This is a genomic window from Salipaludibacillus agaradhaerens (assembly GCF_002019735.1).
GTDB lineage: Bacteria > Bacillota > Bacilli > Bacillales > Salisediminibacteriaceae > Salipaludibacillus > Salipaludibacillus agaradhaerens.
Window position 1 is genome coordinate 1,307,925 of sequence record NZ_KV917378.1, and the last position, 57,671, is coordinate 1,365,595.

The 57,671-nt window shown below is 37.4% G+C and carries 51 protein-coding genes, 1 tRNA gene and 1 riboswitch (2 of these 53 cut by a window edge); of the genes, 12 read left to right on the forward strand and 40 right to left on the reverse strand.

Annotated elements, in window-relative coordinates; all coding sequences use genetic code 11:
* The 12 genes from BK581_RS06380 to BK581_RS06430 form a co-directional block, all read right to left on the reverse strand.
* Nucleotides 1–664: the 5' end (the start) of a glycerol-3-phosphate dehydrogenase/oxidase gene (locus BK581_RS06380; RefSeq protein ID WP_078577392.1), read on the reverse strand. It extends 1,004 nt beyond the left edge of the window; the window shows 664 of its 1,668 coding nt (coding positions 1–664); its start codon is at nucleotides 662–664; its stop codon lies off the left edge, out of view.
* Between the two features lie 170 nt (nucleotides 665–834).
* Nucleotides 835–2,337 (reverse strand): glycerol kinase GlpK, encoded by a 1,503-nt coding sequence (gene glpK / locus BK581_RS06385; protein ID WP_078577393.1) that lies wholly within the window; start codon nucleotides 2,335–2,337, stop codon nucleotides 835–837.
* 12 nt (nucleotides 2,338–2,349) lie between these two features.
* Nucleotides 2,350–3,195 (reverse strand): MIP/aquaporin family protein, encoded by an 846-nt coding sequence (locus BK581_RS06390; protein WP_078577394.1) that lies wholly within the window; start codon nucleotides 3,193–3,195, stop codon nucleotides 2,350–2,352.
* Between the two features lie 271 nt (nucleotides 3,196–3,466).
* Nucleotides 3,467–4,015 (reverse strand): glycerol-3-phosphate responsive antiterminator, encoded by a 549-nt coding sequence (locus BK581_RS06395; protein ID WP_095995533.1) that lies wholly within the window; start codon nucleotides 4,013–4,015, stop codon nucleotides 3,467–3,469.
* A gap of 77 nt (nucleotides 4,016–4,092) precedes the next feature.
* Nucleotides 4,093–5,112 (reverse strand): aldose epimerase family protein, encoded by a 1,020-nt coding sequence (locus tag BK581_RS06400; protein ID WP_169837585.1) that lies wholly within the window; start codon nucleotides 5,110–5,112, stop codon nucleotides 4,093–4,095.
* Nucleotides 5,113–5,170: 58 nt separating this feature from the next.
* Nucleotides 5,171–5,314: a hypothetical protein gene (locus BK581_RS20085; RefSeq protein WP_169837586.1), complete on the reverse strand. Its 144-nt coding sequence runs from the start codon at nucleotides 5,312–5,314 to the stop codon at nucleotides 5,171–5,173.
* Nucleotides 5,315–5,572: 258 nt separating this feature from the next.
* Complete coding sequence (locus BK581_RS06405; protein WP_078577397.1) at nucleotides 5,573–7,108, reverse strand: GNAT family N-acetyltransferase; 1,536 nt, start codon at nucleotides 7,106–7,108, stop codon at nucleotides 5,573–5,575.
* A gap of 279 nt (nucleotides 7,109–7,387) precedes the next feature.
* A complete protein-coding gene (locus BK581_RS06410; protein WP_078577398.1) occupies nucleotides 7,388–7,855 on the reverse strand; it encodes a chemotaxis protein CheX in 468 nt (155 codons plus the stop codon).
* Between the two features lie 638 nt (nucleotides 7,856–8,493).
* Entirely contained in the window at nucleotides 8,494–9,459 is a 966-nt protein-coding gene (locus tag BK581_RS06415; protein ID WP_078577399.1) for an ABC transporter permease, read from the reverse strand.
* Nucleotides 9,460–10,524, reverse strand: coding sequence for an ABC transporter permease (locus BK581_RS06420; protein ID WP_078577400.1), 1,065 nt, complete (start codon nucleotides 10,522–10,524; stop codon nucleotides 9,460–9,462). It abuts the gene before it with no gap.
* Nucleotides 10,521–12,050, reverse strand: coding sequence for an ABC transporter ATP-binding protein (locus tag BK581_RS06425; protein WP_078577401.1), 1,530 nt, complete (start codon nucleotides 12,048–12,050; stop codon nucleotides 10,521–10,523). Before BK581_RS06425 ends, BK581_RS06420 begins: the two co-directional genes overlap by 4 nt.
* Before the next feature lie 494 nt (nucleotides 12,051–12,544).
* Entirely contained in the window at nucleotides 12,545–13,684 is a 1,140-nt protein-coding gene (locus BK581_RS06430) for a BMP family lipoprotein (protein ID WP_078577402.1), read from the reverse strand.
* 497 nt (nucleotides 13,685–14,181) lie between these two features.
* Here BK581_RS06430 and BK581_RS06435 point away from each other — a divergent pair, with 497 nt between their 5' ends.
* A complete protein-coding gene (locus BK581_RS06435; protein ID WP_078577403.1) occupies nucleotides 14,182–14,433 on the forward strand; it encodes a hypothetical protein in 252 nt (83 codons plus the stop codon).
* Here BK581_RS06435 and BK581_RS06440 read toward each other — a convergent pair.
* From BK581_RS06440 to BK581_RS06470, 7 genes are all read right to left on the reverse strand, one after another.
* On the reverse strand, nucleotides 14,422–15,501 hold the full coding sequence (locus tag BK581_RS06440; protein ID WP_078577404.1) for an ethanolamine utilization protein EutH: 1,080 nt from the start codon (nucleotides 15,499–15,501) through the stop codon (nucleotides 14,422–14,424). The genes BK581_RS06435 and BK581_RS06440 overlap by 12 nt on opposite strands.
* A gap of 380 nt (nucleotides 15,502–15,881) precedes the next feature.
* Nucleotides 15,882–16,331, reverse strand: a complete 450-nt coding sequence (locus tag BK581_RS06445) for a hypothetical protein (RefSeq protein WP_143709638.1) — start codon at nucleotides 16,329–16,331, stop codon at nucleotides 15,882–15,884.
* A gap of 80 nt (nucleotides 16,332–16,411) precedes the next feature.
* Nucleotides 16,412–18,241, reverse strand: a complete 1,830-nt coding sequence (locus BK581_RS06450; protein WP_078577406.1) for a PAS domain-containing sensor histidine kinase — start codon at nucleotides 18,239–18,241, stop codon at nucleotides 16,412–16,414.
* A gap of 237 nt (nucleotides 18,242–18,478) precedes the next feature.
* Nucleotides 18,479–19,372: a manganese catalase family protein gene (locus BK581_RS06455; protein WP_211273952.1), complete on the reverse strand. Its 894-nt coding sequence runs from the start codon at nucleotides 19,370–19,372 to the stop codon at nucleotides 18,479–18,481.
* A 103-nt stretch (nucleotides 19,373–19,475) separates the two neighbouring features.
* Nucleotides 19,476–20,213 (reverse strand): DNA/RNA nuclease SfsA, encoded by a 738-nt coding sequence (sfsA, locus tag BK581_RS06460; RefSeq protein ID WP_078577408.1) that lies wholly within the window; start codon nucleotides 20,211–20,213, stop codon nucleotides 19,476–19,478.
* Nucleotides 20,214–20,246: 33 nt separating this feature from the next.
* Nucleotides 20,247–20,861: a hypothetical protein gene (locus tag BK581_RS06465; RefSeq protein WP_078577409.1), complete on the reverse strand. Its 615-nt coding sequence runs from the start codon at nucleotides 20,859–20,861 to the stop codon at nucleotides 20,247–20,249.
* An 818-nt stretch (nucleotides 20,862–21,679) separates the two neighbouring features.
* Complete coding sequence (locus BK581_RS06470; RefSeq protein ID WP_078577410.1) at nucleotides 21,680–21,994, reverse strand: YbjQ family protein; 315 nt, start codon at nucleotides 21,992–21,994, stop codon at nucleotides 21,680–21,682.
* Nucleotides 21,995–22,363: 369 nt separating this feature from the next.
* On the opposite strand from BK581_RS06470, the gene BK581_RS06475 reads away from it, so the two are divergent.
* Nucleotides 22,364–22,609, forward strand: a complete 246-nt coding sequence (locus BK581_RS06475; protein WP_078577411.1) for a hypothetical protein — start codon at nucleotides 22,364–22,366, stop codon at nucleotides 22,607–22,609.
* A gap of 527 nt (nucleotides 22,610–23,136) precedes the next feature.
* Here BK581_RS06475 and BK581_RS06480 read toward each other — a convergent pair.
* The 5 genes from BK581_RS06480 to BK581_RS06500 all read right to left on the reverse strand — a co-directional run bounded on the left by BK581_RS06480 (nucleotide 23,137) and on the right by BK581_RS06500 (nucleotide 30,454).
* Complete coding sequence (locus tag BK581_RS06480) at nucleotides 23,137–23,259, reverse strand: anti-repressor SinI family protein (protein WP_078577412.1); 123 nt, start codon at nucleotides 23,257–23,259, stop codon at nucleotides 23,137–23,139.
* Nucleotides 23,260–23,287: 28 nt separating this feature from the next.
* Nucleotides 23,288–23,376: riboswitch (cyclic di-GMP riboswitch) on the reverse strand.
* 1,649 nt (nucleotides 23,377–25,025) lie between these two features.
* The gene (gene yhbH, locus BK581_RS06485) at nucleotides 25,026–26,192 is read right to left on the reverse strand and encodes a sporulation protein YhbH (protein ID WP_078577413.1); all 1,167 of its coding nucleotides are present in this window, start codon (nucleotides 26,190–26,192) and stop codon (nucleotides 25,026–25,028) included.
* A 200-nt stretch (nucleotides 26,193–26,392) separates the two neighbouring features.
* Nucleotides 26,393–26,986 (reverse strand): signal peptidase I, encoded by a 594-nt coding sequence (lepB, locus tag BK581_RS06490; protein WP_322788422.1) that lies wholly within the window; start codon nucleotides 26,984–26,986, stop codon nucleotides 26,393–26,395.
* 169 nt (nucleotides 26,987–27,155) lie between these two features.
* The gene (locus BK581_RS06495) at nucleotides 27,156–29,051 is read right to left on the reverse strand and encodes a PrkA family serine protein kinase (protein ID WP_078577414.1); all 1,896 of its coding nucleotides are present in this window, start codon (nucleotides 29,049–29,051) and stop codon (nucleotides 27,156–27,158) included.
* A gap of 266 nt (nucleotides 29,052–29,317) precedes the next feature.
* A complete protein-coding gene (locus BK581_RS06500; RefSeq protein ID WP_078577415.1) occupies nucleotides 29,318–30,454 on the reverse strand; it encodes a hypothetical protein in 1,137 nt (378 codons plus the stop codon).
* A 439-nt stretch (nucleotides 30,455–30,893) separates the two neighbouring features.
* Here BK581_RS06500 and BK581_RS06505 point away from each other — a divergent pair, with 439 nt between their 5' ends.
* Nucleotides 30,894–32,762 carry a transglycosylase domain-containing protein gene (locus tag BK581_RS06505; RefSeq protein ID WP_078579877.1) on the forward strand — a complete coding sequence of 623 codons (1,869 nt, stop codon included), beginning with the start codon at nucleotides 30,894–30,896 and terminating at the stop codon, nucleotides 32,760–32,762.
* 224 nt (nucleotides 32,763–32,986) lie between these two features.
* On the opposite strand, the gene BK581_RS06510 is transcribed toward BK581_RS06505, so the two are convergent.
* From BK581_RS06510 to BK581_RS06520, 3 genes are all read right to left on the reverse strand, one after another.
* Complete coding sequence (locus tag BK581_RS06510; RefSeq protein ID WP_078577416.1) at nucleotides 32,987–33,358, reverse strand: iron chaperone; 372 nt, start codon at nucleotides 33,356–33,358, stop codon at nucleotides 32,987–32,989.
* Nucleotides 33,359–34,300: 942 nt separating this feature from the next.
* Entirely contained in the window at nucleotides 34,301–34,858 is a 558-nt protein-coding gene (locus tag BK581_RS06515) for a DUF5366 family protein (protein ID WP_078577417.1), read from the reverse strand.
* Nucleotides 34,859–35,194: 336 nt separating this feature from the next.
* Complete coding sequence (locus BK581_RS06520) at nucleotides 35,195–35,500, reverse strand: antibiotic biosynthesis monooxygenase family protein (RefSeq protein ID WP_078577418.1); 306 nt, start codon at nucleotides 35,498–35,500, stop codon at nucleotides 35,195–35,197.
* 543 nt (nucleotides 35,501–36,043) lie between these two features.
* On the opposite strand from BK581_RS06520, the gene BK581_RS06525 reads away from it, so the two are divergent.
* Nucleotides 36,044–37,531 (forward strand): phospholipase D family protein, encoded by a 1,488-nt coding sequence (locus tag BK581_RS06525; RefSeq protein ID WP_078577419.1) that lies wholly within the window; start codon nucleotides 36,044–36,046, stop codon nucleotides 37,529–37,531.
* Between the two features lie 301 nt (nucleotides 37,532–37,832).
* Here BK581_RS06525 and BK581_RS06530 read toward each other — a convergent pair whose 3' ends face one another.
* The 5 genes from BK581_RS06530 to queG form a co-directional block, all read right to left on the reverse strand.
* Nucleotides 37,833–38,306 (reverse strand): tRNA (cytidine(34)-2'-O)-methyltransferase, encoded by a 474-nt coding sequence (locus tag BK581_RS06530; RefSeq protein WP_078577420.1) that lies wholly within the window; start codon nucleotides 38,304–38,306, stop codon nucleotides 37,833–37,835.
* A 76-nt stretch (nucleotides 38,307–38,382) separates the two neighbouring features.
* A complete protein-coding gene (locus BK581_RS06535) occupies nucleotides 38,383–38,907 on the reverse strand; it encodes a hypothetical protein (RefSeq protein ID WP_078577421.1) in 525 nt (174 codons plus the stop codon).
* A 155-nt stretch (nucleotides 38,908–39,062) separates the two neighbouring features.
* Nucleotides 39,063–39,977 carry an amidase domain-containing protein gene (locus tag BK581_RS06540; RefSeq protein ID WP_078577422.1) on the reverse strand — a complete coding sequence of 305 codons (915 nt, stop codon included), beginning with the start codon at nucleotides 39,975–39,977 and terminating at the stop codon, nucleotides 39,063–39,065.
* A 175-nt stretch (nucleotides 39,978–40,152) separates the two neighbouring features.
* On the reverse strand, nucleotides 40,153–40,689 hold the full coding sequence (locus BK581_RS06545; protein WP_078577423.1) for a methylated-DNA--[protein]-cysteine S-methyltransferase: 537 nt from the start codon (nucleotides 40,687–40,689) through the stop codon (nucleotides 40,153–40,155).
* Nucleotides 40,690–40,709: 20 nt separating this feature from the next.
* Entirely contained in the window at nucleotides 40,710–41,891 is a 1,182-nt protein-coding gene (gene queG, locus BK581_RS06550; RefSeq protein ID WP_078577424.1) for a tRNA epoxyqueuosine(34) reductase QueG, read from the reverse strand.
* Nucleotides 41,892–42,510: 619 nt separating this feature from the next.
* Here queG and BK581_RS06555 point away from each other — a divergent pair.
* Together BK581_RS06555 and BK581_RS06560 are read left to right on the forward strand one after the other, a co-directional pair.
* Complete coding sequence (locus tag BK581_RS06555; RefSeq protein ID WP_078577425.1) at nucleotides 42,511–43,389, forward strand: SDR family oxidoreductase; 879 nt, start codon at nucleotides 42,511–42,513, stop codon at nucleotides 43,387–43,389.
* A 153-nt stretch (nucleotides 43,390–43,542) separates the two neighbouring features.
* Nucleotides 43,543–44,442: a CAP domain-containing protein gene (locus tag BK581_RS06560; RefSeq protein ID WP_078577426.1), complete on the forward strand. Its 900-nt coding sequence runs from the start codon at nucleotides 43,543–43,545 to the stop codon at nucleotides 44,440–44,442.
* 74 nt (nucleotides 44,443–44,516) lie between these two features.
* Here the strand turns inward: BK581_RS06560 and BK581_RS06565 are convergent, their stop codons facing one another.
* From BK581_RS06565 to BK581_RS06585, 5 genes are all read right to left on the reverse strand, one after another.
* The gene (locus BK581_RS06565) at nucleotides 44,517–44,855 is read right to left on the reverse strand and encodes a hypothetical protein (protein ID WP_078577427.1); all 339 of its coding nucleotides are present in this window, start codon (nucleotides 44,853–44,855) and stop codon (nucleotides 44,517–44,519) included.
* Between the two features lie 252 nt (nucleotides 44,856–45,107).
* Entirely contained in the window at nucleotides 45,108–48,158 is a 3,051-nt protein-coding gene (locus BK581_RS06570) for an efflux RND transporter permease subunit (RefSeq protein WP_078577428.1), read from the reverse strand.
* A gap of 128 nt (nucleotides 48,159–48,286) precedes the next feature.
* Nucleotides 48,287–48,745: a 2-thiouracil desulfurase family protein gene (locus BK581_RS06575; protein ID WP_078577429.1), complete on the reverse strand. Its 459-nt coding sequence runs from the start codon at nucleotides 48,743–48,745 to the stop codon at nucleotides 48,287–48,289.
* 278 nt (nucleotides 48,746–49,023) lie between these two features.
* Nucleotides 49,024–50,706, reverse strand: coding sequence for an ABC1 kinase family protein (locus tag BK581_RS06580; RefSeq protein WP_078577430.1), 1,683 nt, complete (start codon nucleotides 50,704–50,706; stop codon nucleotides 49,024–49,026).
* Nucleotides 50,707–50,833: 127 nt separating this feature from the next.
* The gene (locus tag BK581_RS06585; RefSeq protein ID WP_078577431.1) at nucleotides 50,834–51,181 is read right to left on the reverse strand and encodes a hypothetical protein; all 348 of its coding nucleotides are present in this window, start codon (nucleotides 51,179–51,181) and stop codon (nucleotides 50,834–50,836) included.
* A 403-nt stretch (nucleotides 51,182–51,584) separates the two neighbouring features.
* On the opposite strand from BK581_RS06585, the gene BK581_RS06590 reads away from it, so the two are divergent.
* Nucleotides 51,585–51,755: a YjcZ family sporulation protein gene (locus tag BK581_RS06590; protein ID WP_078577432.1), complete on the forward strand. Its 171-nt coding sequence runs from the start codon at nucleotides 51,585–51,587 to the stop codon at nucleotides 51,753–51,755.
* A 222-nt stretch (nucleotides 51,756–51,977) separates the two neighbouring features.
* A complete protein-coding gene (locus tag BK581_RS06595) occupies nucleotides 51,978–52,358 on the forward strand; it encodes an MmcQ/YjbR family DNA-binding protein (RefSeq protein WP_169837587.1) in 381 nt (126 codons plus the stop codon).
* 858 nt (nucleotides 52,359–53,216) lie between these two features.
* Here BK581_RS06595 and BK581_RS06605 read toward each other — a convergent pair.
* On the reverse strand, nucleotides 53,217–53,411 hold the full coding sequence (locus BK581_RS06605) for a hypothetical protein (protein WP_169837588.1): 195 nt from the start codon (nucleotides 53,409–53,411) through the stop codon (nucleotides 53,217–53,219).
* Between the two features lie 107 nt (nucleotides 53,412–53,518).
* On the reverse strand, nucleotides 53,519–53,938 hold the full coding sequence (locus BK581_RS06610; RefSeq protein ID WP_078577436.1) for a hypothetical protein: 420 nt from the start codon (nucleotides 53,936–53,938) through the stop codon (nucleotides 53,519–53,521).
* A 624-nt stretch (nucleotides 53,939–54,562) separates the two neighbouring features.
* Between BK581_RS06610 and BK581_RS06615 the strand changes: the two genes are divergently transcribed.
* From BK581_RS06615 to BK581_RS06625, 3 genes are all read left to right on the forward strand, one after another.
* Nucleotides 54,563–55,528 (forward strand): processed acidic surface protein, encoded by a 966-nt coding sequence (locus tag BK581_RS06615; protein WP_169837589.1) that lies wholly within the window; start codon nucleotides 54,563–54,565, stop codon nucleotides 55,526–55,528.
* Nucleotides 55,529–55,532: 4 nt separating this feature from the next.
* Entirely contained in the window at nucleotides 55,533–56,147 is a 615-nt protein-coding gene (locus BK581_RS06620) for a class D sortase (RefSeq protein WP_078577438.1), read from the forward strand.
* Between the two features lie 179 nt (nucleotides 56,148–56,326).
* A tRNA-Asn gene (locus BK581_RS06625) sits at nucleotides 56,327–56,401 on the forward strand.
* Between the two features lie 90 nt (nucleotides 56,402–56,491).
* Here BK581_RS06625 and BK581_RS06630 read toward each other — a convergent pair.
* Nucleotides 56,492–57,079 carry a spore coat protein gene (locus BK581_RS06630; protein WP_078577439.1) on the reverse strand — a complete coding sequence of 196 codons (588 nt, stop codon included), beginning with the start codon at nucleotides 57,077–57,079 and terminating at the stop codon, nucleotides 56,492–56,494.
* A gap of 265 nt (nucleotides 57,080–57,344) precedes the next feature.
* Here BK581_RS06630 and BK581_RS06635 point away from each other — a divergent pair, with 265 nt between their 5' ends.
* On the forward strand, nucleotides 57,345–57,671 hold the 5' portion of the coding sequence (locus tag BK581_RS06635; protein ID WP_078577440.1) for a DUF4317 domain-containing protein. 858 nt of this gene lie beyond the right edge of the window; the window shows 327 of its 1,185 coding nt (coding positions 1–327); it begins with the start codon at nucleotides 57,345–57,347; its stop codon lies off the right edge, out of view.

Genomic DNA, 57,671 nt, shown 5'->3' on the forward strand with positions numbered 1-57,671 from the left:
CATATGTTTTGCCACTCACTAAATCTTTAACTCTTGCACCAGCCACTTTTCCGTTGTCGTAAATAAGCGTCTCAGCCTTTGCATAGTTAACTGCCGTCGTGCCTCGATGAACGGCTTCTTTTAATATTTCGAGTGTAAGACGGGCATCATCCGTTTTATACTCCACATAAATACCGCTGCCTTTTAAGGTATCTCTCTTCAATAGTGGTTCTTTATCAATCGTTTCCTGCTTACTAAGCATGTTTCGACGTTCTTTGCGTTTTACTCCCGCTAGGAAGTCATAAACTTTTAAGCCTACAGAAGAGGCTAACTTGCCATAGGTGCCTCCTTTAATAATTGGTAGGAGCATCCATTCAGGATTCGTCACATGTGGTGCATTCTCATAGACGATCGCCCGTTCTTTACCAACCTCTGCCACAATTTTAAACTCTAGCTGCTTCAAATACCTCAAACCACCATGAACGAGTTTTGTCGAGCGACTGGAAGTACCAGCTGCGAAATCTTGCATCTCTACTAACCCTGTTGATAATCCTCTTGTCGTTGCATCAAGAGCAATACCAGCACCCGTGATACCACCGCCAATAACTAAAATATCCAATTCAGAATCTCCGTTCATTTGTTGTAAATAAGTTTCTCTTTGTACGGCAGAAAAAGGTTTCACCATCACCCATCATCCTTTCAACTTCAGAGGCCAAGATATACAAAAAGACCACAACAACTTGAACATGCCTTTCATGTTCAAGTGCTGTGGTCTCTCCTTATCTCCGGACCTTCATGATTAACTTACGACTATTATAACATATATCATCATTGTTTGTATTCATCAAGACCACATTATCTCTTTTTCTTAAAGGCCATCGTAGCATTAATAGCTGTTTTCCATCCTGTATAAAGCTCATCACGCTGCTCATGGGACATCTCGGGATTGAATGTTCGATCAATATGCCACTGTTTGGCAATTTCCTCTTTGTCCTTCCAAAAGCCCACTGCCAAACCAGCTAAATATGCGGCACCTAACGCAGTCGTTTCTTGAACTTCTGGGCGATCAACTGGGACATCGAGAATATCACTCTGGAACTGCATTAAAAAGTTATTAGCCACAGCTCCACCGTCCACTCTTAATGTTTTCACATCAATACCTGAATCTGTGACCATCGCTTCTAAAACATCTCTTGTTTGATAAGCAAGGGATTCTAATGTTGCTCTAATAAAATGTTCTTTTTCTGTCCCCCGAGTTAAACCAAACACAGCACCGCGCACTTCACTATCCCAGTAAGGTGTCCCTAGTCCAACAAAAGCAGGTACCATGTAGACACCATCTGTTGAAGCTACTTTTGAAGCATATTGTTCTGTTTCAGCCGCTGATTTTAACATACGTAAACCATCTCTGAGCCACTGGACAGCTGAGCCGGCTACGAAGATACTTCCTTCAAGGGCGTATTCAACCTTACCATCCAATCCCCAAGCGATCGTTGTGAGTAAGCCATGATTTGATTTAACTGCCTCTTCTCCGGTTGTCATTAACATAAAACATCCTGTACCATAAGTATTTTTAGCCATTCCTTTTTCAAAACACGCTTGCCCGAATAAAGCAGCTTGTTGGTCCCCAGCAGCACCTGCTATTGGAACCTCTTCACCGAAGAAATGATAACTGACCGTATTTGCATACACTTCAGATGAAGGTCTCACTTCTGGAAGTATCGATGACGGAATATCAAGGATTTCCAACAGCTCTTCATCCCATTTCAATTCATGAATGTTATACATGAGCGTTCTTGAAGCATTCGTATAATCCGTTACATGAGCTTTCCCTCCAGATAGTTTCCAGATGAGCCACGTATCAATCGTGCCGAATAACAGCTTCCCTTCGTTAGCTTTTTCCCTCGCCCCTTCAACATTATCTAGTAACCACTTTACTTTCGTGCCTGAGAAGTAAGCATCTATAAGTAGCCCCGTTTTTTCACGAAATAAATCACTGTAGCCGTTTGTTTTTAATTCCTCACAAATGCTATCAGTTTGTCTGGATTGCCAAACAAGAGCGTTATAAATCGGTTTCCCGGTATCCTTTTCCCATATAACAGTCGTTTCTCTTTGATTCGTAATCCCGATAGAAGCTATTTCTTTCGGTGAAACATTTCGATTGTTTAACACTTCAGCCATAACCCCTAAGATAGACGACCAAATTTCATTAGCATTATGTTCCACCCAACCTGGCTTGGGAAAAATTTGTTTAAATTCACGCTGAGCAATATCGACAATCTGACCTTCTTTATCAAACAAAATAGCTCGTGAACTTGTTGTTCCTTGATCTAATGCGAGTACATACTTCTTTTCCATGTGAGATTCCCCCTAAGCTTTTTGTTCTTTCGGATTATGATAAACCTTTCTATTTTTGTGCAGACGTATATTGTTTTTGTGCAACTGGAAAGAGATAAGTAAAACCACGAAGAATAATCCGATAAATATCCAAAGTGCACTATAGATAACCCCTTCAAATAACGCTGCATACATCAATGCTCCTAATCCACCTCCTATAACTGGTCCAGCGATAGGTATCCACGCATAACCCCAATTTGAACTCCCTTTGCGTGGGATAGGTAAAACAGCATGAGCAATTCTCGGCCCTAAATCCCGAGCAGGGTTTATTGCATATCCTGTGGTTCCTCCAAGAGAAAGACCAATTGCAATGATTAGAAATCCTACAATTAAAGGATTCAGACCTTCTGTAAATTCATTAGCTCCAATAAACAGTAAACCAATGACGAGAACAAATGTGCCAAGCACTTCACTAAAATAATTTGATGGTGTATGTTTGATAGCTGGATCTGTACTAAATACAGCTAATTTCGGACCCACTTCTTCTGTTTTTTTAAAGTGAGCGTAATATTGACAGAATATTAAGCTCGCCCCTATGAAAGCACCAATCAATTGAGCTGTAATATATGCCGGTACATCTGACCATGGAAATTCTCCAATCAAAGCAAACCCGATCGTTACTGCTGGATTTAAATGGGCGCCACTAATTTCTCCCACGGCGTACACGCCTAACGCAACACCTAGCCCCCAAGCCATCGTTATGACAATCCAGCCACCATTTTCCGCTTTCGTCCCTTTTAATACGACCCCTGCCACGACCCCTGCTCCGAAGATGATAAGTATCATCGTCCCGAATACTTCTCCTAAAAATGGTGACATGCCTTTATTCCCCCTTAGTTTGAAATAGAGGTAAAGAAAGCAATGACTTGCTAATAGTTTTCTTTACCCATCTAGCGGAAAAAATATGTTAACCATTCTCAACGAAAAAGAGACCAGCAGAATTATCCTTAGCCATAATAGTATGCTAAGCTAATTTCCGTTGGTCTCCGTTGTCTCCATCGAAAAGAATATTAACTTGCTTCCTATTTAATCAAACTATGAAAGCGTTGTCAACATCCCGAACATAATTAATATATTTAATTATCTTTGTTTAGAAAGTCGCTTCCCATAGCGTTTTTTTCGAGGTTGTAACAGCTGCGGCCCCAGCTTTGATCGCTGCCTTCACCTCTTTTTCTGTTCTGATCAATCCTCCGGCAATAACAGGTGTGTTCGTTTTTTCATAAATTTCTTTAATAATATGGGGCATGATTCCTGGTAAAACTTCGATACAATCTGGTTGAATTGTTTCCACCATATTATAGCTTGATTCTAAAGCGAGGGAGTCTAAAAGAAACAATCGTTGAACAGTAAGTAACTTTGCCTTTTTCGCCGTTAATAGAACACTTTTTCTTGTGGACACGAGCCCCTCTGGTCTAATATCTCTACATAAAAATTGAGCGGCGTACTCATCATTCTTAAGGCCTTGAACAAGGTCAGCATGAAGCAGTACCTTTTTGTCGTGATCATGCAACATCTTGACTAAACTTTTTAACTGTCCTATATGGGTATTCAATAAGACAATGTATTCGAATTTGGTTTGCACGACTTTATCTAAATCTTTCAAGTCACGGATGGCAGGTAATATTGTGGCATTTAACAAGTTTAAAATTCCCCTCCTTAATTAACTCACTTTTCTAAAGTTCATTATAGCAAAGTGATAAAGAAAAGGAAGATATCTTAATCATTAAGCGTACCAAACGAGAAGATTGTTTGTTTTTGGTAGGTTTCACCTTTATTAATTAAGTAACGTTCTGTTTCATTTGGTGGCATCTGTGTTTCCAAACATATCCCATCATATTTATTAGCAGTTCCACCATTTAACAAAGGGCTAGATTTAATCTGGTTTCCTGAATAAATAACGACTGCAGGATCAGTCGTTTTAACTGATAATTTTCTTCCTGACATGTGATCAGTTAAAACGATTTTTTCTTTTATGGAATGATCCTCAAGTAAAAACGGATGGTCGATCCCATTCCCCACTTTAACAATTTGATCGTGATCAGAGACAAGTGCTTCTTTTACTTTTTTGCCGTTTCTAAAATCCAATTCTCTGAACTCATCTACCGGCACAACTCTCGTTGGAATAGACTCATCATCTAGTTCATAAACGTTTGAACTTGCTACTTGAAGACTGTGCTCTTGTATATCTCTTTCCTTATTCCCACTTAAATTGAAATACGTGTGGTTTGTTAAATTAATCGGTGTTAACGAGTCTGTTTCTGCATAGTAACTGACAATAAGGTCACTATTATCAGAAAGTTCATACGTTAGTTGGAATGAAACTTGTCCAGGATAACCGTCTTCTCCATCTTCGCTAACATAGGTGAAAATAAGGGATGACTGCTTTTCTTCAACGTTCCACACGCGTTTAGCAAGACCTTTTACACCACCATGCAAATGATTATTGCCATCATTTTTTTCTAGTTCATAGTTATTATCATTAACTATCAACAAACCTTCTTTCGTTCGCCCAGCTGTGCGCCCGACCACAACACCTAGATAATAAGGGTTCTTTTCATAATCTTCTATATTGTCATAGGTAACGACAACATTCTCTTTCTTATCATACCTATCAGGAACACATATTTCCGTAATAGCTGCTCCATAATTTAATGCTGTTAAGGTCATTCCCTTTTTATTTTCAATCGTATAAGCTATTATTTCTTTGTTTCCAAACTCGGCCACTTTTCTCTTCATCGTCTCCATCTCCTCAAATACAATACTTTTTATTAATTTTCTATTCACCCTTTTTCACCTAAGGTTCTCTATATAAAGCGTTTTCTTTTTTAACTTCAGCAATCTCCTTTTTTAAAGCGATCGACTCATACAAGATGAAGAGACTCCTTAACCAGGCAACAAAACGCAGCTCACCCTCTTTCTTGAGATATTTATTTTCCATCCTTTCCCTTCCACCTCTTATTGTATCGAAAAAAAACAAAGAAAAAAAGGTTGCTATCGTTTAATTATCCGGAGATTGTCTTTGCCTATAAAATCTAAAAATTTCCAAAAGAGTGCCATCCTATTAGTAACGACAAGCATACGTTAAGGTATGAGCTAATCATTCATTTAGGATAAAACAGCAAAAAATAAAAGAGCTCCTCTAAAGTCACTTTTTAATGATAGTGACCTTTTGAGACAGCTCTCTTTTTACTACGGCTCAACATTCATAATCTACTCTATACAAATCTTTTCTTCGATCACGCCATTGTGTGACATTTCCTGATTTCCGATGACGCCGAAGTAATTCTAAATCCACATCCCCTACCACCACTGTTTCGATGTTAGGATGACATTCTCCTACGATCCCATCCCGAGGAAACGCAAAATCAGATGGTGTAAAAATACCAGATTGAGCATATTGAATATCCATATTTTCCACGTGGGTGAGATTACCAACAGTGCCTGCAATCATCGTATATACTTGATTTTCTACCGCTCTCGCTTGCGCACAATATCTCACCCGCAAATAACCTTGTCTTTCATCTGTACAGAATGGTGTGAAGATAATGTTTGCCCCTTTTTCAGTTGCTATCCTTGCAAGCTCTGGAAATTCAATATCATAACAAATTTGAATAGCTATTTTACCACAGTCAGTATCAAATACCTCTACTTTATCACCGCCATGTATCCCCCAAAATTTTCGCTCATTCGGGGTAATATGAATCTTATATTGTTTTTCAATCGTACCATCTCGTCTAAATAAGTAAGCGATGTTAAAGATTTTTCCATCTTCTTCCACAAAATGCGAGCCACCAATTATATTCACGTTATATTTAATAGCCAAATTATTAAATAAATTAATATAATCTTCCGTGAACTCAGTCAATCGTCGAATAGCTTGACTGGCACTTTTTTCTTCTATAAAAGATAAGAGTTGTGTGGTGAATATCTCCGGAAAAACTACGAAATCAGATGCATAACTAGCGCCTACGTCAGCATAATAGTCACATTGCTGAGCAAATTCTTCAAATGAATTAATTTTTTTCATCATATATTGAATTGCACAAATTCTAACTGGAAATGATGTCTTGAAATGTCGTTTGGTTGTCGGTCTATAATCTACATTATTCCACTCCATAAGTGTGGCATATTTCATTGATGCTTCATCATCTATAAGGTAATTTCGGTTGATTCGCTTTAATGTAAATCCGTTCATTATTTGAAAAGTTAAGACAGGGTCATATATATTATGATGTAAAACCTCTTCTACATACTGTCGAGGCGTTAAATCATTAGCATGTGTTCGATAATTAGGAATTCTTCCCCCTATAATAATACTCTTTAAATTCATATTTCTTGCTAGTTCTTTTCTTGCCTCATAGAGTCTCCGACCGATCTTCATTCTGCGAAAATCAGGGTGAACAGCTACTTCTATACCATACAAATTATAACCTTCTGGATCATGATTGGTAATATAACCTTCATCGGTTATTTCATCCCACGTATGCTGATCATCATATTCATCGAAATTTATAATAAGACTAGAGCATGAACCGATAATTTGACCTTCAATTTCTACACAAAATTGACCTTCAGGAAACACCTCCAAGTGACTCATTAAATGCGATCGTTTCCATGGCGCCATATTAGGAAAGGAGATTCTCGACAATTCTATAATATTTTCTATATCATCATGCTTAATCGTTCTAACCACAATTTTCGTTTCAAATTTAGACATATCTAACGGATTCATTGAGTTTCATCCTTTCTCAGCCTGATTTCCTTTTTAATGATACAGGCCTTTTATAAATCTAATGGTTTTCCATCAAAAATGCAATGAACAGCATAATACTTAACCGACCTTTTAACAATAGAAAATTCGATTCGCCTTCACATCCACAATCTGTCCTTTATTCAAACCTCTGTTTATAGAACCTTTGGAATATTGAGCTAAAGTAAGCAAAAAAAGATCCCCATTGAAATGTGGAATCTTTTTTGCTATTAAGTCTAGTTATGTCCTAACCTCACGATGTCAGACCTTTTGCATTTCAGATAATGAAATGTGAACTTGTATTTTTCCAATGGAGCTGTCCATCGGTACACTAATAAACTTCTTTGTTGATCGATATGTTGAGGGGCCGTCATTAACAACTGGGGGTGTTACATCGATAATACAGTCTTCTTTAGACAATTCTGTAGCGGTTGAACCAGCAACCCAGTTACCAAATTCCTGAATTGCACTCCAACCAATATCATCAATAGCCTCAATGGTCATTCCACCCATCATCGTTCCTATTATCTTTTTAGCTGTCTCAATATCAAGTGTGCAAATAATTTGACCGGATAATTCGCCATGTACCCCCAATACGACGGAAACATCGTCTGAAGGTATAATACCTTGACCAGCTGTCGGTTTATTAGGGCTAATATCTATGCCAAAATGACTACTCATAATTGATTTGGTCGCGCGGCATACCGCGTTGATGTGATTAACGTTCACAAAACTTCACTCACCTTTCTTCTAAATGATACATCCGCTGATAATATAACTCAATAAATTCTTGACCCCTTTGGGCGTTATTAACATGACACAGCTTTTTGCTTCTATCATTTAGAACGCATACCTTTTCTGGTCATTACTCAGGTCTACCATCTCTTGTTTTTGTCAGCATTACCCTTTTATTAGCAATAGTCTTCACTATTAGCTCCGTTATTAGTATATGCATTTCCGTTCCAAGCATATAAGCGTTCTTTTGCAACGAACCTTTTTATCATACAATGGTTGTGTATCGTTTGTCACGATTTCACTGCTAAAGTATGATTTTCAACATAATAATAGTATAAAAGACCTCGAAAGAAGAAGAAAGAAGAAAAATCGATTTCACTATATACGCTACAATAGTCCTATGAGTATGACTATTTTTCTGAGGGTATCAGTTTTTCTTCCTACTTTATTGCAGGGGTTATTCACTAATTAAAGATGATATGAACCTCTCAAGGTATTAGACGACTATTTCGAGGATAACTCATTTAGTTTGTTGTTATATTCTCTTAACTTTATGTAAAAGAAAAAAAAACAGAGTGTTCATGAAGCTCATAAAGACCACTTCAGTACACTCTGTTTTTTCAAATATTTAGTTATCTGCTGCCTTTTTCATAAGGCTGACTCAATGCTTTTGGACCTTCTGCTTTACCTACAAATCCTGCAAGGGCAAGAATCGTTAATACATAAGGTAAAATGAGCATATAAACTTGTGGTACATTCGCCAATCCCGGTATTTGTTGAGCCGATATACTTAAGGCTTGAGCAAAACCGAAAAAGATAGCCGCTCCCATAGCACCTAAAGGGTGCCATTTACCAAATATAAGTGCTGCTAATGCCATAAATCCTTGGCCGACAATTGTGCCACCAGCAAAATTTCCGGCAGTTGTAATCGCATATACGGCTCCACCCATACCACCGAAAGCCCCACTGAGCATGACACCAATATAGCGCATTCGATTAACTTTAATCCCCATCGTATCGGCAGCCATAGGATGCTCCCCAACGGAGCGAAGCCTTAATCCAAATGGTGTTTTAAATACGACATACCAAACGATGACAGCTAGAATAAAGGCAATATATGTCGTAGCGAATATTCTTGAAAAGAACATAGGTCCAATAATTGGAATATCACTCAATATTGGGACATTTGTTCTAAAAATACGTGCTGAAATCGTATCTGTTTGCCCTCGCTCAAACACTTCCCTTACGATGAAAACGGTCAAGCCGACAGCAAGAAAATTCAATGCCACACCACTTACTATTTGATCTGCTTTTAATGTAATAGAAGCTACGGCATGAAAAAGTGAAAAGATGGCGCCTAATACAATGGCCACAATAATACCAAGCCATGGGGAAGCAGCCCCTAAGCCGACAGACTCGAAATAAAGAGTGCCGACAATACCTGCAAATGCCCCCATAACCATTAAGCCTTCAAGACCGATGTTGACGATCCCTGATCGTTCACTAAACAACCCGCCTAGTGCTGTTAGAAGTAAAGGGGTAGCTGCTATCAACGCAGCTGGTACAATCGTGTACAGGATTAATAAAAATTGATCCATTTATTTCCCCTCCTTCTTGCTGCTTTGCAGTCGACTATAGATCCAACGAATTAAATAGCTTGAGGCTACGAAGAAAATAATGAGCGCAATTATAATCTCAACAAGCTCTGGTGCAACACCAGCCTGTCCTTGCATATTGTTCGCACCTTCTTTTAAACCACCAAAAAGGAAGGCCGAAAGAAAAATACCAACTGAAGAGCTAGCACCTAACAATGCTACTGCAATACCGTCAAATCCATAATTAGTAAATGAAGGAAGGATATTAGCATAGTTGTATGTTCCCAAACCGAGCATTGCGCCACCAATCCCAGCGAATGCACCTGACACAGACATTGATAAGATGATATTTAAATTCACATTCATCCCCGCATATGAGGAGGCATGTTGATTGTACCCTACTGAGCGAAGTTCAAAGCCTTTCTTCGTTTTCCACAGTAAAAACCACATTAGCACGCATGCACCTATAGCAATAAGGAACCCCCAATGCAACCGTGAAAAATTCGTCAGAGCAGCTAAATAGTCTGAAGAAAGTGAAGATGAGTTATGGATAAAAGCTGTTCTTTGACCAGACTCCAGCATAAAGTTTCTTATAAAATGGTTCACAACATGCATGGCAATATAATTCATCATAATCGTTACAATCACTTCGTGTACTTGGAAACGTGCTTTTAACAATCCCGGGACAAACCCCCACAGTGCGCCAGCAAGAGCACCTGCCAATAAAGAAAGCGGGAGGTGTATAGCCATAGGAGCCTCTACTGTAATTCCTACAAACACTGACGTAAACCAACCTACAATCAGCTGACCTTCTACCCCGATATTTAACAAACCTGTCCTAAAAGCAAAAGCTACTGCCAACCCAGAAAAAATAAGCGGGGTCATTCGCTGTAATGTTTCTCCAAAGTAATAGGCATCTCCGAAGACACCTTGAAAAAGTGCTACATAACCATCGATTGGATTGTTCCCACTAACGAGCATAATCACGGCCCCTGCCAGAAAACCAAATCCAATGGCTATAAGAGGAATGACTAATCCAAAAAATTTACTTTTTATCGCATTGGTCATGACTGTGGCTCACCTGCTTCCTTTTTACCCCCGGCCATAAGTAGCCCTAATTCTTTCTCATTTGTCGATTTTGCATCCACGATAGCGACAATCTCACCTTCGTAAATAACAGCAATACGATCACTGAGATTTAATACTTCGTCAAGCTCAAGAGAGACTAATAAAACCGCACGACCTTTATCTCTTTCTTCCACTAGTTTTTTATGGATGAATTCGATTGCTCCTACATCAAGTCCCCGTGTAGGCTGAGCTGCAATCAGAAGATCAGGCGACCTATCCACTTCTCGGGCGATAATAGCCTTTTGCTGGTTTCCTCCAGAAAGTGCTCTTGCTAATGTTCGTTCACTTGGTGTTCTCACATCATATTCCTCTATTAATTGACGTGCTTTATCGTACATTTTAGGATAATTTAGAATACCATTAGATGTATATGGCTTTTGATAGTACGTTTGCAATAAAATATTTTCGCCTACAGTGAAGTCAAGTACGAGACCATGTTTATGACGATCTTGCGGAATGTGTCCGACACCAGACTCCGTCACTTTACGCGGCTTATGCGACGTAATATCTTTTCCAGAAAGGTGGATCGTTCCCTTCTTAGGAGCGTTTAGTCCTGTAATAGCCTCAATCAATTCAGACTGACCGTTGCCTTCCACCCCAGCTACCCCTATGATTTCCCCTGCACGAACGTCCAGATTTAATCCGTTAACCATATCCACGCCTCTACTATCTTGCACATGTAAATCTTTTACTGACAAAACAACCTCTTTTGGAGACGCATCTGTTTTATCCACAGCAAATGTGACTTCCCGTCCTACCATCATTTCAGCTAGGCTATTTTCAGTAGATTCAGCCACGTTTACGGTACCAATCCCTTTACCACGGCGGATAACCGTACAACGGTCACACACTTGCATAATTTCTTTTAGTTTATGAGTAATGAGAATGATGGACTTTCCTTCTTTAATAAGATTCTTCATAATTTGAATAAGTTCTTTAATCTCTTGGGGTGTTAATGCTGCTGTAGGTTCATCGAAGATTAGAATATCCGCCCCTCGATACAACGTCTTCAGTATTTCTACCCTTTGCTGCATGCCTACAGATATATTTTCAATTTTGGCATTAGGATCAACGCGAAGCCCATATTGATCAGAAATGTCAGCAACATCTTTTGCAGCTTTGCGATGATCAATCTTACCCCTTTTTACTGGCTCGCTCCCAAGAATAATATTTTCAGTAACGGTAAAATTTTGTACGAGCATGAAATGTTGATGAACCATACCAATTCCTAAGTCATTTGCTACATTAGGGTCAGTAATGTTCACTTTTTCTCCACGCACTTTAATGTCACCTTTTTCCGGCTGGTACAAACCAAACAAGACATTCATCAATGTGGATTTACCTGCCCCATTTTCACCCAACAGTGCATGGATTTCGCCTTGTTTAACTTGTAATGTAATATTATCATTCGCAACAATACCGGGAAATTCTTTCCTTATGTTATTCATTTCAATTACATATTCCAATATAAACACTCCTATCGGACTCATAAGAAAAACCTAGCATAGTTTTCACCTTATCTGCCGTCTATATGGATACTCGTTTAAAGTATGACTTAAAGGTCCTATTTTGACAGGTACTCTCTCACTTTATGGCATTTCCACTTTATGCTCACATGCCAGTTACTAACAATTGTATTTATTTTAGTTCATGCTGCATACGTACACTCATAGAAGAACTATAGCTAAATTAATTTACTTCATTAAAGTGCTAATTTTATGTTTGGCTATGTAAAAATAAAGGGTAAACGCCAAACATCACTATTTCAGTTAGCATACATTTGGATTAAAAAAGTCACACCCAACACTTTATCAAAGAAAGTGTCAGTCTCAATAAATCAAGTCAATTTTGTCGAGCCTTTTTTAGGTAATTGATTGATAATAAAGCATATGAACAAAGGCTAGTACAAGACTAGCCTTCGTTACGCCTTATTATTTATACATTCCCAGTAAATGTTTACTTAAAGGGAATCTTCAAACTCATCATATTCTTCATCAGTTTGAGGCACTTCGATCTCACCATTCAAAATCATTGCCTCATATTCTTCAACTGCTTCAATCGCTTCTTCAGATACGTTATCACGTGTTTCTGCAATGCCTACACCGTCATCTTCTAGACCAAATTCAAGTATTTCTCCACCAGGGAAATTACCATTCATTGTATCTTCAGCGACTTGATAAACAGCTTGGTCTACACGTTTAACCATTGAGGTTAAAATGACGTTTCCTTCAGCCCACTCACCTTCTGTTAACGCTTGATCTTGGTCAACACCAATGGCCCAAACATTTTCACCGTTTTGAGCACGATCAATTGCTTCTGTGAACAAGCCATTCCCAGTACCACCAGCAGCATGATAAATAATATCAGCACCATTACCATACATTGTATCTGCTATTTGCTGACCGCGAGAAGCATCATTGAAATCTTGTGCATATTGAACAGAAATTTCAATATCAGGATTTACATATTTTACACCAGCTTTAAAGCCGCTTTCGAATTTTTTAATTAGTGGGCTTTCCACGCCACCAATGAAACCAATATGGTCAGTTTCAGTATGCATAGCAGCAACAACACCTACTAGGAAAGACCCTTCATGCTCTGCAAATGTCAAGTTAGCAATATTTTCTACAAGTTCATCATTTTCATCTCTTACAACATCATCTACAAGAGCAAAATTTTGATCAGGGCTCTGTTCTGCAACCGTACGAATATCATCAAGCATTAAAAATCCAATGGCAAATGATAAGTCAGTACCTTCTCTAGCAAGTCGATTTAAGTTAGGCGCATAATCAGAGGCGTCACTAGATTGAATGTAATCAACTTCTACGTCTGGATAATCTTCACCGAACATTGTTAGCCCTGCCCACGCAGATTCGTTAAATGAGCGGTCATCAACACCTCCAACGTCGGTAACCATTTTAGCGGAAAAACCTTCACCATCGCCCGCAGCTTCGTTATTACCGTCATTTTCAGTTACTTCATTACCATTATCCGCTCCGTCATTAACCGGAGTAGTGTCATCATTACCTTCGCCACAGCCAGCTAAAATAGCACCTGCAGCTAGTGCAGAAGACACCAGCATCATAAAACGCTTTTTCATCCTGTAAATCCCCCTTGAAAATAATGTTTTTTTCTGTCGTAACATCGCAACATGTTAACTAACAGCTATGCCATTATTATGACATACAATGAAGAAAAATATAATGCTTAAAACGTTTTCAAATAGTTGATATTTCACTTGTACGATGTCTGACAACTAAATGTGACATACTTTTCTATTAAAAACGTTTTTTGATTCGAATTAAATATATCATTAATCCCCACCATAATAAATACTTTTTTCATAGAAATTTATATTTTTTGGCCAATTATCTAACAGCCTAAATGTTCTATTAAGTTGTACTATATATAGTAATACCTTTTACCTTTAAATATCTTTATTTTTTCAGAAAATAAGTATGCCAACTAAGTTCAAATAGATGAAATTACGCCCAATCTTGGTATGTGAACTCTCAGTTAATTGTTTTTATTATTTAAAAAAGGGAATGCATACACTAACATCAGGAATATAATTTGATAAAGGGGGGTTGCTTCTTTATGATTAACAAAAAAACACCTTGGTCTTATAAATGGCACCGCTTTTGGGTACTCTGGCACGCAGCAAAAGCGGATTATTATGGAAGCATCAAACATGAGAAACGTATGTTAAAGCATGAAGAATTAGCCTCCAGGCTTTTAAATGAGGTAAATGAAAAGAAACAAAGTAAGGTACAAAAGGACAACGACTCCTCTTCTAGGACAGAGGAAACTAACATGGCCCCTTTAGAAACCTCTCACTCAACGAAGTAATCTAGCTGATAACATGTAGGCAAGAATAACAGCTAATATACCCGCAGATAATTTACCGATGATCATAGGAAATACTAAAGTCGGCTCAACAGCTGCGGTGAAAGCTAAGTGGCCACCAAAAACAAATGCACCGCTGACAGAAAAAGCAATATTCATTAATTTGCCTCGATTATCAAGATCATCAAGTTTTTTATACATGGGGATGCTATGGGCTAAAGATGCAATGAGACCAATCCATGTTCCTGCCTCGATTCTGCTTTTATCAATGATGTTTGAACAAATGGGAATCACTCTTCGTTGAAGAAAGTGTACGAATGGAAAAGCACCACCTAAAGCAAGGACGATCAATCCGACAATTTCCATCGACTCTGCAAATGGGGTTAATCCCCTTATTAAAGTAACACCTGCAAGTTCTTGAATTGCCACGACAACAAGAACCGAGGTGACGAGTAACATCATCACTTTACCAATAAAAACAAAGCACCATATCATGATGTCTTCTATCAAAAGAAGTCCAACTATTACAATACCAGTAAAAATGAAGACCGGGATGAGCTGTTGCCCAATAAAAGCAGGAGAAAAGCCTGCTAGTAATCCACCAAGGAAGGCCCCAACTGGTACAGGTATTAATCCAAGCATAATTCCTCTTGCTAAAAGAGGATAATGTTTGTTGCTAATTAAACCTAAAGCGACAGGAACAGTAAAAACAAACGTCGGCCCAAGCATTGTAGCAAGTATTATGCCTGAAAATTTTGCCGCTTCTTGGGAAGATGCCAACTCAAATGCCAATGGATAGCCCCCCATATCTACAGCTAAAATCATTCCTGAGAACATGGCTGGGTCTGCTCCTAACCAGAGGAATGCTGGTGTTAGCAATGGTCTTAGTCCCTCAGCTAAAATTGGCGCTACTGTAATCATACCAACCATAACAATAGCTAACGGCCCCATCGTCTGAAACCCTTCATCAAACGCTTTCCCGTAACCTCGCTTGTTTCCTAATGCTTTATCACCAATTCCAATAATCATGAAAAAAATCAACATCCAAATAATAGCCGTATTAATCCACATACTCCGCTCCTTACAATTATAACCAACATCATACAAAATATTTATCTTTTTGGGAATTTTATTTATTGAGTATTCTTTGTATAAAAGGTCCACCTTAATGCTTACAACTTCACGTCTCTTTTGCTCGTAAATTTACCCTATTAAGCTAATATTATCCCAAATTTAACTTGCCATCCTATTAAACACGCTCGTTTCAATTCTTTAATAATAGCAATGTTCCCGACAGTATAAAGGAATCACTCTTTTTTGCCAACTCTCTTTTTACAAGACTAATTGATTAACACGCTTATGAAGATAATACACAAAAACCTGCTACAATGAGCAGGTTAGTTTTCGAAAAGCCAATTATCAAGACTCATTTTTATAGGATCACATGAAAATCATTGCCATTCGGAAGGCAATTCATCCCCTATTTCCTCCAGTCCGATAATAAGTAAAGCTTCTATTTCTTGTTCACTTAAACGTGTAAGCACTTTTTGTTCAATTTCAGCTTGTTCTTCAGGTGTTATCCCCCTAGTCATTTGTGTTGCCATGTCTTTTACTTCACCTACAGAGAATTTACTAAGAACAACTTTCGTTGCCTCTTCTTTTGTCTTAAATGGCAAGTCCTCTAATGAGACATCACTTGAACGAGAAGCTGCTGTATTAGCATAAGTCTTAAAAGCAGCAACCAAGTGAGGATTGGCACTCAGCTCTTCAACCACCTCTTCTGTTAAAACTTGACTCGTCATTTTATCAAACACTTGATCTGAAATAAACGATAATGCAAACCGATAACCACCATAGAGAATTCCTGCAGCAATAACAATAAATATAAGAAATTTTTTCATTATACCTTTCGCCTCTTCCGTCATTCTACATTAGTTTCCTCAATCTATTATAATGAGAAAAAGGTTAAAAGCAAGTCGTTCTAAGGCCCATTTTCTTCATGAAGCGGAAGCCTTACCGTGAATTTAGTCCCTTTTCCTTCTTTACTTTCCAACTGGATGTCTCCTCCATGATCTTCAATTATTTGAAACGAGACCATTAAACCTAAACCGGTTCCTTTTTCTTTCGTCGTAAAAAAAGGTTCTCCTACTCGTTCTAACAACGATTTAGGGATACCGTGCCCTTCATCAATTACTTCAACGATGGCATAGGAACGGTCTTTTTTCAAACGGACAATAATTTTCCCTTTGTCCATCGCTTCAATGGCATTTTTAATAAAATTCATAAATACCTGTTTTATTTGATTGCTTATACAATAAATGAATAAATTTTTATCCATTTCTTCAATTTCAATATAGATATTTTTTATAATTGCCTGAGTATTAAGTAACGTGACAATGTGCTCGATAAGTGAATTTAATAAACAAGCATCTTTCTCAAGCTTTTGCGGCTTTGACATAATAAGTAGTTCATTTAATATTTGCTCTATTCGTTTAAATTCAGAATTCATGATATCAAAATATTCTTTTTTACCTTGTCCGCTCATTTCTATAAGTTGAAGAAAGCCTTTTAGTGACGTAAGTGGATTTCTAATTTCATGAGCAATCCCTGCAGCCAATTGGCCAACAGCCGAAAGTTTCTCTGATTGATAGAGCAGTTCCTCTGATTTTTTCTTTTCAGTAATATCTCTAAATGTACAAACCATGCCGACTACCTTATCCGCTACGACCATTGGTGTCAAAACAAATTCAACAATGATGGGAGTACCATCTTTATGGAAGATGGACACTTCACTTTCTCGAATGACGGTCTCCTTAGATAGTTTATCGATAGAGGGAACGTTTTCTTCACCAATTGTTAGATGATTATCCGCGTTTTTCATAAACAGTTGTAGGAAAGCCTCTGTTGTTAATTCATCTTTCGTATAGCCCGTCATCTTTTCCGCAGCATGATTCCACATGACAACATTGAAATCTTTATCTAGACCTGCAATACCTTCTTCAACAGATTCAAGGATGAGTTCATTCATCTTTGACACTTCGAAATATTTTTCAAGACTATCACGCTCTGACGTAATATCTTTAATAATACCGTAAACACCAATAATATTGGATTGAACAATGATTGGAAGAGTTGTAATGAGTAAATGAAACGGATGATTGACGTCTTCAGAGAAGTTTATTTCCATTGCTTGTGGCTTTCCATTAATAGCATAGTTAAATAAAAATTCGACACTTTTCAACTTGTTCTTAGGGACAAATTCTTTATAATGACTACCTAAAAATAACTTTTCATCTAAAGGAAATAAGTTTTTAAATGCTGAATTAATCGCTAAAATATTTCCGTCCATATCAATAGAGCAGACAGCTTCTGGATGTTTTTGAAAAAGGGTTCTATAGCTTTCTTCGACCACTTCCATCGCTAAATGCTTTTGTGTAATATCTTGAAAGATGACTAATAGACCCCCATTTTTCGGAAAAGCCTGTACATGAAACCACGTATCATTGGCTGAATAATATTCATCAAACTCCACAGAGGTTTCCTTCATGAGGGCATGATGAAAGGCTTCATAGAAGAACGTTCTCACTAATTCAGGAAGTTCCTCCCATAATTCCTTCCCGAGCATTTCCTCTCTCTTAATACTCATATGTGCTTCAGCAGCTTCATTTATGTACAAGAATCTCCAATTTCCATCCAGGTACATGACCCCATCAGAAAGAAGGTCCATCGTCTTAGAGAAAGAAGCAACGAGATCGGTTGCATTAACTCCTTTGCCTAAAAGTGACTCGATATTATTATTATGAGTTCTCATTACCGTCACTCCTATCACTTCACTTACTTGAACAGACGCTCTCAAGTAAAATCACATCGAAATTTGTATAAACCTTCTATTATTCTTTTTATAAGAACCAACTTACCCCTATCTTACCAAAAAATTGTTCACCATACGGAACTTTTTAAAAGTATTACACATTATTTATCGTCCCCACTCCCGAATATGTGATAAAAAACACGGCCATTCGTTATGGCCGTGTCAGTTCGTGTAGATTTAAAGTCCAGCCGATCTCTGGAGACGCTTAGCAATTTCTTGAAACATCTCCTCTGTTATCCCTGGAGCAAATTCTTCAGGAACCTCTTCTAAATCTGGAATAGGTCCTCCCTCAGGCGTCCCTTGAATAACCTCAAGAGGTCCGCCATCTGGGTGTTCACCTTTCCAGATTTTGCGAATTTCTTTATAATCATTATCACTAAACGTGTATAGTTTTCGTTGTGAGCCCATATCCTCAAATTTTCTCGCTGTCTCGAATTGACGATTATCTAAGTTTGGGATAGGGAGCATTTTTTTCACATCTACTCCTGTAATAACTTCAAGCGCTTTAGCGTAAGCAAGGATGTGAACGCCACCTCTGACGAGTAAATAACCAGTCATTTCCCGTGCTACTGGATTATCTGTCATTTCATAAACACGCATTTTATGGGTGCGTGCACCACATTCAAGGAAAAAGTTGTGAAGTAAGTCTAATACAAGGTTACCACTGTTAAAAACATAATCTCCAGACCACGGTCGCCCCATCGAATCACTCGGTATTGATGTTTGTGCTGTCTGAATAAAATGGTGTGAGTTCCGTTTATCTTTTGCATTTCTCATTGGTGTCACATCAGGATCACCCGGGAAAGTTGTCCCTGTGATCATTAAGTTAATCGTATTTGAAACGAGCTCTACGTGACCAAATTCTTCTGCTGTTATGCTGGCAATTAAATCGTAAAAAGGACGATATTTATTCTTTTGCCTAAAATTAAACGATTGGAACATATAATTATTTAAAGTGGACATCTCACCATATTTTCCACCTAATAATTCCTGTACCGCTGCTGCCCCGTTTGGGTCTGGGTTTTTCGGCATTGGCAGTTCAATTTGGAGTTTATCTATTCGTTTGAACAACAAAAATCCCTCCTGATATTTCGGCTTCGCCGGCCGGCTACAAAGCTACAAATAATGTATATGCTTTATACAACTTGGCCTAACACCTTTTCAAAAGGGAAAACTAATACGCGTCTATATTAAGTTCCACTGGAACGTGATCTAGAAGACGTACACCGTTAGGAGTAACATGACACCGGCAAGCACTGAGGACCACTCCCGCCTGCTCTGCTATTAAAAGAGCATTCGTAAAGTCTGGATCTATCTCAGCCGCAGGCTGAAGCTCTTTAATATCACTGCGCTGGGATACAAATAAAATAGCTGCACGCCATCCTAGTTCTTTGGAAATTTCGGCCAGTTCTAGTACATGCTTTGTTCCTCTAGCTGTTACAGCGTCAGGGAAAAAGCCTGTGCCATTCCGATTAACAAGTGTCACACCCTTCACTTCTACAACCATGTATTCATCATCTTTTTGGAGAAGGTGATCCCACCTTGACCTTCCTTTTGTATACTCACTGCGTAAATATCTCCAGTTGGTAAAATCGGACAATTGTTGTTGTTCAAGGGCGAGACCCGTCAGCTTATTCGGCAATGTGGCATTAATGGATACCCAATTGTCGCTAGTCGAATCCTTCACACACACCGCTGAAAATTTCGTCTTACGTCTTGGGTCGCTATTAGGAAGTAAATACAGCTCCGCACCTTGAATAAGCAGTTCTTTTAATCGACCAGAATCTGGTAAGTACGCCTCGATAATGTCGCCACTCTCTAATATTTGACACCTTATTAAAAAGCGGTTTGGTCTGTCGATGAATATGGCTCTTATTATTGAAGATGAGTACGGAATAAAAACGCTTGACAAAGCTTCAGCCCCTTTCTGCTTTAATTTATAGGATTATCTCACCTCGATCACTAGAGATGTGGCATATTGATGCGTAATAGGTTGACCTTCTTGCAATATAGTAAAATCAGCACGTAATTCAATTTCATATTCCCCTGGAGGAAAACCAGGCTCCTCCATAAAAGAATGGAAAAAGTCTGCATGCTCATCAGTCTCGCTATATGAAATGCGTTTAACATAGTCTTCTTCATACCATTCTTTCTGTTTTAAAACAGTCTTCTCTTCTAGTTCAGTCGTAGGATAGTATAGGAGTTCAACACCCCTGTCTACTTCATGCAATTCAAAATAAAGCGGACTCTCGACATGGATAATCTCTAGTTCCTCTCTCTCTCCTTTATATTGAAGCTTACCTGTTAGCTGAATCTGCTCTTTTGATTCGTACACAGCTTTTTCGGAAATCAAACGAAGTATGAATTCACCAGCATCAGTTTCCGCAACCACTAATCCTTCATGTTCATTTTTATCTTCCTCGTTATTTATATGTTCACGCTCATACTCATTGCTGTTTATAGAGGTGTTATCAGAATCTGTCACTTCCTCAGAAAGGTGACTACAAGCAGCTAACATTAAGAAAAGACTTGATAGGATCCAAACTCTCGGATTGAGCATAACCTTCCCCTCCCATGTATGAGGCACTATCGTTCGTCTTCATTTTACTCAATTAGGAAATTTTTTGTCTATATGTACCCTTGCTCTTTCATTATTTTTGTTATTTACTGTTCTGAAAAGAATGTTGCATGATATAAATTAAAAGGCAAAACTTAAGCTATCTCTTTAATCATCATGCTTATATGCATCTCCTTTGTATCTGTCGCAAAATAAACACTTTTAAAGCTGCCTCTCTTCTCAAAGTCAGACAGCTTTAAATCATTAATTAATAACTATTTCATTTTAAAATAGACGATTGGCTATCATTAATGGCGATTCTAAAAGCAATAAAATACCAACGATCAACACGGTCAATATTATAATAAGCACAAATCCTGCCAATAATATTGCTGTTTTTTCACATTGCTTCCACTTGACAGCTTACGAAAAAACCAACTATAAGTGAATCGATTTCATAAATCATAGTTGTATCTATTTCGGAACGTTATGACTCATTCCACTACAGATGGACGCTTTCCGTGGGCTCTCCTGCACCTCATTTTGCCTTTGCAAAGCACAGTCAGAGTGGATTTTCAGACGTCGCTTCTTCGCACAAGAGTCGCTATCTTTCGTTCCAACTCTTCGTTTCTAACGACGAATAATTTGTTATTTTCCCCACTATTACTCGTTATATTGAGCGTGACATTGCATTATGAAATTCATTCAAGTAGAAGCGTTATAGTCAAAGATAAAAGGTTGGATGACATCCATATGCACACGCCTTGGTAAAAGTCGCCTACCTCTTATCTATCCGATTAAAGAACTATACAATCCCAATCTTACTCAAGCTTGACTGCTGTTCCATAGACAAGAACTTCTGACGTTCCTGACATGATTGAAGATGAGGAATATCTCACATTTACAATCGCATCTGCTCCAAGTGAGTCTGCTTTAGAGAGCATTTCTTTTTCTGCAATTTCCCGTGCTTCATTAAACATTTCTTCATATTCCTTCATTTTACCTCCCACAAGTCCACGTAATCCCCCAACAATGTCCTTCCCTACGTGTTTCGCCTGTACTGTATTTCCTGATACAATGCCAAGTGCTTGAACAATCGTTCTGCCTGCTACTGTTTCTGTATTAACCATGATCATTGCTCTCTCTCCTTCACTCATTCATTATTCTTTTCCTTAAAGTATTTACGGAAAAGGATTTAAAAAGTTCCGTCATGTGACTGTTTTAATTATAATAAGCAATTAATCATTATAACCGTCTTCCCGTCAACGTTTTTCAAGATTTCCTCTTCCAAAGTAGCTTTTAGTTGTTTCTTTATTTCTTCATTTAATAGGCTCTCTTTCACATTGAAGGCTATATGGAGATAAAACCTGATATTCGTCCTTAGCAGTAAATAATACAAAACCTTTACTTTTATTCTTAAAACTCTTTTGTTTATATTTAAATTGCACAGTGATCATTTTGACTATATAATTATATCAATGAAAGATTAGACGGAGGGGACAAGTATGATTGCAGCAAAACTAAAAGAAATGTCTCAAAATGACCGAATTGAAACAGGCATTATTGTCGCTATTCTAGCGCTATCAGTTATTATAGGCATTATTGTAGGACGGCAGGAAGAATGGATTGCACCACGTAACTTTACCGCTGGATATATGGTTGGATCGCTTACATCTATTATTATTTTATTCAGTATTTACCGCTCAATTTCAATTATTGCTAAAATGCTGGATAAGAAACGCTCTGTTTAAATGTCGTTCAACCTCACTCAACTAGTACGTGGATATAATCGGGTTAGTGCATATGTTTAATGTCATATTTCTTAACCTTTTATATAAAGCCATTGGCTGACTTCGCTCACTGTTAAACAGTGCACGTGAAGTTCTGACAATGGCTTTTTTGAATGGTCAGTAAATGTATTCAATATAGAGGAGTCTCTTTACAGAAAAAACTCGCCTTCTCGGCGAGTTTAAAAAGTTTTATAAATATGACCAGTATTAGCAGCAATTCCTCTACGTCCCAAATCTATTAGAAGGTTGCTACACTATTTTTATTAAATTTCACCACACGAACACTTCCAAAACGAAAACGTTTACTTTATCATTTTATAAAACCAGCCTTTACAAGCCATATCTGACTTTAACACACTGGTGTTTCAACGTTTACGTTGAACTCTCCCTATTTGTTTGCTGAACCTATCTCAACGAGAAGACATTTAAAGCAATGTATTATTACAAAAAACATTAAAGTAGCTTCTATGCCCGTATCTTTAATGTTGCTATTTTTGCTTTTCCTTCAAAAAGGATCGCACTTCTTCTGGTGTCAGCCCTAGTTCTTTCGCAGCCTGAATCAGTGCCACCCATTCTTGGTCATGTTGTTCTTCTCTTTTAATAGTGAGCATGAGGTAAGCCTCCCTTATGTCACTCCATTGAGGCGACTGTGCAATCATAGAATATAATAATTCCTTAGATTCACAGTTTTGCGTCCCGACCTTTCGATAGGGTTGCCTTTTCTGAATGAGTAGATGATATAAATAGTAGTATGTGTATTAAATTCCTTATAACGAACGATAGCTAGTAAATTCGACATAACCGACAAATTTCTTTAGTTATATTGACATCCCTTTCTATTAATACACCCCCGTTATGTTCTATATTACGAATGTAGTAGCTAAATCATAATATTTTTCCTCAAATATGTAAATGAGTACAAATACTTAAATTATCAAAATTATCTATAATTCCCTATTTACTCCCTGTGATAAACGACTTGTATAAGCTTATTAAAGGGTTAATCACACTGAAACAGTTCTTTATATTTAGTCTATTAGGTCTACTTCCTGTTGAAAAACAAATACAGGAAAAAACAAGAAAATTGTCATTTAGTTAATATGACAGTCTTTTTCCCCTTTTCATCTTTATTAGAGGTTAAATCTATTGTGAATTTTTTCAAAACTATTTCCCCTTTCAATTTGAAAGGACTATAAAATTGGTATTATTTAATGACACATTCTACTTAAATAAGGAAATAATTTAGAAACATATTTAAAATTAGCAACTCTCTAAGTAGTCAAGCCCACCTTTCTGTCATTTACATTTAGTCAATATGACCCGATTTTTCACAACTTTATATATGGTCCGACGATTAGAATAACACTTAAATGGCTATAAGAACGGTCTAATCTTTTACCAAAAGCAAAAAAGAAGAATGATATTTAATATTCTCCTACTTCTAGAAGTATCTTGTCTATGACTTTATATCTATAATTACTCAGAAATAAGAACGTAAGATGGAAAAAGACCTTAAAATTGTTTATTTCTCTCTTACAAAACGAACGAGTCATTTACCTTCAACTATATTTTCTCTTCTAAGTGGTATACGTGTATTGAATCATTATACCTAAATTCCCTAACCTTAATGTATTTTTATGGGAATCAATCGTCAATACGTTCTTCTAATTCTGCTTTCAAAACAGTCACTTTATGTTTTCTCTACCATAGTCACAGTTATATAGTAAATAAAGACCTACAGCTATCGTAAGAGAAATACAAAACTTGGTCTGTTTACCGAGAGAATTCCCCTAGTTCTAATGAAATATTTGAATTAAACACACTAGATTAAAAACTGATCATGTGACCCTTAATAATGCTGATCCATAATGACTAAACCCATATTTAACTTTTTAAAACGTTAATCATATACATCTAGTTATTTCACTAAGCTTCACCCTCTAGTTTTACGTCCACATACCTACTTGAATTGTCCCCCTAATTGTAAACTTTATTTTATATGTAAGTTATCTCATACTGATCAGTTGGCTTGGTTTCTAATATCACCTTTTAATGATTGAACGGCCTTTTTGCTTATTCATTTTTGAGGAATGGATATACTTTCGATAGAAAATATTTAAAGTTAAAATAATACACCGCCATATTTTATGCTTAATCAAAACATTTACAGAGATAGGTTTATTAATGTAGGCTCCATGACGGATTATCCTAATAACCCAGAATTATATTTTAAAAATGAGCTATTCAACATACCTCTAACGACTTTAACGTAGAAATAAATGTTAAAGCCGTTGAAGTCTGCTGTTATGTGCGCCTTCTTTCCTTGAAAAAACGGCCATGTTCAAGTAAAACAGAAACTGATTCAATAGCTTTATTATTAATAGGCGACTGCCTCTTCTCCTTTTTTAAAGAACAATTTCAATGCTTCATACACATCTTTTTTGTCACGCAGAATATAATGCTTGAACCGATTATCATCTATCTTCTTATAAGCGTTCATTAAAGTTGACGGTCGATTGTATTGATTCACCTCACCATAGCCAAACATATTAGCTATTTCCATGAGTTCCTGAACATATTTTAGACAGCGATGGTTATCAGAGGTCAGGTTGTCTCCGTCTGAGAAATGGAAAGGGTAAATGTTGTAGCGTGATGGCGGATAGTCGGTAGCAATAATATCAAGTGCTTTTTTATAGGCTGATGAACAAATGGTACCACCACTTTCACCTTTCATAAAAAAGTCATCCTCCGTTACTCTCTTAGCTTCTGTATGATGGGCAATAAATACGATGTCCACAGTTTCATATTTTGTTCTTAAGAACCTTGTCATCCAAAAGAAAAAGCTTCTAGCGATATACTTCTCAAATCGCCCCATACTTCCCGAGGTGTCCATCATCGCTAAAACAACGGCTTTAGATTCCGGTTTCACTACGTCATTCCAGGTTTTAAACCGTAAATCATCATTATAAATAGGAGCAACATGTGGTTTACCATGCATGGCGTTTCGCTTTAATGCTTGCAATATTGTCCGCCGTTTATCTACGTTTCCCATGAGACCTTTTTTTCGAATGTCGTTGAATTCGATATCCTCTACTATTACGTCATCATCTTCTTTTGCCTGTAAATGAGGTAGCTCTAATTCGCGAAAAAGTAAAGTTTCCAATTCTGTAATAGAGACTTCTGCTTCGAAATAATCTTTTCCTGGTTTATCCCCTGCTCCTTCTCCTTTTCCAGATCGCTTTGCATCACTACCATCTCGAGCAATTACATCCCCAATTTTGCTTTTACCCTTTCCTTGACCAACATGTTTGTTTTTATCATAGTTATATTTAATTTTATATTCGTCCAATGAACGAATAGGAACTTTAATGACGTCTCGACCATTAGACATCACAATACTCTCTTCACTTACTAGGTCAGGTAAATTTTTCTGTAAGGCATCTTGTACCTTCTCCTGATGCCGTTGCTGGTCTTGGTAGCCTTTTCGATGGAGGGACCAATTTTCTTGAGAGACAACGTAATTTCTAGTTGAAGAGTTTGTCATCCGCTTCCCCTCCTTAGTTTTACATCATACATATGTGCATGATGTTTATTTTATACTATGCAGTATGGACAGCGAGTTGACACAAATTCTTTACAATCATATTGCTCTCATTATATATTGAACCCTTCTTTAACATTCAACACATTAAAAAGACTTTGAACCTGCGATGATAACACAGGCTCAAAGTCTAGATGCTTATATTAAGAAAGTAGTCTTATATTCGTTAAAGGCCAAAAAGTAATATTGGCTTTTCCTACAATTTCTTTAATGGGGACGAGACCAATATGGCGACTATCAACACTATTTTGACGATTATCACCTAACACAAATACATAGCCTTCAGGTATTTCGCTTTCACCTGTCACTTGTTCCAAGGTAAAATCATCAGTAAACAAGCCATTTTCATGAGTTTCTTTAAAATCATCTAGAAATGTTTCTTCCTGGACTTTTCCATTAATATAAAGGATATCATTTTTATACTCAACCGTATCTCCAGGGAGGCCAATAATTCGTTTAATATAGTCAGATTCTTCAGTAGCATGGAAAATGATTAGATCAAAACGTGATGGCGTAACTAACTCGTAATCAAGTTTGTTTACAATAATACGTTCCCCATCATTGATTGTTGGCATCATTGATTGGCCATAAACAATGTAATTAGTAAATAAAAAACCGCGGATGATGACGCCAATGATCACTACAACGGTCAACAGTTTGGTTAATGACCATAAAGCCGTTTTCCATGTTGGCTTTTCTGGGAACGTGGCCTCAGGCGTATTACTTTCCATATTCATTTTTCTCCTCCACATTCAATTTTCACAGTCACAAGCAACGTCCTGTTTAATTAAATTATTGCCTGATTCATAATGTTTTAAACTTTTATAAAGATAGAATTTTAGTTGTTAACAAGTTGTAACATACGGTTATGTGCCGGAGGAGGGGCGATTATAACCGTGCCCACACTTACCTGTTTAAAAGGCTACCTACGTATTTTAGTAAGTCGTTCGCAGATGTACTATTATAGCCATATTCATCAATTAATCTCGCAATAACTTCATTAATTTTCTTCAGTTGATTTTCATCTGGTGTCTTAGTTGACGTCGTTATTTTAACGACATCTTTTAAATCGGCAAATAGTTTCTTTTGTATAGCTTCACGCAATCGGTCATGAGACTGATAATCGAATTTCTTTCCTTTCCTTGCATAGGCTGAAATTCGAATTAATATTTCCTCCCGAAATGCCTTTTTAGCGTTTTCAGAAATCCCAATTTGTTCTTCAATTGAACGCATTAATTTTTCATCAGGACTCATCTCTTCACCTGTTAATGGGTCCCTTAGTTTATTTTTATTACAGTAGGCCTCCACATTATCAAGATAATTATCCATCAATGTTTTAGCTGATTCTTCGTAGGAATAAACAAATGCCTTTTGTACTTCTTTTTTTGCCATCTCATCATACTCTTTTCTTGCAAGAGAAATATAGTTTAAATACTTTTCTTTATCTTCTTGTGAGATAGACGCATGTTGACTTAAGCCATCTTTAATAGAACGAAGAACATCAAGGGCATTTATGGATGTAAGTTCTTTACGAATAATTGCAGAAGAAATACGGTTGATCACATAACGTGGATCAATGCCATCCATTCCTTCATCAGCGAATTCCTTCTTCAACTCAATCACATCTTGTGTGTTAAAGCCTTCTACATTTTGCCCATCATAGAGTTTCATTTTTTTCAGCACATCTACATGGCCTTTTTCAGATTCCTTTAACCGAGTGAGAATCGTAAAGATGGCTGCTATTTTTAGTGCATGAGGGGCAATGTGGACATCTGCAATATCAGATTCTAAGATCATCTTTTTGTATATTCGTTCTTCTTCACTTACTTTTAAGTTGTATGGGATTGGCATGACAATTATCCGTGAGTGAAGGGCTTCATTTTTTTTATTCGAAATAAATGATTTGTACTCCGCTTCATTCGTATGAGCAACAATCATTTCATCGGCAGAAATAAGGGCAAATCTTCCCGCTTTAAAATTTCCCTCTTGGGTCAGTGAAAGTAAATGCCAGAGAAATTTCTCGTCACATTTTAACATTTCTTGAAACTCCATTAATCCTCGATTGGCTTTATTTAATTCGCCATCAAATCTGTAAGCTCTCGGATCAGATTCGGATCCAAATTCTGCAATTGTAGAGAAGTCAATACTTCCCGTTAAGTCCGCAATATCTTGAGATTTGGGGTCAGAAGGGCTAAATGTTCCTACACCAACACGTCGATCTTCAGATAAAAAGATCCGTTCAACCATGACGTCCTCGATGCGTCCTCCATAATCTTTTTCTAATCTCATCATATTAAGCGGTGAGAGGTTACCTTCAATTCGTATACCAAATTCTTTGAAAAAATCGCCTCTCATATGATGAGGGATTAAGTGTAACGGATCTTCATGCATAGGACAGTCTTTAATGGCATAGACAGCGCCTCGATCTGTCCGTGTATATTTTTCCAACCCTCTTTTTAGTAGTGTCACAAGCGTTGATTTCCCACCACTTACCGGCCCCATTAATAACAGTATACGTTTTTTCACATCAAGCCGCTTCGCTGCCGAATGAAAATATTCTTCAACGAGACGCTCAATAGCCTCTTCAAGACCAAAAATTTGGTCTTCAAAAAACAAATACCTCTTTTTTTCACCCTCTTCTACGACACCTGCATCTTTTATCATATTGTAGATGCGGGAGTGGGCTGTCTGTGCAACTTCTGGCCTTTCACGCAAAATATCCAAATATTGTGCGAAAGTGCCTTCCCACTTCAATCTCTCCTCTTCCTCACGGTGACGTTGTATTTTGTCTATAATTTTCATTCGCAACCTCCTCTCAACACCACTAGATCCCATTTTCTAAGACCATGATTCATCTTATGCAATGACCTAGAAAAGGATGTTCAAAAGTGTGAGAAGTTGCTTAACAGGAAGTGCCGTAAGAGCTGCTACCTCCCAGTTAAAATATCTCTATTAAGTCTGCAACTGACGAAGGTAAAGACACAGTTACTATTTGTTATGACGCCCCATGTTAAATTCAAGTATCTCCATTTGCCAGTTAGTCACATTAATCAATCCTAAATATGAATTTATGTTGATTTTGCTAAAGATCCCTTGTATCTCAAACGTCTTTTGATATGTTGAATCTGATAATGATGCTTAGCAGGTTTGCTTTTCCTTATTTTGTAAGATACAAACAGTAAAGGTAGAAAGAATAAGAAGTAACTACTAAAAACCTGAATATCTAATTGATTTATCTTCCCTAACTTAGAAATACTAGATACTGTTAAATAGTTTAACGTTAACAATGACACAATACCGAACCAATGTCTCTTTGTGAAATGTTTAAATGAATAGCTATATAAAAGATGACTGCTTCCAAAAAGGATTATTCCGACAAAAGCGCCATTTGCAGTCATTAAGCCTGCTTCAGCAAGGAGAACAACCATTATAAGTGCTAAACTTGTGGCTATAAACACATGCCTTACTTTCCATTTAAATGTGCGAATAGTATTTTCCTCTAAAGTAATAGTTTCCCCTTTTTTATAAACAGGATAATAGGGATAATAATAACCTTTTTTTCTGTTAAAATAAGTGCTAATATCACCATTAAATTGTAATGGGACTCTCGCAAAATCATGTTCAATAGCTTCTTCAGGATGGGGAATTCCAATAAGTCCTTCTACACATTCATCCGTAATCGTTAATGGTAAGTTGGCTTTTTGAAGATTATCTAGCCATTCGTTAGTTTCCGAGTTTGTTTTACAAGTAATACCGAAAAAGTACTTTTCCCCTTCTTCTTCATACACAATAAGAATGATAGGTTCATAATGGTATCGTTTAATCGTTAATCCTGCCCGACCAATATCCACCCATTTTTCAGATGGTGCTAATACAACGCTACTAATAGCTTGAAATGGAATAGTAATCTCTTTGATAACATCCTCCACACCTTCTTGAATGAAGATCCGCACTAGCACACGTTTTTTTAAATCTATCCTATGCGTCATCACTTCTTCATATGTGCGATCTATTTTCATCCATTTATAGAAAGCTACAAACAACCCTATGTAAATAGCAAATAGCGGATACTTAGCCCATCCTATTCCTAATTGATGAGCGATTAAAGCAGGAATACCTACAATCACAAATAGAACTGCCATGATAATTGCAAAGTTTAGGGTGGCATTCCTTTTCTTCACGATGTCTGTCTTTTGTTCTGCCATACATTTAACTCCCTTATTTTATAAAATGAACGTTCAATCGATAGGAGTTTTTATATTTCTCCCACCGAGGTAGTTGAGTGAATCGAGACATTAGCATCAGTTATCTCTCGCCTCTTTTTCTCTATTTTGAGGCGGGAGATTAATGGATGATAAAAGAGATGAACTTTTAAGATTAAACCATACTAGATTCAATTTGTTAACTGAAAAGAAGCTTAAATATCAAGATAAGGATATTTAACTAGATCATTAGTCTCTCGTAAATGATGCACTCTTTTTTAATGAAGATTCTATACGTGATAACACTACTGAAAATGCCATCAACAAATATAAAATAGGCCTTATGACTGAATATACCATAAGAAAAAAGTCTTCCTCTGTCCTTTATTTTAGAGTAATATAGGGAAGTAATCATATTATCTAAGAGAGTGTTGTGACAGTTATGCGTATGATGGCTGGAAATCTATTCATCATCTTATTTATAGGGATTTTTACGTTATTTTTCATGGAAACGACTAAGGAAATGTCATCAGCACAATCACTTCAAACTGTTTTGGATGACGCTGTAGAACTAGAGCAAATAACATTGCACTCTAACAGCCTCATACTTGACCGGGATGGAAACACTATATCAGACATTTTTTCAGCAGAAAATCGGATTTATCTTCCGTATAACGAGATTCCTGATATGTTCAAACATGCGTTTTTAGCAGCCGAAGATCAATCTTTCTTTGATCACCCGGGCTTCGATATGACTGGTATTGCCAGAGCATTTATTGTTAACATACAACATCAATCCATTGAACAGGGTGGCAGCACAATTACCCAGCAGCTAGCACGCAATTTATATTTAACACATGATCAAAGCTATGAACGGAAAATCTCTGAGTTACTATATTCCTATCACATTGAACAAGTTATGGAAAAAGAGGAGATTCTCGAGCTCTATTTAAATACCGTCTACTTCTCTAACGGGGTTTATGGTATTGAAGCAGCAAGCCATTATTATTTTAATAAGACCGCTCATGAACTAACCTTAGCAGAAATAGCTTTCTTAAGTTCTGTTCCTAATAATCCAGCGCATTACAACCCATTAACTAACAGTGATGCGACCCACGAGAGAAAAGAATGGATTTTAGCAAAAATGAAGGAACAAGACTATATTAGCAATGATGACTATGAAGAGGCACTTGATAAGAAGATCTCTCTTTCTAATTTTGAAAAAAGCGATGAGTATCCTGACTATATTACCTATGTTTACTATGAGCTAGAGCAGCTTATTGCAAAAGAAGAAGGCTACATGCAACAGCTGAAATCAGCAAACAATGATGAAGCAAGGCAGGACATCGAAATGAAACTCCAAGAACGGGTACAGCATTTGTTAGCAAGTGGCATCACAGTTGATACTGCTCTTGACCCAAACGTGCAATCGCATGCTGTTAAAACTATCAATAATCGGTTATCTTCTACTGATATTCAAGGGGCCGTATCGGTTATTGACCATGAAGCTAGCGAAATTGTCGCAATGACTGGTGGAACTTCCTATGAAAAATTTAACTTCCATAGAGGCTATCAAGCCTATCGCCAACCTGGATCCGCCATTAAACCATTACTTGTTTACGCACCTTTAATTGACACAACGAAAATGTCTAGCAGTTCGCTCATTGATGCGGGACCAATTCAACGTGGGCAGTATGAACCACAAAATTTTGGTGGGGCTGTCTATGGGAAAGTAACACTTGAAGAAGCTCTTAAAAATTCTTATAATACTGCCGCAGTTAGAATACTGGATATGGTCGGTATTGAAGCTTCCTTTAATTACCTAGATCATTTCGATTTTCAAAAAATCACCTCTAATGACCATGTACTACCTGCTGCCCTCGGTGGACTTTCTGAAGGCGTAAGTGTCCATGAACTCACACAAGCTTATACAATTTTTGCTACTAATGGCATTTATACATCACCCAAAGCGATTCGTGGTGTTTATGATATGGATGGGGAATTGCTATACGAGTGGCCAAGGAAAGAAACAGAGGTGTGGACAAACGATACCGTTAATGAAATGCGCAAGATGCTAGGTAAAGTGATAACCGAAGGCACCGGCCGCCGAGCACGCTTTTCCACATCTGGTTATTTAGGTGGAAAGACAGGTACAACGAATGATTATTATGACTTATGGTTTGTAGGATCGTCCAACCGCTATACGACTGGGTTATGGATCGGAAATGATAATCCATCATCCCTTTATCAGCAAAGCCAAAATCATATACACACCCAGCTTTGGCGGGACATTATGGCAGGCATTCATTAACAAACACCACTATATGTAAACAATGTTTATTTTGCTTATCACGAGGTAACGATATTCTTAAAATCACCAAAGCGGTTTCAGTCTCTCAATTGAGCTGGAACCGCTTAGTCGTTTTGTAGTCAATCACTTCAGAAATAGCCGGATCTATACTAAGGGAACTTGCTGACACGTAAAACAAAATATCTAAAAATGCATAAGGCAAACTTCTAAGGATAATCGTTTTTCTATTTTCTCCAAAAAGTTGAACATTCGGCTTTATCATTAATATTAAATGCTATCATTTTCTTTAGTAAAGAGAAGTCCACGGGTCTATCCCACATAATACGAACCAACTCCTTCGTATGGTCGTAACCAGCTTGAACAATGTCATCTGCAAAATGATTAATCCCTGCCTTCTCAGGGGCAACCGCCATATGACGTTTTGCTACGCTAAAACCAATAATAAATGTGCCATGATCTGTAAACATAGGCTGGTTCCACGCAATTTTCGGTGTTAAGTTTGGGTATGTGTTCATTACCCAAGTTAAAACTTCCTCCATTCGACTCCGATGTTGCGGATTATCAATCGTCGCTAAATAATCTGCAAAAATCTCCATATTATCCCTCCACATAAGTTTTGACTCATTATACTACTCTTAACTATTCGGCATAACGCTAACCGCTATTCACGTTTCAATCTAATATAACTAAGGTAGACTAACTATTGAGGGCAAATTTTTTAAAAAGAAATGGCGATTCAATATAACACGCCCCTTCAATCAGGACATTTGCATCCGTCAGCTCCCGTTTAACTAGATTTACCTGTCGTCTTTATTTTCTGCGAGGAGGTTTACGGACGGTTAACTGTCATAAAACGGGGATGTCTCAGACGAAGAAAATACTTGTTAAGTCACTTAGTACTCAAGCAGTTCGTAGGAGAAAAAAGAGAAAGAACTATAGAAATAATATAGGATCGGTTGTATCGTTAATTCGGAACGTTATGACTCATTTCCACTACAGATACACGCTTTCCGTTGCGCTCGTCTTCAGCTCATTCTACCTCTGCAGAGATTACTCAGAATGAATTTTCAGACTTTTCTTCTTCTCACAGGCGTCGCCACCTTTCGTTCCACTTCATAGTTTCTAACGACGAACATTTTGTTATTAATCCCCAATATCATTCGTTATATTGAGCGTGACATTGTATTATTCATTCATTTATGTAAATTTCATATAAAAAGGCAATAAAATACTCAATCCAAAGAACCTCCTTTTGTAGACACAGACATTTAGATCCTAAATATAAGGCAGAACGAGAGAATTGCTGACCCTAAATCCGATTGTTTCACCCTTTAAAAAATCCCCCAAAGTAAAACAGATGTTGATCGTTCTCTGTCTATCTTTAAGGGATCATATTATTTACCTCATTGATACTACGATTTATAATAACCCCTCTTTGTGACCACAAAGAGATAATTTCAATAGTTAGCCAAACTTGCTCAGCTTCATGACATCAAATAACACAGATATACTTTTTACGTATCAAGTTACCGGTCTATTTAGACGGGCAAGCTAGCGATTAAACTATTATACAATTTTATAATGGCATAGCCTACAGCCATTACAAACGCAAACCAAAAAAATATGTGAAAGAAAATCAGGGCAATCAATGCAGGAGCTGATAGAGAAACACTTACCTTATAAATAAAATAAATAAAATAGACAAAACATGAAAGTAAAAACGTCCCTAATAATACATACAAATCAAAGGAAGCAATAACCGATCCGATACTTCCTATGAGAAAAATCCATGACCCTCTTCGAATATTGGTTAAGTCAGTACCTACCTCATCCTTAGAAAAAAAGAGTAAAGATAACTCATTGACTGTATTGGCAATGAGCTTGAGTGCTGCAAAAAACATAAAGAAAAATAACCACATAACAAATAATAGTGTTAAATGAATGCCTTGTTCAGAGAAAAATTCAATCATCCCACTATATAAACCAATAGATTGTAAATAATAAATGGTCATTCTTTCTAAATATATCGAACCCGCTAAACTAAATAAAATAATAGATATAAGCGGAAAATGGCTTGTTAAATAAGCGTTTTTCATCTGTAATCTCCTGATTAACTCAATTTTATAGACTGCACCTTTCTTGAAGCTCATTAAAAAAGGAGTCAGACTTGTTTTAAATATAGTATCTATTTAGTTTTTCGGTTAAACTTCCCGTTTATTCTAGGTAGCTAATTAATATAACTACGAAACCGGAATTTTTCATCCGGTTTCGTGATTTTTTATCACAGATAACCGTCCAGAAAACGCCCACATCAAAATAGAGAGCAGAGATACTCTATAGAGGGGGAGATAATGGGCGTTAATATGCTGATTCACACAACGATCAATCAGTGGGGATAGAACGAAAACTCCCACTGATTGAAGGGGTTCATTTTATAAGTAATGGACAGCTTCATAAGCATAAATTTTGTTACCTGATGTAGGGCTTTTATCGAGGTTTTCACGCCTTTTTTTATGAGCTCGCTTAAATGCATCACTATTAATCCAGTTCTCGTAGTCTAATTTCGAATCCCATTTTGTTAAGACAATTTGATAATGACTGTTATCTTCTGGGTTTAAAAACATAAAATCAAGGCAGCCAGGAACATGTTTCATTTTTTCAGAGCTTTCTGCAAAACGTTTCGCTACATTCTCTCTTCCCTCAACTGGGACATATAGCTCATTCATCACCACATACATCACTTCTACCTCCTTTATACCTTCTTTATTATACGACAATAGACCTCATTTTCAAAAAGATTTAATCCTCCTAGCTAGTTATATTCTCTCTGTTATTTTCAGGGAGGTTGTTGTAAGATAAATTCTCTGAAACAATTACACCATACAAAACATACCTATAAAAACGCCCCCTTCAAAAAGTGGCGTTTTCGCTCTTTTCTCGCTAAATAGGTTTAGCTTTCATCTCTATTATTATCAGGGAATTTTAAGGACAGTTATCTTTGATAAAAATCATTCTTACAGTGGTTCCACGCTACAGAGGGACGATTTCCCGAGGGCTTGCTTCCAGCTATAAGAAACCCGTTCGCAACATGAGGATCTTCAGACTTGGTTGAGATTCTCCGATAGTCACGGTCTTTCTCTATAGTCCTTTTAAAAAACACATGTGATATCGTTTATTTATCATTGGTCACTTTTTCGTGTTAAAAATTTAATCGAGACATTCATTCATCGAATCAGAAATTGGTAGGTCACTTTATTTATTATACGTTGGAGGATTTATTAATGCCACATGTTACAGTCAAGACAAAGCCTAGACACCGTTTGTTTAAAAAAATAGCTTTTACCTCTATCATACTTTATATAACACTAACGATAGGTTTTGCAATTTATGGTTATGTAAAGCCTCTCCCTGACAACATCTCTATTGAAGGCACTGTATATGAAACAAATCACATTGATTTTTTATATGATTTAACCTATCGAACTGAAGAAGGAATAGAACAACAGGAGCACGTCATCTTTAATACCATGCATGATATGATTAGTGACGCTGAGGAGTTTATTATCGTTGATATGTTTTTATTTAATGATGATTATCCACGAGATGACGAACTATATCCACCTCTTTCCTCATCATTGGCTGACGCTCTTATTCAAAAATTACAGGAGTCTCCCGAAACCACTATTATCGTTATTACGGATCCTATAAATACGTTTTATGGTTCTTATACACCTGATCATATTAAAGAGATGGAAAAGGCCGGAATAACTGTGATTTTAACAGATTTAACTGAATTAAGAGATTCGAACCCTACATTTTCCGGTATATGGCGTTCTACTTTTCAGTGGTTCGGTCATTCTGAGAACGGGGGCTGGCTTCCCAACGCATTTAGCCCTGATTCACCAGATGTGACACTCCGTTCATACTTAGAACTAATTAATTTTAAAGCCAATCATCGCAAAATAATGATAACAGAAAAAGAAGGTATCATATCTTCTGCCAATGCTCATGATGCCAGTGCCAACCATTCGAACATTGCTTTCACAGTACAGGGAGATATTATAAACGACCTAATCGCCACAGAAAAAGCAGTCGCCGTTATGTCTGGAGTTGACCCTACTATTTTTGACGGAATGCGTGCTGAAACACTTGATGGAGAGGTTGATCTTGGGGAAGATCGCTATGAACTTCAACTGCTCACAGAGGGCAAAATAAAGGAACACATATTACTAGAATTAGAAAAGGCTTCTAAAGGAGACATTGTAAACATAGGTATGTTTTATCTATCTGATCGTGATATAATCTCTCATTTGTTAAAAGCATCAGAACGAGGCGTCACGATAAATCTTATTCTCGATGCTAATAAGGACGCCTTTGGTCATGAGAAAAACGGTGTTCCTAATCGCCCAGTTGCCCATGAGCTTATTGAAGAATCTGGCGGTCACATTAACATTCGCTGGTACCATACTGTCGGCGAACAATACCATGCTAAATTTGTTTATATTGAAAAACAAGATGAAGCAGTAATGATTGGTGGTTCCGCAAATTTGACGAAGAGAAATATAGATGATATCAACCTTGAGACGAATATTAAAGTGACAGGATCACCTAATTCTGACTTTATGCTGGATGTCTCCCATTATTTTGACCGATTATGGGGGAATGAAGATGGTCTTTATACCGTAGACTATGACACATTAGCTGACGAATCTCGTATTAAAAAATGGATGTATCTTTTTCAAGAATGGAGTGGCCTGTCCTCCTTTTAATCCTAACATTTTTCGAAAATACCTCATTGAATGGTGAGGGAATAAATCATACAGGAGAACCGAATCTTTCATTCAAATTAAAATCATGATATATTGAGTATAGATATCATTTAAGGGGGCGTATCAATTGGCACTTCTTCTAATCTTAGGCGTTTGCTTAACATTTCTTATCGCGATTTTCACAGCCGGGTATGATTCCAATCCCCATAAACGCTAAACGAAAGCAGCCTCTTCTAACTAAGAAGGGCTGCTTTTTTAGACAAAACTTATATTAATTTGTTGTTCCGCTTCACCATATGTTTTAATCTAGCACAGGAAACATTTGCTGTCGTAACGCTTCGTAAACAACAATTGCTGCCGTATTGGATAAGTTTAACGACCTTATTTTATCAGTTTGAGGAATGCGAAAACATCGCGCTCTGTTTGCCTCCGTTATCTCTTTAGGTAGTCCTTTCGTTTCCTTTCCAAATACAAAAAAATAATCCTTACCTACGTCACTGTAATCAAATTCATGATAATATTTTTCTCCTATCGTTTCGATATAGAAAAATTCAGCCTGTGGGTATTTTTCCAGTAATTCATTTATCTCATTGTAATGGTTTACCTGTACATTTGGCCAGTAGTCACAGCCTGCTCTTTTTAGCATTCTATCATCTGTAGAAAAACCTAGTGGATGAATTAAATGAAGAGCTGTGTTTGTACCTGCGCAAGTTCTTGCAATATTCCCTGTATTCGCCGGAATCTCCGGTTCATGTAAAACGACGTGCAATCCCACCAGTTTCACCTCTGTATGTTATCAATATCTAGATTATCTTATCATGTCTTTCTAGGAAAGAAAAGAAGCTTCACTATTAAGTCGAAGCTTCTAAAGTATGAATAAATTCTTTTAACTCGTCTGAGGAGACACCTTTTCCAATCACTTGATAATAAGGAATAGGCCCTATGTTTTCAGTAAACAGTTCATTTTTTTGTACAAATGTATATTGAAGCGTTGAAATAGGATCAGTAAAATAGGCTAATTCCCCTACATACTCCCCCACTTCTACTACTTCATGATTTACAAGAAATTCATTTCCTACAGGCACATTTGACAGTACATGGTTTCTCAATTCATCAACATCAAGCCCTTGAATATTTTGATCCTGCACGAGTTCTATTTGTCCCTCTTGGTTATTATTAAAGATGATGACGAGAAGACGATCTTCATATATCGTCTCATCAACAGCCCAACCTTCTGGTACTTCTTCAGGATATAAAACAGGAAACGGTAGTTCTTGTTTTGCCTGCGTTAGAGTTGAATCCGTTTGAGTACAGGAAGCTAATAAAACGACTAGTACAACTATCATTACATATTTTAATAATCCACTTATTGTCATAGGCATCCACCGCAACTTTTCTTAAACTTATACATGTTATAATACGGAATAATACATAAAAATAACGCAGAATTCTCAAATCCCAATATCTACTATACCACAACAAGAAGTTGGATGTTAGTGCCAATTGAAGGATTATTTATCAAAAAAGCTTATTACCCAGTAATATGAAAAAATTTATATTGGATATTTGGCGTCCAAGCTGTAGAATCTTCATATCCCCAATAACGCATACGACTGTTTGTAGTATGAGCATTAACTAGAGGCATCTGATCTGCATCCTTTTCAACAACCACTGTTGTGTGTTGCCAACTGCCGTCACCGGTAAAGTCATAACAAATAATATCTCCCTTCATTAACTGCTGTGCTGAGGAAACTTCTTCCGCTTTAAGTCCTTTTTCCGATCCACTTAAATACCAACGTAAAGAATGTGCAACAGCCCAGCTAAAACTCCACTTCGAATCGCCATACCACCAGCCTTCCTTCCGATTAGGAGCGCCTCTCATCGGCGCTCCCCCTGCTCTCAAACATTGAGATACATAATTCGTACAGTCATTATCAAACTGTTTGTAAGCCGGATTGTAATCGTTCCACCAGCGTTCAGCATATTTCACTGCTTCTAGTCTATCGTAGGAAAAGCGATTTTTTTCTGAATGAATTGTTTGACGTGGCATTTTTCTTCTCGCTCTATACAGTTCTTCTTTACTAACCGTTTCATGTCCGTCAGCTGCTAAAATATAGTCATCAATTAACTGTTCTTCCTCAAAGACAGCTCTTCTAAATTGTCGTTGCGTTTCTAAATATGATATGTCCTTATGAATGATGAATTGTTCAATTGTAAAAAAATAATCAATCACTCGCCTATCATTTAATACGTGTTGTTGAATTAAATAGCCGTCAACGTTATTTTTGACAATGATAGCTTCTCTCTCTGCCATCTTCAATACCTTTCTTTTTGCCGCCTCATTATCTTCCTCCCTTATAAAAGGGTAGCCTTGCTTATCTCCTGAAACATAAAGACGACAGCAAGTCTCCCAATAACTTTGCAAACTGTTTAGCTCATGCTTCATAAGATCCCCTCATTTCGTCAGTTCTTCTATTCTATTCATCACTAAAAAGGATTCATGCCTAATTTATACTGTTACACAGATGTCTCAGCTCCAACAATAATGGGGGAACGTTCCTTTGTAAAAAGGCGTAAAACATCACAAAACCTCTCACCTTGAAAAGGTGAGAGGTTTTACACTAAGATGTTAGTGTTTTTAATGCGCCTTCATGTTTTAGTAAAGCTTCTTTTTTATCTAATCCTCCACCATAGCCAACCATTGCCCCGTTAGAACCAATGACTCTATGACACGGTATAATAATCGGTATGGGATTTTTATTATTTGCCCCCCCAATTGCTCTAACGGCTCTTGGAGCGCCTATGTTAATCGCAATTTGTTTATAGGAGGCAGTTGAGCCGTATGGAATTTTCTCTACTTCGTGCCACACAAGCTTCTGAAATGCTGTCCCAAAGGGGTCCAACGGTAAGTCGAATCCTTTTCTGACACCTGTAAAATAATCAGAAATTTGCTTTTCTGCGGCTTCTATAAGTGTGCCTCTGTCTTCTCTAACCTCTGCCACAATATGATGTCGTTTTAGCTTTGTTATGAAAATGGGGCGTGTCGTTTGTAATGAGCCAAACTCTACAAAGCAGACACCTTTTTCAGATGTAGCTAGACTGATTGGTCCGATAGGGGTTGATATCTCACTAGTAGCAATTAATGGACGCAAGGTCATACCAGTTCCTCCTTATTCCGCTAAAAGTTTTTGATAAGATGCCGTTTATCTTGAATCGTTTCTTTTTCATTTTGTATCTTAAATAGGGCCTTTTCTATTTCTGCTATCACCTCTGAGTCACTTTCCTTCTCTTTTGCTTCTCTTAGTTTAGCGCACATATCATTATTTTGTGGCATTTCTGCAATAGCCCAAGCAGCTGTCCCTCTAATAACAGCTCTAGGGTCTTTAAACATTAACTCATATAATAAAGGTAAAGCCTCTTCTTCTTTATAGTGAGCCAGGGCAATAATCGCATTTCGTTGAATGGGCTTTTTGCCTCTCCACGCACCAGAAATCCGTCCAAATGTCTCTTTGAATTCTCTGTTACTCATTTTGAGTAACGGAATTAATTCAGGTTTAACTATTTCGGGATCAGGCAACATCTCCGGATGATGGCGGGCATCTTTTCCTTTATTAACAGGACAGACAACTTGACACGTATCACAACCATACAAACGATTACCAATTTTTTTTCGATACTGCTCCGGAAGCATCTCCTTTGTTTGTGTCAAAAAAGCAATACATTTATTTGAATCCAGTTGGCCTCCTTGCACCAATGCCCCTGTAGGACATGCATCCACACATTTGTTACACGTACCACATTGATCAAAAATCGGCTGATCCTCGGGAAAATCAAGCGTAGTGATCATATCCCCTAAATAAACATACGAACCGAACTCTGGTGTTATAATAGCACAATTTTTTCCACTCCATCCAATACCTGCTCGTTCAGCTACTGCTCTGTCAGATAATTCTCCGGTATCAACCATCGATTTACATTTAGCTTCAGGCACACGTTCATAAATATATGCTTCAAGCTTGGATAACTTACTTCTTAAAATATGATGATAATCTTCCCCCCACGATGCTCGACAAAAAATCCCCCGCCGTGCGCCTTTTTTAGATTGAGTGGCGTTTTTTAATTTAGATGGATAAGCCAAAGCGATGGAGATAATCGTTTTAGCCTCTGGTAGCAACAGATCAGGGGTCGTTCTTTCCTCAATGGTCCCCTTCTCAAAACCAGAGGCATATCCTAGCTTTTGCTGTTCTTTAAGCCTTGCTTTTAATGTCACAAAAGGGTCAGCCGATGCAAAGCCTATCTTATCAATGCCTATATGTTTACTGTATGCGATAATATCCTGTTTTAATTGGGCATTTGTCACGGTGTCCCCTTCTTTCTATATAAAAAGTTTTACGTTTTGTCATACTTTAGCAATTAGCCAATCTACCTTCATTATTCTAACGCACTTTATAAAATAAATGAAACTCACTCAACTTACGTTTAGAAAAGATAGTGGTGATGAGTAAAATAAAAAGTAGCGCCTCAAAAGAAACGCTACTTTACTATTATCCCTTTTTATTATAACAAAAATACACTTAACGAGGAAAGGAGTCACACCATTGTCTCATCTTTCTCGAGAAAATGTTAAAGACTTTTATATCTTAAAAAGAACTATTTATGTCCTCATGTTAAGCAGTCAACTCTTTTTTTAAAATAGACATAGGCACTTTATGCCAAATCAAAATTTTACGCTAAGAATTTCATGTTATGAAATTGCCATTTTAGGTAATACATATCATAACAGTCAATCATCTTAAGTTCCCTTGTTAGTCTGTACACAGATAGCATTTAAACAATCACGATGAGAAGCTTCCATCACTATTTTCTATCAATGTATACTTGATTTAACAACTAAATCCACTCAACTCATAGGGAATTCCAGTAACCTAATGATTGGCTATAAGCATTATGACATTTTAAAATTGGAAGGTGTTTAGCATATGAAGTTTACAGAGATTAATAAGCAACAGCAAAAAGGGCAACCAGAACAAGTTCAACAGCGCCAACCTGGCTTTGAAAGCGAGATGACGCCCGAGCCCATTTTTGATGACCTTAATTATAAGGGATCAGGAAAACTCGAAGATAAAGTTGTTCTCTTAACAGGCGGTGATAGTGGCATTGGACGTGCCGTTGCAATCGCGTTTGCCAAAGAAGGAGCCAAGCTCTCTCTCGTCTATTTGGATGAACATGAAGATGCAGAAAAAACAAAATTATACGTAGAAAAATATGGTGGAGAGTGCCTGCTCATTCCTGGCGATGTAGGAAATGAGACATTTTGCTTTGATGCTGTAAAGCAAACGATTGATCACTTCGGTCAATTGGATTGTCTCATTAATAATGCGGCCGAGCAACACTTCCAAGAAAATATTGAGGATATTTCTGCTGAACAACTAGAACGTACGTTTAAAACAAATATTTTTTCCGCCTTTCACTTTATTAAAGCTGCTAGACCACATTTAAAAGAAGGAAGCACAATAATCAATAGTGTTTCCATCGTTGCTTACAAAGGGATGCCTGTCTTAATGGACTATTCAGCTACAAAAGGAGCACTTGTAACATTGACACGCTCCCTTTCTGAAAATCTTATTTCTAAAGGTATTCGCGTCAATGCTGTGGCACCTGGACCGATTTGGACACCACTCATTCCCGCTTCGTTCCCTGCAGAACAAGTTGGTCAATTCGGGACAGATTCCCCTATGGGAAGACCAGGACAACCAGCTGAGCTCGCTCCTGCTTATGTGTATCTTGCATCCGGTGATTCCACGTATGTCTCTGGACAAGTCATCCATGTGAACGGTGGACAAATAGTAAATGGTTAAACAATGAGACGCCTGCCTCTGAATGGATTATTTAAATCATTCAGGGGCTTTTTCTCTTGCTCCTTCTTTCTAGTTAAGGCGATCATTACCACCTATAAAATCATTACATCAAGAAAAACTAATAAAAATTTATGAAAGAAGGAGAGAGAATAAATGCAAAATAAATTCATTACCATTTTGTTATTATGTCTAATGGCTCTTTTACCGATAGGGTGTAACGGCAATAACCAGAATGCAGCTGGTTTAGGGGAAGATGCAAGGTACTTTCAAGATGAAGCAAACGACATGTATTTGTCAAGTGAAGCTACCGATATTCCAAGTCAAAACTTTCCACATACGAAACCGGTCAAAATTCAAGAAGCTAAATTTGATTTTGTGATCGATGACTCGCAACTACACCCTAGGGAAATTTATGATTTAAATCAAAACCTAGATAGTGCTACACTTCAAGAACGATTACGTACACTATTACGTAATAATTTACCGGAAAGACAACGTCCTGATCAAGCTGCTCCAGAGGAAACTGAGCCGCAAGCTCCAGAACCAGAACAGCCAGCAGAAGAAGAGACGCCAACTCCAGAACCTGAGCCCGAAGAACAACCTCAAGCTCCAGAACCTCAGCCAGAGGAAGCAGACGAACCAGAACAGGATGAGCCACAAGAAATTACAGACGGAATTAGGCAGGAAGAGCGGCAAGTGGTGGAACTCACCAACAATCACAGAAGAGAGGCTGGATTATCAGACCTACAGTTAGATACAGAATTAAGTGCGGTTGCTCGTCGCAAGTCGACAGATATGGCACAAAACAATTATTTTTCCCATACAAGTCCAACTTATGGTTCTCCATTTGATATGATCCGAGACCATGGGATATCTTATAATGCGGCAGGGGAGAACATCGCTCAAGGCCAGAGATCAGCAGAAGAAGTTGTTCAGGCATGGATGGACAGCCCTGGGCACAGAGAGAACATTATGAACGGCAATTACACACATATCGGTGTTGGTTATGACCCAAGTGGGCATCATTGGACCCAAATGTTTATAAGCCGTTAAGCCTTATCGCAACATATAATATAAAAACAAACAACCAACTATTTAAAAAAACTAGTTGGTTGTTTATTCTTTCCTCATCGCTGTCTATCTTTTTGTTTATTAAAAGCCCATTTCTTCTCTTCTACATTCGCTGTGGTCGAGACACTTTTTATAAGACCTGTTTCTTCAATGTCTTCTAATAACTTGTGGACAGTATCAATGTGCTCCTTACCTCTAAAAACAGTTTCACACAGTTCCCTCGTTGACACTTTTTTCCCTTCTGCTTCCTCACGTAAATAGAGGAGTAATTTAACTCGCTTCTTCTGTCGTATCTCTTCCTTATATTGGCCTGTAAATAATTTTTTAAGAGGATCGGCAGCAATCACGCCGATAAAAATACCTATTGTCACTAACAGAAAATCATATAAAATCATCGCTTTATCCTTTCTTAACTCGTGTTTTAATTATTTTAACATACGAAAGAAGTATCAAGTTCCTAGGTCACTTACACGACGTTTAAACCATTATAATAGAATCCCTCTTTCAACACTGGTCACTTTTGTGTTTGAAAATGGCCAACTGTCTCAAGAGATTAAGCCTAAACAAAAGAGAACCAGCGATGAATTATAAAATCCACGACTGGTTCTCTTTTTATTTAAAGGGGTTGAGCCCCTTGTGATGTACATTTAAGATGCTTTTTTTACAACTGTGTCACTTGTCTTCTTTTTACTGAAAATCCGCTTAATAGCTCGTTTCATATCTTCTACTAGTAAGTAGACAGCTGGGATAAGCAATAGTGTGATAAAGGTAGCAAACAGTAACCCTCCAATTATCACAGTGGCAAGCGGTGCTTGATAGGCATTTGCTCCACCTGTAGCTAAAGCTAAGGGTAGCATACCACCTACAGTCGTGAGTGTTGTCATAAATATAGGTCTCATCCGATTTTTTCCCGCTTCAATGACTGCTTCATAGATCGGCAGCCCTTGCTCACGCAGCTGATTAATCCTATCGATTAACAGGATCGCATTGTTTAGTACCACCCCAATTAACATGAGTAAAGCTAGCGCGGAAAACACACTCAATTCTCTTTGTGTGATGAGTAAGGCTAAAATAGCTCCTACTGCTGTCATTGGAATAACTGACATCACAATGATTGGTTGAATAAAGCTATTAAATTGAACAGCCATGACGATATACACTAACAGGATAGAGATACCTAATACAACCACTAGGTCGAACATCATTTCCTGCTGGGCTTCAATATCTCCACCAGTGGACACAGCATAACCGGCTGGCGGCTCTAATTCATCTACAACCTTCTGCACATCCCTTGAAACAGCACCTAGATCTCTTCCTTCAATTTCAGCAGAAACCGTCACATAACGTGCTCCATCTGTTCTACTAATTGTAATAGGTGATGAAACGTTTTCCAAGTCTGCATAATTTGAAAGGGGTTTAGTTCCAGTTGGCCCCGTAATATCAAACTCCTCTAAATCTTTTTCACTATTGATAAGGGAGCTAAAGGTGGATACTACTGGAATTTCTGTTCCCTCTTCTACGATCTCACCAACAGGAAGAGGAGCAAAAACACCTTGTAGCTGCTCATATATAGCTGTTGTCGTTAACCCATCTTCTTTTAATGATTCATGATCAAAAACAAGTTGACGCTCTTCTACTTGTTCATCCATGGATGTTGAGACATTGACTAACCCATCAACCTCTTCTAGTTCTTCAGATAAATAGCTGCTGAGCTCTTGGAGTTTAGTTAAACTATCTCCCTGAACGATAAGCTGTACAGGCTGACCTCCCCCACCGGTATCCATCGTTGTAAAAACACCAGTGACTGGAAAATCATCTTCTAGCTCACGTAATGTATCCGTAATAGCTAAATTAACATCCTCTTGTGGAACAGTTATATCTTGATCCTTTGTCATATTAATTAGCGCATATAAATAATCACCTGCATCCATAAACACGACAGATTGTATGTCATCTACATCGGTCAACTTCTCTTCAGCTGCTTCAACCACTTTATCTTTATCCTCAGCTGTTAATCCTGTTTCCAGTCTTATTTCCATTTCACTATAACGATTTAATACATCTGGCATTAGGACAAATGGGATTTTTGTCGTGAGGCCTATTGAACCAACAAAAATAAGGAAAAAAACAATAATGAGACCATAGCGGCGACGCTTTTTTTGTGAGAACCAATTTAACACACTTCCGTAACGTTCGATTATACGGCTTTTTCTTTTATTCTCTGCTTTTTTTCTAAGCTTCATAAAGTTTTCTGCCAAAGCAGGTATTAAAGTGAATGCCACAATAACTGAACTCACAAGTGTAATGACAACGACAACACTAAGGACGAGAATAAATATAGCAAAATCTCCGCCAAATAATCCGACAGGTAAAAACACCACCACTGTCGTTAACATTGAGGCAATGACAGCTGTTGCTACCTCTTTTATCCCTGTCATAACAGCCTCAATACCTACTAACCCTTCCTCTTTTTTACGATAAATGGACTCTAATATGACGATTGAGGCATCCACCATCATTCCGATTCCGAGCCCTAATCCGATAAGGGTCAAAATATTAAAGCTGTAATCCATGAACCATAGCGTCGTAAAAGTTAATAAAAGCGACACTGGAATCGATAAACCAACAATCAAAGTTGCCCTACTATTCCTTAAAAATAGCATTAAAATAACGAGTGCCAACACGCCACCAATTAAAATATTTTGTGTAACTCCATCAATCGACGATGAAACGTAATCAGCCTGAGCCACAATTTCTGTAAATGATAGCTCACTCGCTAACCCTTCGTCATGGATCTCCGCCACTTCATCTCTGATAGCTTCTGCCATCTCAACTTGGGTATAATCATCAGCACGGGCAATTTCAACAAACACCACATCTCTGCTCCCGTTCTTCCAAGCCATTGATGATTGTTGCAATGTTTCCACGTCAATCTCAGCCATGTCTTTTAAGTCTATCGGTCCTTCAGGAGTATCAATAGTTGCCTCTTCTATATCTTTAAGTGAGGACAATTCAGTATTCCATCGTAAAGAAGGCTCATTATCCTCTTCAGTTAACTCTCCTAATGAAACATTCACATCAGTTTGTTGAAGCGCTTGAACGACGTAGCTTAGCTCAAGTCCTAGCTCACGTAATTCATCTTGGTCAAACGTTATCACATATTCCGTTTCCTCTAAACCATTTAAATTAACTTCTCTGACTTCATTTAAGTTTTCAAGGCGTGGCTTCACGACCTCATTTGCAAACGATGTGAGGTCATTCATTTCTCCGTTTGACACTTCCATATAAAACTCATAACTTTGATCTGTACTTATAGGTCTCACGTCAGTATAAACAATACCTGTCACATCATTTGAAATGTGCGTAAGATGAGATTCAATCTCTCTTGTTACTTCATCTACACGCCCCTCCTCAATGTCAATAAAAAAGGAGCTGCTTCCCACAGCTGTCGATGAGTCGTACGAGGTAACGCCATCAATACCCGCCAGCTCTTTTTCCACCGGTTCAGTAATTAAGTTTTCCACGTCTCTCACAGGCATATCGCCTGCATCAACAGTTATCATCGCCATATCAAAGGCAACTGATGGCATTAATTCCCTATCCATCTTACTAATTGAATAAATACCTAACACTAAAATAAGTGCAACCATTAATCCAATTACTTTTTTTCGTTCTAATAGTTTCTGTAGTATGCTCATGTCCAATCCCTCTTTCATTTATGCAACTTATAGTGCTTTATCTAAGTTAAGTATAAAGAGAAGTGACATAGCCTTACTACAGGCTTGAGACTAGAATTAAACTAAGACCTACGACTTACTTTGATATGTCAACTATGTATTTTAACGAATTCTTCTTCGGATATGACCTGAAACCCCGATCGGGCTAATAAAGCTGCCGTTACACCATTTCCAGTTCCCGTAACGCCATCAAAAGTCCCGTTATATATAGACCTAGAACCGCAAGATGGACTAAATTCCTTTAGTACGACTAGTTTAGCTTGTAAGATATTTGCTTGCTCTAATGTCAAGTATGCGCCCTTAATATAAAGTTCTGTCACATCTCGACCTGATCTTTCTATGACAGACGCTTTACCGTCAAGCACATCTTCTCCTGTTCCATCAATAATTTCCGCTGGCTCTCGTGGGGTTGAAAAACCCCCTAATAATTCAGGACAAACCATGGTCGCTTGTCCTGCTTCTACTAGTTGACGTATTTTTGTATTTAAGCTATTTGTCCCGTTATACCTGACATTTTCTCCGGCTAAACACGCACTGACAAGAATCATCTTATCCTCCTATCATTTCTGCACCTTAAAGTTGACGTGTATATGAAACAATCAACTTATGTGTGATATAAATTGAACTTATATATTCTCATTCTTTTTTAACTAGCTTTCGTTACAAAGGAGCGTTAAATCAAAATATATCCTTAAGTTATATTCCCTTGTGGATCACCTTTCTTGATAATAGTCGTAATGGAGGAGTGACTTAACCTACGAAAAGCGATATATAAACAGGAGCGGTGGGGCGCCCATTAGCTTATCAAAACACCGCTCTCCTTTCGTTAAAACCTTCCAGATTTAAAGATAGAGTAGAGCAACCAAAGAAACATTAACAAAGCTACCGTAAAGCCTATTTCAATTGCTGGCAAATTCCAAAGTACTGATGATTGTCCTGACATTGCTGAACCTACAATAAGACCAACCATAATAATACTGAATGAAAGTAACACAATACTAAAAGAGAGGCGATTGCTAATTCGATCAAGCTTCGTTAAAAATCGCTCTACATTTGGTATGTCCACTTCTAAAGGTAGCTTTCCTTTTTTCACAACGTTAGTCAGCTCATTAATTTTTTTCGGTAATTCAATAAGACTTTCTCCGTAATCCCCTATGTATGAAAATGTATTAGCTGCTACATTTTTAGGGTTAAAGCGATCAATTAGTAGCTGTTTTCCAAACGGTTCGGCAATTTCGATGATGCTTAGGTCAGGATCAAGGGTTTCAACTACCCCTTCCATTGTAAGAAGTGTTTTTCCTAATAATGTGAGATCTGATGGTATTTTAATTTGGTGCTCATGAGCCACAGCAAATAAATCGTTAACCGCCTCCCCAAGACTTACTTGACTTAAAGGAACATCATAATACTTCGCTTTTAGATCATCTACATCCATAGTCAATTTTTGAATATCAACTTCCTCAGAAACTAGTCCCATTCGCATAATACCTCTAATAACACCCTCTGTCTGCTGCCTCATAATTGCAATCACCAGTGTGGCAAAGTTAGCCTTCATATCTGGCGTTAACCGTCCCACCATCCCAAAGTCCATAAAAATAATACCATCACCTGGGAAGGCGACCATGTTTCCGGGATGAGGATCTCCATGGAAAAAACCTTCAATTAATATTTGGTGAAAGACCGAATTTGCCACTCTTTCAGCTAACACTTTTGTATTGTAGCCTTCCCGTGTCAGTTTACCGATGTCATTTAGCTTTGTTCCTTCTACATACTCCATAGTCAATATTTTTTTGGTCGTGTAATCCCAGTAAACTGAAGGAATATAAATGTGTGGGTCCTTTTTAAATTGCTTCGCTATTCTGTCAGCGTTTCTTCCTTCATTCGTATAATCTAACTCTTTTCGCAAAGCTTTAGAGAACTCTTCTACGAGACCACATAACTCATATCTAGCAGCCCATTCAAATCGTTTTTCGGCAAGTGAAGCAATTTCGTAAAGAATTTCTAAATCTGTTTGGATTATCTTCTCAATCATGGGACGCTGCACTTTAACTGCGACTGGCTCACCCGTTTTTAAAACAGCGTAATGAACTTGTCCTATTGAAGCTGCGCCTAATGGTTCTTGATCAAAATCATCAAAAATATCCTCTAAGTTCCCTTCTAATTCTGCTTCAATAATCGCTCTTGCACCTTCATAGGTAAACGGTGTGACTTTATCATGAAGCTTTTCAAGTTCCTCTATAATAGAGACAGGAATTAAATCAGGTCGCGTACTCGCAATTTGTCCAAGTTTTACAAAAGTTGGGCCTAATTCTTCTAAAAATAATCGTATTCTCTCCCCTGTTGTTTTAGTTCTAAACTCATTATCCTGTTCCTTCATAAATAGGCGCTTCGGTAAAGAAATAATTTTATATAATCCTAATTCTTTAACAATAAAACCAAACCCGTTTCTTGAAAAAGCAAAGGCAATTTCTCGATAGCGTTGAATGTGGCGTATCTTTCTTCCAATCATGAGACCCTTCCTCCTTCCTGAATTAACACTTAAATGGTATAACCTTTTGATGTAAAAAGAGCTGGCAAGCCATCACTTTAAGCATATGAGACTTGCCACAACTTATCTAAAGGTAGGTTTCCTTCATTTAGTTATGATGAAACAGCCTATCAATATAATGCTTCAATTCTTCAATATAGCCGTCTGTTTTTATTTTAACATCTTCCTTAAATTGGTCCTCCTTTTTTTCATCTTTTTCTTTTGCAGATTCAAAGTAAGCAAATACTTCTGTATACATTCTCTCTGCCTCTGCCTTTAATAACTCCTCCTGATCTAGTTCTGTCTTATTTTCTAAATAGCTTGAAAACTCATCATCTAATTCCGCTTTAAGATCGTCCCTTGCCTTCTCCAACAAATAATACGTCGTACTAGCACTTACCGCCGAAGCAACTAACATGGATGCTAAGATAGCCCCAACAAACGTCGTTTTTTTCACAAGCTATCACTCCTTTTGTCTATAGAATGTCCTTTCCTTATATATCTAGCTTTCGGCATATAAAATTAGTACACGAATCATTAACAAACGGAAAGAGCAGTACTGGTCAAAACCTCATACAACCACCCTCACGAAAGATATTTAATAAAACAAGACTTCAATGAGTGGACGTTTTCACTCTCGTCCAATGATTGATCGTTGCGTGAATCAGAATATGAACGTCCGTTAGCTACTGGCAATATAGATTCAGTTCTCTATTTTGGTGCGGAAGTTATAAGACGGTTATTTGTGATAAATTTTAAAAATAAATGAAAATGTCCAATCGCTATTAAAATTAGGTCATAGGATAGTACTGTAATAACCAAATGTATTGGGAATACACACAAAATGAGGAGTGAGTTGTATGTACGGATATGGATATGGTGCACCAGGACACGGGTGTGACCCAGGTTGCTACCCAGGAACTGTTGCGGGTGTTGGAGATTGTAAAGGGGCTGGTGTAGGCGGCTTTGCGCTCATATTAGTTCTCTTTATTTTACTTGTTATTATTGGTGCCTCTTTTGTGGGCTATTAATAACTTAGTGGGGACTTTGCTCCCTGCTACATAAAACGAACCTTCAATCGAGCCAAAACCGCCCGTTATCTCCCACCTAAATAGATTTAGCTCTCCCTCTATTTTGAGCTGGGAATTTTACGGACGGTTAGCATCCTCTTGATAATGGTGTCGCTTTTTTACAATACAAAGAAAATATTCTCGATTATCATAACACGTAAAAAGTGGTTCAAGGAGGACAATATGGAAAAATTTATCGAGAGAATTTGTGAGCACCAACCTAGCTGTAAGAAGGCGTTTAAAGAAGAATGGGGAGCAATTCGGTTTACAGTAGGCGATAAAATATTTGCACTAATAGGAAAGAACAATCAAAATGATCTCATTGTCACCCTAAAATGTGCTCCCGACAAGGCTAACGAATACCGCCAAGAATTTCTAAGTATCATGCCTGGTTACTATATGAATAAAAGACATTGGAACTCTATCTTATTGAAAAACTGTGATGTACCAAAATCTCTGCTTAAACAAATGATTATTGATTCATATAATCTTGTATATAAAGGCCTGTCAATGAAACAAAAAGAGCAACTTAGAACGGAATCACTCCCTGTTAATAAAAGATAATTTAACTACTCGTTTTTTGAAGATATGAACTAACATGAAGCATAAACATTTAAACTAGAAAAATAGGGTATACCTTTTAAAGCAAGGGTGAGCCTACCCCTTGCTTTTCGCTTGCTTGATAAACTATTATGCCTTTTCAATCCAGAATTTAATAAGACCGTTATCATCCTCACCTGCCAGAATTTTATGTCCACTGGCTTTCACCCATGCGGTAAAGTCATTTTTAGCTCCTTTATCTGTTGCATGTTTTAAACACTCCCTTATCCCCCTTCCATTACCTAATATACACATACCTCTATAAGTATATTGATTGATCTCATGAAGACTGTCAACTTTTATAGTAAGCAATCTTATTAAAAAACCGACACCATGATTTAATCAATGATAAAGTAACATTTCCTGGGGAATTTTCACGTCACACAATGTCATTACAACAGGTTTGCTCTTAGACTGAATAAATTAAATTGCACAAAAAAAAGCGCCTTGACTCCGCTCCACACACATAACCCTTTCACATAATGAGGATCCTTATCACAGTCATTGGAGCACTCTTTTTCTAGTCAACGCTACGTTATTTTATTCTAGTTCCTCAGTTCAATATGTTGCCACACGCTTTTTGTTTAACCTTCAAAAATAACTATCACTCTCCTTTTTTCGGAAAGTGATTGATACTCAATAGAAGCTAAATGTCGTGCGATGAAAGTTAACTAAGAAAAAGGACATCACTTTGTAAAATGATGTCCGCTACTCTTAGCATTTGATATTTTTGACACAAAATGATCATGTCGCAGTCTTGAACAAAAGCACAGATAGTTTGTTATATGTGTACATTAAAATTAAAAGAGTTCTTTAATGGAGTTAATCATCATCTATAGGTGTATGCGGTTCTGCCTCTTTCATCTTTTCTTCTGTCCAATACTCGTCTTCCTCATCTGATTCTTTATTTTTTTGAAGTTGAGTTTTTTCTGGATCATCTTCTATATTATTATCTTTTGATTCACCTGTCACACAGCTGACAAGTAAAAAGGTCCCAATCAAAACTAGAAACAACATCGCTTTTCTCATATCATTCTTAACCAACTCTTACTTCTTATTGCCTTAGCCCCAAAACGATAGATGCAGGAATCTATTTCATTATCTCATTTCATCAAACATATCCTTTACTGCTTGTGTGATCGGCCTGGCATATAATCTTTGAACGCCGCTTGTAGAACCATTAAATTCCCATAGACCATAATGGGGTACTCCCTCGTAATAGGCAGGGGCAAATCTAATATTGGAATGCCACCCACCTCATGGTCCTTCATGAACACAATGGCAGCCGTCATGACTAAATTCTTATAGTCATTGTTAATAGCAGATCCTGAACACACATAATTTTTACCATCACTTTTTGTAAAAAACACTTTTCCTGATGTACTTGGCACCACTGCATATGGAGATAAATCGTTGGCTTCAGGTGGGATTGGATGAGAAAGGTTTTCTCCTATCTGGTGATTTTCCAATTGGGGTATCGGTGTCTCTAAGGTTTCTTTTTTATCTAACATTGTATCCATATCAGCTGGAACAGCATTTTCCATTTTCTCCTCGGTCCAATAAGGGTCTTCTTCACCAGTTTGTTGAAGTATAACTTGAGGCTCATTATTCGTAATTGATTGTGTTGTATTATCTGAAGCATCAACAGTTAATGGGTAAATAAAAGCCAGGAGGACAATAACAAAACTATTAAAAGGGATATAAGACGACTTTTCTTAAAATAGATCATTCCCACACCTCAATTATAATTAAATCTTTAACGCATATGACGACAAAAGACAATAATCTATCATGTGATTCATGATGAAATGTCCCACTAGACACGTGCCATACTATGTTTATACTTGGGTGTTTAGAGATATTAACTTCATTCTCCTATCAGTAATTAGTCGTTTATACATCTCCTTCCATTTCAATTATATGGTATACCATATAATGATAAACAACTATTTTTTTATAATTCTTACATTTTTAATCATCTCTTATTCTCTTTTTATCACCTAACAAAAAACCAATTAATAGAAGTTGATACTTAAAACAAGTATTCAAACGTATTTGGAAACATAATGGACTTATTTTCATTTAAATGATTATTTTATTAATATTTGCTTTTATTTGACGATATATAAACTGTGTCATTTAAAAATAAACTACTGGGGGTAATTAGATTGAAAAAGCTAGCTATCTTACTATTATCTACACTTTTATGGAGTTTTTCCCCTTATTTTGCTAACGCAGCAGTTAATGAGGATGATCTAGCCCAATATTTACTCGAGCTAGAGTGGGAAAAGGAAAACCTTGAAGAATACTTAGCTGCCTATGGATTAACTTTCGATTATTTTGAAGACATTGATGACTTAAAAGATTTTTTAGGAGATATTTTAACAGATGAGATACTTTCTCACATTTTAGCAGACTTTGAGATAACGATTGAAGAATTACACGTCATTCTAGCAGGGTATGGAGAATCATTAGATAACATTAAATTTGCTGACGACTTAGAATTTTACCTTTTTGATTATTTCTATAGTGAATCGTGGTACTATTATTATTTAGATTTCTTTGCAACTATAGGTATTACAGAGGAAGAATTACTTCGTCTATTAGATCACCTAGAGGAAGTAAGTCACAACAATCCAAATCTCGTTGACGAACTTGACGCACTCACATGGCGAATACTTGAGCTAGACGACTTTGAAAGTGTATCTGACATGACTGCCGAAGTCATCGCCGAGCTGTTATCTATTTGGAAAGAGTTTACGAGACTTTTAGAAATTGACACTGAGTTTTATTTAGTAAAAAGCGATGATAAACAAGCGATTTCTCTATCAAATTTAGTTTCATTAACCACGACCAATGGCTATGACCTGTTAATTGAGATTTACAATACGCGAGGAGATTTTCTTGCAGATATCCTCTTAACAGCCGATTTATTTGGATCTGACCTTATTACAGAAACGGGAAAAGCAATCACAACCTCCGCTCAAGAAATCACTAAGGACAACAGCATAACGAAAACTGAAAAAGGCGGCAAACTTCCTGACACTGCTACTCAATCGTTATTATTTGTCATATTAGGGTGTACAGTCTCAGGAGCTGGCCTATTCATGGTCCGTAGAAGAAAAGCTGCTTAAGAAAATGAACCAAAAACGACTTATTGCAGTTGGTTTCTTTTTAATATTAACTGGTTTTTGGGTCTTCACAACGAATGGTTATACGTTATTAAAAGGGTATTGGTTATATAAAACGGCTATCCCTTTCGAAACAAGCATCATCTCCGAAAATAATACGCAGCCATCTAAAACAGAGTGGAAAACAAATACTGAGCTATATTCCGTGCGCCCCTCCATTGGGGATGAAATCGGTGTTCTTACTATTCCTAAAATTGATGCTCAACTTCCAATCTTTCATGGTACCGATGAGGATGAATTAGAGAGGGGTGTTGGCCACTATTCTAACAGTGTACTACCTGGGGAACAGGACAATACAGTGTTAGCAGGCCATCGAGACACGGTATTCAGACATCTGGGCGAAGTAGGTAAAGGCGATTTATTAATTGTGACAACCTCTGCAGGTGAATTTACGTATAAAATTTATAATGTCCGAATTGTGGACAGTGATGATAGAACGGTAATTGTTCCAAGGCCAAGGGCTACATTAACAGTAAGTACGTGTTATCCTTTTCAATTTATCGGTCATGCACCAGAGCGCTATATTCTTGAAGCCAACCTCATTAAAAGTAATGTTAATTAATTGGGCACTTCTAAATATCACTTATAACCGTGCTTATTATTGTTAAACTTAGAACACGAGTCAACAACGTATTGTGACGACATCTCATTCATCTTTATAAAAAATTTTAAAGACTATGTATTAAAAACGTGCCAGTGATCTATACTAGCAGATGGCAGAGTTTAGACACAACTCTACATTCCACAGTAGCTCAGTGGTAGAGCAATCGGCTGTTAACCGATCGGTCGTAGGTTCGAGTCCTACCTGTGGAGCCATGCTATGTCAATCATCCGTGCCTACTTAGATTTCCGTTATCATCGTATTAAAAAACCACCTATTTTATTACAACAGGTGGTTTTTTGGCGTTATTGCATATGATTCGTATTCATTTGACTGGTCATTTGGGTATTTTGATTTGTCATAGGTTGAAACATACCTGTCATTTGAGTTATTTGCTGGGAACCGAATGTTGCCGGCTGATAATAACCATTTTGGTTCATCCAGCTCCAAATTTCGTAAGCCATCTCCTGACACATGTTAGCGCCATTAACATGATACATACGAATTTGTGGATCTACACATTCGTTTGCCCATTGCATTCCCATCATCGACCCCGTTTTATGCGTATTTAGCGCTAATGTAGCAATGGTCTGATCAGATAATGCTTGGGTACTCATAGATGGGGCTGACATAGTCATTTGCTCTTGCATCCCAGTTGACGTATTTTGCCCATTGAAAGCAGGAGCACGATGTGTTACTTGCGCTCCTCGTCCATTCAATAAGTTAATCCCTTGTTGATACCCATTCATCATTAATTGTTGATGTTTTTTTAAAATACTCTTTAACTGTTGATCTCTACATTGACTTACAAAAGCCCCGTGTTGTTCAATCTCCGCTGATTTTGTCCTTAATGCTTCTTGCGTTTCTAAAAGTTCGTGCGCCGCATAGTTCATCTACATTCCTCCTATAGCAATTTTTAGGATTTCCCTCCCAATTCTATTGTGAACAGAAAGTAAGATAACATACAGCATTTCTCCTTTTTGTAAGTAGAGCTTTAACTTCTTCCTTCATAAAATTCATGTCTTTCCTTTGTAAGTTCATATCGTTTTCTATACATAGACAGCTAGTCACTCCATTGCTTTTACGATATAGTTAAATATGCATGATTTTAAACGCTTTTAATATTTTTTAAGCAAATACTTTAGGAGTTGGATATAAATGAACAAAAAAGATATTGGTCACTTTCGCAGACAATTTAAAGCAGATAATGATCTACTTACAATCGGTGATATATTTAATGTGTATATTACGAAGGAATCGAGTGAGATTTACCATCATCAAAGTCAACCATTTGAACTATTAGACCGAGACCAACAAGAATTATTTTTAATTAACTTCAAAAAATTACTTGGTGGACAATTGGATGAAAAATTATTTGAATTAAAATTCAAACGCGATGTTTCTGACAGCAGCCAGCTTATATTGCATCAAGGATTATTAAGCGACAAGGTTGATGGTTGGAAAGAGTATATGCTTAAACTCGTA

What these genes read in the sequence shown, in the direction of transcription:
- BK581_RS06510 (WP_078577416.1), bottom strand. Translation starts at nt 33,358, where the DNA reads ATGGAGATTTTTGCAGATTATTTAGCGACGATTGATAATCCGCAACAT.
- BK581_RS06560 (WP_078577426.1), top strand. Translation starts at nt 43,543, where the DNA reads ATGCAAAATAAATTCATTACCATTTTGTTATTATGTCTAATGGCTCTT.
- BK581_RS06465 (WP_078577409.1), bottom strand. Translation starts at nt 20,861, where the DNA reads ATGCTCAATCCGAGAGTTTGGATCCTATCAAGTCTTTTCTTAATGTTA.
- BK581_RS06575 (WP_078577429.1), bottom strand. Translation starts at nt 48,745, where the DNA reads ATGATTCTTGTCAGTGCGTGTTTAGCCGGAGAAAATGTCAGGTATAAC.
- yhbH (WP_078577413.1), bottom strand. Translation starts at nt 26,192, where the DNA reads ATGACAAACTCTTCAACTAGAAATTACGTTGTCTCTCAAGAAAATTGG.
- BK581_RS06605 (WP_169837588.1), bottom strand. Translation starts at nt 53,411, where the DNA reads ATGTTGTTTCTAGTTTTGATTGGGACCTTTTTACTTGTCAGCTGTGTG.
- BK581_RS06405 (WP_078577397.1), bottom strand. Translation starts at nt 7,108, where the DNA reads ATGAATCCGTTAGATATGTCTAAATTTGAAACGAAAATTGTGGTTAGA.
- BK581_RS06420 (WP_078577400.1), bottom strand. Translation starts at nt 10,524, where the DNA reads ATGACCAATGCGATAAAAAGTAAATTTTTTGGATTAGTCATTCCTCTT.
- BK581_RS06475 (WP_078577411.1), top strand. Translation starts at nt 22,364, where the DNA reads ATGATTGCAGCAAAACTAAAAGAAATGTCTCAAAATGACCGAATTGAA.
- BK581_RS06505 (WP_078579877.1), top strand. Translation starts at nt 30,894, where the DNA reads ATGCGTATGATGGCTGGAAATCTATTCATCATCTTATTTATAGGGATT.
- BK581_RS06450 (WP_078577406.1), bottom strand. Translation starts at nt 18,241, where the DNA reads ATGAGAACTCATAATAATAATATCGAGTCACTTTTAGGCAAAGGAGTT.
- BK581_RS06500 (WP_078577415.1), bottom strand. Translation starts at nt 30,454, where the DNA reads ATGGCAGAACAAAAGACAGACATCGTGAAGAAAAGGAATGCCACCCTA.
- BK581_RS06570 (WP_078577428.1), bottom strand. Translation starts at nt 48,158, where the DNA reads ATGAGCATACTACAGAAACTATTAGAACGAAAAAAAGTAATTGGATTA.
- BK581_RS06630 (WP_078577439.1), bottom strand. Translation starts at nt 57,079, where the DNA reads ATGAACTATGCGGCGCACGAACTTTTAGAAACGCAAGAAGCATTAAGG.
- BK581_RS06440 (WP_078577404.1), bottom strand. Translation starts at nt 15,501, where the DNA reads ATGTGGATTAATACGGCTATTATTTGGATGTTGATTTTTTTCATGATT.
- BK581_RS06555 (WP_078577425.1), top strand. Translation starts at nt 42,511, where the DNA reads ATGAAGTTTACAGAGATTAATAAGCAACAGCAAAAAGGGCAACCAGAA.
- BK581_RS06535 (WP_078577421.1), bottom strand. Translation starts at nt 38,907, where the DNA reads ATGACAATAAGTGGATTATTAAAATATGTAATGATAGTTGTACTAGTC.
- BK581_RS06580 (WP_078577430.1), bottom strand. Translation starts at nt 50,706, where the DNA reads ATGATTGGAAGAAAGATACGCCACATTCAACGCTATCGAGAAATTGCC.
- BK581_RS06435 (WP_078577403.1), top strand. Translation starts at nt 14,182, where the DNA reads ATGATTAACAAAAAAACACCTTGGTCTTATAAATGGCACCGCTTTTGG.
- BK581_RS06525 (WP_078577419.1), top strand. Translation starts at nt 36,044, where the DNA reads ATGCCACATGTTACAGTCAAGACAAAGCCTAGACACCGTTTGTTTAAA.
- BK581_RS06480 (WP_078577412.1), bottom strand. Translation starts at nt 23,259, where the DNA reads ATGCTCACTATTAAAAGAGAAGAACAACATGACCAAGAATGGGTGGCA.
- BK581_RS06610 (WP_078577436.1), bottom strand. Translation starts at nt 53,938, where the DNA reads ATGGAAAATGCTGTTCCAGCTGATATGGATACAATGTTAGATAAAAAA.
- BK581_RS06400 (WP_169837585.1), bottom strand. Translation starts at nt 5,112, where the DNA reads ATGAAGAGAAAAGTGGCCGAGTTTGGAAACAAAGAAATAATAGCTTAT.
- BK581_RS06470 (WP_078577410.1), bottom strand. Translation starts at nt 21,994, where the DNA reads ATGATCATGGTTAATACAGAAACAGTAGCAGGCAGAACGATTGTTCAA.
- BK581_RS06445 (WP_143709638.1), bottom strand. Translation starts at nt 16,331, where the DNA reads ATGAAAAAATTTCTTATATTTATTGTTATTGCTGCAGGAATTCTCTAT.
- BK581_RS06520 (WP_078577418.1), bottom strand. Translation starts at nt 35,500, where the DNA reads ATGTATGTGGTGATGAATGAGCTATATGTCCCAGTTGAGGGAAGAGAG.
- BK581_RS06565 (WP_078577427.1), bottom strand. Translation starts at nt 44,855, where the DNA reads ATGATTTTATATGATTTTCTGTTAGTGACAATAGGTATTTTTATCGGC.
- lepB (WP_322788422.1), bottom strand. Translation starts at nt 26,986, where the DNA reads ATGAATATGGAAAGTAATACGCCTGAGGCCACGTTCCCAGAAAAGCCA.
- glpK (WP_078577393.1), bottom strand. Translation starts at nt 2,337, where the DNA reads ATGGAAAAGAAGTATGTACTCGCATTAGATCAAGGAACAACAAGTTCA.
- BK581_RS06620 (WP_078577438.1), top strand. Translation starts at nt 55,533, where the DNA reads ATGAACCAAAAACGACTTATTGCAGTTGGTTTCTTTTTAATATTAACT.
- BK581_RS06495 (WP_078577414.1), bottom strand. Translation starts at nt 29,051, where the DNA reads ATGAAAATTATAGACAAAATACAACGTCACCGTGAGGAAGAGGAGAGA.
- BK581_RS06590 (WP_078577432.1), top strand. Translation starts at nt 51,585, where the DNA reads ATGTACGGATATGGATATGGTGCACCAGGACACGGGTGTGACCCAGGT.
- BK581_RS06545 (WP_078577423.1), bottom strand. Translation starts at nt 40,689, where the DNA reads ATGACCTTGCGTCCATTAATTGCTACTAGTGAGATATCAACCCCTATC.
- BK581_RS06430 (WP_078577402.1), bottom strand. Translation starts at nt 13,684, where the DNA reads ATGAAAAAGCGTTTTATGATGCTGGTGTCTTCTGCACTAGCTGCAGGT.
- BK581_RS06540 (WP_078577422.1), bottom strand. Translation starts at nt 39,977, where the DNA reads ATGAAGCATGAGCTAAACAGTTTGCAAAGTTATTGGGAGACTTGCTGT.
- BK581_RS06415 (WP_078577399.1), bottom strand. Translation starts at nt 9,459, where the DNA reads ATGGATCAATTTTTATTAATCCTGTACACGATTGTACCAGCTGCGTTG.
- BK581_RS06595 (WP_169837587.1), top strand. Translation starts at nt 51,978, where the DNA reads ATGGAAAAATTTATCGAGAGAATTTGTGAGCACCAACCTAGCTGTAAG.
- BK581_RS06515 (WP_078577417.1), bottom strand. Translation starts at nt 34,858, where the DNA reads ATGAAAAACGCTTATTTAACAAGCCATTTTCCGCTTATATCTATTATT.
- BK581_RS20085 (WP_169837586.1), bottom strand. Translation starts at nt 5,314, where the DNA reads ATGGAAAATAAATATCTCAAGAAAGAGGGTGAGCTGCGTTTTGTTGCC.
- BK581_RS06390 (WP_078577394.1), bottom strand. Translation starts at nt 3,195, where the DNA reads ATGTCACCATTTTTAGGAGAAGTATTCGGGACGATGATACTTATCATC.